Below are 42,459 nucleotides of genomic sequence, written 5' to 3'. Positions count from 1 at the left end.
GCGCTGCTCGCCGTCGGCGAGGTTGAGGATGCCCCAGTTGACCAGCTGGGAGAGGGCGATGCCGATGACGATGGCGGCCTGCTGGAAGGAGGCCAGCCGGCCGCGGTAGGCGGGCGGCGAGACCTCGGCGATGTACGCGGGGCCGATGACGGAGGCCATGCCGATGCCGAAGCCGCCGATCACCCGCCACATGGCCAGGTCCCAGAGCGCGAAGGGCAGCGCCGAGCCGATCGCGCTCGCGGTGAAGAGGACCGCGGCGATCTGCATGCAGCGGATGCGGCCGATCCGGTCGGCGATCCGGCCCGCGGTGGCGGCGCCGACCGCGCAGCCGATCAGCGCGGCGGCGATCACCTGGGCCAGCGCCCCCGAACCGATGTCGAAACGGTCCTGGATCGCCACCACCGCGCCGTTGATCACGGAACTGTCGTAGCCGAAGAGGAAACCGCCCATGGCCGCGGCCGCGGCGATCAGGACCGCACGCCGCAGGTGGGGGAGGAGGTGCCGGCTGCTCCGGCCGGACTGAGGGTATGTGACACGGATGCTCCTGGAGGATGCGCCGCCGGGCACCCGGGCACCGGCGGGGGAAGCCCTTTGTAGACCGGACGCGTCGCAGAGGGGTCCCCCGGCCGGGGGAGACCTGTGGTGGATGCGGGAGGTGACGGGCCGTGACCCGCAGCCGGTCTACAGGCCGAAGGCGAGGGCCGCGCCGAACCCGAGGAACAGGCACCCGGCCGCGCCCCGGAGCACGGAGGCGAGCCGCGGCCGGCCCCGGACCAGGCCGCCGACGCGGGCCGCGGCCAGCACGAGGCAGGTCAGGTAGCCGACGCTCAGCAGCTCGTAGACGGCTCCCAGCGCGGTGAAGGCGAGGTGGGGGTGGGCTGCTGAGGGGTCGACGAACTGGAGGAAGAACGACAGGAAGAACACGATGGACTTCGGGTTGAGCACCGTCACGACGTAGGCCCGGCGCGTCCCGGCCGCTCCGGCGCCCGTCCCGGCGTGCGGTGCGCCCGTGCCAGGGCGGGCCCGAAGTGCCGTGCGCAGCATGCCGACGCCGAGCCAGGCGATGTACGCGGCCCCCAACCCCCGTACCCAGGCCACGATCTGGGGGTCCGTCCGCACCAGGTGCGCGGCCCCCAGGACGGTCAGGACCATCAGGGTGATCTCGCCGGCGACCACCCCGAGCGCGAAGCGCAGCCCGGCGCGACGGCCGCCCTGCGCGGCGCCGGCCAGGGTGCCGAGCGAACTGGGTCCCGGCAGGAGGACGACCAGGAGGGCGCCCAGCACGAAGACGTGGAGGTGGTGGATTCCCCACACGGCCGTCTCTCCTTCCCGTGCCCCGAGGCGGGCAGCGGCGTCGGCCAACCTAGGCGGACGCGAGGGGCGGGACCTCCGCCGACCGGGGGACGGCACCGGGGGACGGCGCCCTGCGGCGGCCGTCGCCGCTCACCCGGCGGACGCGGCCCTCGATCCGCTCGCCCGGACCGGGTGGGCCGGCGGCGGAACCGCGATGACATGGAGCCGTGCGTCCCAGCCGATCGCCGCCACGACCGGCCCCCCGGCGGGGTCGACGGCGGCGGGGCCGCCGTCGAAGGGCAGTCGGCCGCTGCTCCGGTCGGGGCTCCCGCCACGGTCCAGACCCAGCACTCCGTGCGCGGTACGGCCCGCCACGCCCCCGGCCCATCCGGTCGCCGGCCCGTACCCGGCGTCGCCGCCCACGGGCGTGGCCGGCGCGACCCGGAGCCCGTCCGGTCCCCTCGTCACCTCGGTCCGCAGCACGTCGCCCGAGACGGGCCGGCGGAACCACAGTCCGACGCCGTCACCGCTCGGGGCAGCCGTCAGCGGCAGTGTCGTGGCGGGCAGCCGGGTCGCGGTGGCCGGCCCGAGGCCGGTGTCCCCGCCGTCCGAGGACCAGGCGGTGACCGAGGTCGCCGTCGGGGCGAAGACGTAGCGGATGCCGTCCGGGGCCGTCGCGGTCACCGGATCGCCGGCGAGGCCGGCCCCGCCGAGTTCGGCCCAGGGGGACCAGGAGCCGTCCGGCTGCTGGCTGCGGCCGCGCAGCGTGCCGTCGCCGTCGCGCACGTACACGCTCATCCGGCCGTCCGGCGCCACGGCGGCGGCGGGCGCGCTGAAGTCGAGGGTGCCCTGCACGCTGGGCGTGGCGGGCGCTCCCAAGGACCTCCATGCCGTGAATCCGTCACTCCCGGGGGCTTGTTGGACCGTGCAGACCACCTGCCGGGTGTAGTCGGCGCCGGTGGGGCCGATCAGGGTCCGGGTGGCGAACACCGCGATCCGGCCGTCCGGCAGGGTGAGCGCGTCCGCGCCTTGGTCCAGGCCCGTACCCGGCAGCAGTCGCGGTCCGCTCCACCGACCCGCCGCGGCACCGTGCCACACGGCCAGCTGCCCGTCGAGCACGGAGAAGGCCCAGGTGCTGCCGTCCGGGCCGGTCGCCAGCCAGGAACCGCTGCCGCCGCGGGCGTAGCGGATGTCGTCGAACCACCGGTACTCGCGGGTCGTGCCGGCCAGCTTGCGGTCACCGCATCCCGCGCTGCTGCCGCAGTCGTCGACGCCGTTGCTCCAGGCGTAGGCGTCCAGGGTGCGCAGCTTGCGCCCGGCGGCGGCCGCGTCCAGGACCGGGGCGAAGTCGTGCGTCTGGTAGCCCAGGTAGTTCTCGACCGTGAAGTGCGGGCGCTTCCCGTAGGGCACCGTGGCCGCGTACCGGGCGAGTGCGGCCTGGACGAACCTCGCGCCGTACACGTGGTCCTGGTGGTCGGCGGACGGGTCCTTGCCCGGGGTGGGGTCCTGGGTGCGGACCAGGGTCGGGCGGTACCGCTCCAGCACGCCCGTCAGCGTGGCGATGACCTGGTCACGGCTGTAGGAGAACGGCTCGTGCACCGGCGAGCCGCCGGCCACCAGGGAGGGGATGCGCCGGGTGTCGCCGTCCCACAGGCCGTGCAGGCTCTGCGGTGCGTACCCGCTGACGGACCGGGCCTCGCGCATCTGCAGCCAGACGAGCTGGACGGAGGGCTCGGCCCGCAGCACGTCGAGTTCGGCCCGGCCGCCGCCCGCCGTGGCGATGGCGCTGCGCCGCCAGGGACTGGTCCGGTCGCCGGTGGCCATGAGGGCGTAGGCCGCGCGGATGCCGTTCTGACGCGCCTCGGCGTACCGGGGCCGGTCGGCGACGGGGCGCAGTCCGCGGCTCTTGAGCGCCGCGAGCTGGGGAGCGTCGAGGTTGACGCCGTCGCTCTCACCGGAGGTGAGGTAGACGGTCGTGGTCGGCAGCCCGCTCGAGACGGCCTGCTGGATGTCCGGGTTCATGAAGAAGAGGTCGTCGTCGGGGTGCGCGACGACCTCCACGATCCGGGTGGGGCCGGCCGATGGTGCGGCGGCGGTGCTCACCTGCCGCAGCCGTACGGAGCTCGCCCGGGACGAGCCCGTGGTCAGCTGGACGGCGGCGGCGAGGCCGAGCAGGACGACGAGCACGGCCGCGAGGGCCCTGCCCCTGGCCCGGGAAGGCGGGGCGGACGAGGTCATCGGTACGGTCCTTCGGCGGGGTCGGGGCAGCGCGGCCGGTGGCGCTGGCCCCAGTACAGATCAGTCCGCCGGGGCGATCAGCCACCGATCGGCCCGCCCGCCGGAGGAGTGTCCGTCCTCCGCACGTCGGAGGCGGCCGGGCACGCCCGCAGGCTGCCGCGGGGCGCACCGGGACGGACTGCTGCACATCTGCGTGCGACGCCGCGGGGCTTGACCGGCGAGGTCCGGAATGCGCCCTAGCATGCGCCCATGGCCTCTGGATCCGGAGCACGCGCGCGCCGCCGACAGCCCGACGGCGGCAGCCTGGCGCCGCTCCTGGCGGTCTGTTCGGGCTATTTCATGGTCATCCTGGACGTGACCGCCGTGAACGTCGCGGCCCCGGTGCTGGGACGTGACCTGGGGGCCTCCCTCACCGCGGTCCAGTGGGTCGCCAACGGCTACACCCTCACCTTCGCCGCCCTCCTGCTGACCGGAGGCGCCCTGGGGGACCGGCTGGGCAACCGGCGGGTGTTCTGCACCGGGGTGGTGGTCTTCAGCGCCGCGTCACTGGCCTGCGCCCTGGCCCCCGACGTGGTCGTCCTGACCGCCGCCCGGATGCTGGAAGGGGTCGGCGCCGCGCTCATCGTGCCCGGTTCCCTCGCCCTCCTGCAGCAGGTCTACCGGTCGCCGGACGAGCGGTCCCGGGCGTTCGGGCTCTGGGGCTCGATGGCCGGCATCGCCGCGTCCGCCGGACCGCTGGTGGGCGGCCTGCTGGTGACGACGGTGGGCTGGCGCTGGGTGTTCTTCGTCAACCTGCCCGTCGGAGCGCTGTGCATCGCGCTGACGCTGCGCCGGGTGCCGCCCTCGCCCGGGAATCCGGGCCGGTCCGTGGACTGGCCCGCGCAGTGCGCGCTGGTCGCCCTGGTGGCTCTGCTGACCACCGCCCTCAACGAGGCCGGGCGCCTGGGATGGACGGCGCCGCTGGTCCTGACGGCGGCGGCGCTGTGCCCGGTGGCGGGTGCCCTGTTCGTCCTGCGCGAGCGGCTGGCGCGCTCGCCGGTGCTGCCCCTGCCGCTGCTGGCGTCCCGGCCGCTGGCGGGCGGGACCGTCATCGGCCTGCTGTTCAACTTCGCCTTCTACGGGATGGTGTTCACGGCCAGCCTGTACTTCCAGCACGCCCGCGGCCTGAGCGCGCTGCGCACCGGCCTGGCGCTGTTCCCCGCGGTGGCGATGTCGATGTTCGCGTCGGCGCTGTCGGGACGGCTCGCCCGCCGTACCGGTCACCGTCCCCTGGTGGTCACGGGCATGCTGCTGGGGGCGGCGGGCCTCGCCGGCTGGGCGGCCGCGGGGGCCCGCCCGGAGTACGCGTTGCTGGTGCTCCCCATGATGGCCACCGGCTTCGGGACGTCCTTCGCGCTCACCGGCGCCACCTCCACCGTGATGGCGGCGGCGCCGGAGGCCCGTGCCGGGACCGCCTCGGCCCTCTTCAACACCTCGCGCCAGATCGGCAGTGCGGCCGGGGTCGCGCTGGGCGGCTCGCTGCTGGTCTCCGCCGCGGACTTCACCGAGGGGGTGCGGCTCAGCATGGCCGCCGGCGCGGCCGCGTACCTCACGGCTGCCGGGTTGGCCCTGGTGTGCCTGCCCCGTCCGGCCGCGCGGCAGGCCGGCGACTGACCTCGACGGCACGCCGCGCCCCGAAGGGGCCGCGGGGGGCCGGTGGTCCCTCCGCGGCCCCGATCGTCACGCGAGGGACTTGGCCGCGGTCACGATGAGGTCCGCCACCTCGTCCGGCCGCGACACCGCCACCGCGTGCGAGGCGTCGACCTCCACCGTGTGGGCGCCGGCCCGGCGGGCCATGAAGCGCTGCGCCTCGGCGGGGACGGCCCGGTCCTGGGTGGCGACGAGGTACCAGGTGGGAACGTCCTTCCAGGTCTCGCCCGTGCTGGTGTCGGCCAGGCTCGCCGCGTCGACCGGGCGCTGCACCGCGGCCAGCACGGCTGCCGTGGCCGGGTCGACGTCCGCCGCGAAGACCGGTCGGAAGGACTCCGGCTTGATGTAGAGGTCGGCGCCCTCCGCTCCGTCCGCCCGGGTGTAGGGCACGGCGTCCAGCGCCGCGGGCAGTTCGCTGCCCGGGAACTGCCCGAGGACGTCGTTCGCGCTCTCGCCCGCTTCCGGGGCGATGGCCGCGACGTAGACCAGGGCGCGCACGTGGTCCAGGCCCCGGGCGGCGTCGGTGATGACCTCGCCGCCGTAGGAGTGGCCGACCAGGACGACCGGGCCCGGGACCGTCCTGAGGTAGCCCGCGAGGTACGCGGAGTCCTGCGGGAGCCCGCGGAGCGGGTTGGCGGGGGCGCTCACCTGGTAGCCGGCGTCCTGGAGGGTGCGCACCACGCCGCTCCAGCTGGACGCGTCGGCGAAGGCGCCGTGCACGAGGACGATCCTGGGAGTACTCATCTTTTCAATCCTTACTGGGGGGGGCCGCGAGTTTTTCAGCCCGCCCGCAGGACGGCCTCCACCATCCGGGTGCGGTCGGGACGACCTCCGGGCCCGCGAACCGCCTAGACCCGCCGCCCGCTCCGTCGCGTCCTCGCATGGGCGGACCACTGCTCCCCCGGTCGGGGGACCTCGCGCCGGCCCATCGGACTGTGAGCCCGGTCACACCGGTCGTGCGATGCGACGGGGCGGCTCGCACGGGACGCGGTACGCGCCCCAACGGTTCCACACACGGCCGCTTTTCTGCATGTCCCCGCGTTTCCCGATCGCCTTCCCCTTGGGGCGCTCCCACCCCAAGTCGGGTTCTTGTCGGCACACTTCCCTGTACTTAACGTCCCTTTCATCCGGTTCAGGCCGGCCCATGACGGCCCTCACCGACCACAGCCATGTGAACGAAGCCACCGGAGACCGAGAGGAACACCCATGCCATCCATCGGAAAGCACCGACGCCAGAAGAACAGTCCCCTCAAGCGTCGGCTCGCCGTAGCGGGCACCGGCATCGCCCTGCCCGTCATCGCCGTGGGAACGGCGAACGCCGCCACGCCGCCGAAGGCCCCCGCCGCCGCGAACACCCAGCAGAAGCCGGCGACCCCGGACCAGAAGACCGCTCCCGCCACGACCGCGGCCAAGGCCGGGACCGGGCACCGCACCCACGTCGTCAAGGCGGGCGAGACCCTCGGGCAGATCGCCCGTGCCGAAGGCGTCTCCTGGCAGCGGCTCTACTCCGCCAACAAGCAGGTGATCGGCGCGAACCCCAACGTGATCCGTCCCCACGAGGTCCTGACGGTCCCTCAGGGGAACGCCGCCGCACACCACGAGGGCACGAGCCACAAGACCACCCGCCACCACACCGAACGGCCGAAGACCGAGCGGCACAAGCCCGCGGACCGCACGCACCGCCCGGCCCGCCCGGCCCCCGCCCCGGCCCCTGCGCCCGCCCCGGCCCCGCGGGCGTACGGCAACAACCTCCAGGGGTGGATCAACCAGTCCCTCGACATCATGCGGCAGCACGGCATACCCGGCAGCTATGACGGCATCCTGCGCAACGTCATGCGCGAGTCCTCGGGCAACCCGGCGGCGATCAACAACTGGGACAGCAACGCCGCGGCGGGCATCCCGTCCAAGGGCCTCCTCCAGGTGATCGACCCGACCTTCCGGGCGTACCACGTCTCCGGCACCGCCTCCAACCCGTACGACCCCGTCGCCAACATCGTGGCGGCCTGCAACTACGCCGCGGCCCGCTACGGGTCGATCGACAACGTGCACGGCGCGTACTGACGCGAGGCGCGGTCCGGCCGGGGCCCGAGCACGCCTTGGACCCCCGGCCAGACCGCACCTCGTGGAGAACGACGTGCGCCCCGCCGTCGGTGTACCGCCTGCGGTCACGCGATCTCCTTGCCCCACCGGGCCGTCCGGCTCCCGGCGCACCGCCCGCACTCCCCCGGAAGCCCGGCTCCGGCCCGCGGTCCGCGCCCCGGGCCGTCTCCGGCGGGCGGCTGCCGCCCGTCCCGGTCCTACATTGACGTCACCGGTGTCCGTACGGGCAGGCGAACGGACCGCGCATCCAGAGAGGGCAGCCCATGGGACGCCACAAGACCCCCGCAGCCAAGGCAACCCACGTCCTGCCGACCGGGGCCCGGTGGGTGGCCGTCGTCGCCGGGGCGGCCGCTGGAGCGGGCGTGCTGGCCGCCGTCCTGATCCCGGCGGCCGGTGGCACCGGCCTCCACGCAGCCGCCGTCCGGACCGCCCCGGCCACCGCCTTCCACGCCGCTGCGGCGGCCCACCCGGCCGCCGCGGCGGCCGGCCCCGACGCGGCGTCGCCCTCCCGGCCCGCCGCTCCCCCGGCCCGGCCCGCGTCCGGCGGCCACCCCGCCGCCGCCACCGCGGCCGTGCACAAGGACGCCCCGGCGACCTCTCCCGCCACCCGGCTCGAGCAGGCCGACGCCCTGCAGAAGAAGCTCGACTCCACGGCCCCCGCCGAGGTGCTGAGCCTGGTCAACCAGGCGCGCGAACGGGCCGGCAGCGGCCCGCTGAAGTTGGACCCCGCACTCCAGGCCCAGGCCGTGCGGGCCGCCGCGGCGCTGCCGGACCGGAGCACCCCCGCCGGCCCGGTCCAGGGCACACGGGTACAGCAGCCCGGCGCCACGGGCGCCGCCGACGTGAACGTCAGCAGCAACGAGGTCGGGGCGCAGGCCGCGCTGAACGACTGGCTGGGGGACCCCGCGGTGCGGGCCCAGGTCCTCGACCCGCAGTTCCACACCATGGGCGTGTCCAGTTCGACCAAGCCCGATGTCATCTGGTGGGCGCAGCTCTTCGGGAAGTAGCCCCGCCCCCGTCACCAGCCGACGCCCGACGCCCGTACGGCCCCCGTCCTCGCCGCCCTCTGCGCGGCCGGGCCGGGGGCCGTTCGTACAGGTGGCAGCGGGTGCGGGGGCCGATCGGGGGAGGGCCGGATCCCCCGCCGCCCTCCCGCGAGCGGCCGGTCCACGGGCCCGGCCGCGCCCCTACGGTCGGATCAGGTGGCCGCGCCGGGCCATGCGGTGCGTACCGCCCCCGCCGGCCGGCACCCGACCCCGCCGACCCGGCGGAACCGCCCGCTCCGACGCGCCGGTCCGGCGCCTGGAGCTCCGAGCAAGCGGAAGTGACACCTCATGCGCGTGCAGCGACAAGGCCATCCCGGGCCTCGCAAGGCTCCCCTGCGGTCCCGCCGTCCCGGTCGGCCTGCACCGGAACCGGGTGGCCGGGAGACGGCCGAGCGGGCCGGCACCCCGCGCAACGGCCCCGCCGGGACGCCGCCCGCCCAGCCGTCGGGCGGCCGGCGGTTCCCGCGGCTGGGCGACCTCCGGGTGCGCACCCGCCTGCTCGCCGTCATCGCCATCCCCCTGATCGTCGCCACGGTGCTGGGCGCCCTGCGGGTGACCGGCTCGCTGGACGTCGCGTCACGGTACGAGCAGTTCCACGAGGTGGCGCAGCTGGCCCGGACGGGCACCACGCTGGTCCAGCAGCTCCAGCGCGAACGCGATGTGACGATCGACCCCGCCGCCCGGGACGCCGCCGGGGCGGGCGGCCTCGCGGGCGTCCGGCAGCAGACCTCCAAGCTGGAGCAGCAGTTCCTGGCCGAGAGCGCACAGCTGTCCCAGAGCGGGCAGCTCAAGACGCGCCTGGCGGCGGTCAAGGAGGCGTTCGCCGCCTTCCCGCAGATCCGTGCGGAGGCCGACCGCGGTGCCTCCGGGTCGGTGACCGACACCAACTACCTGGGCCTGGTCATGTCGCTGCTGGGCATCGACAACGAACTCGACGGGCAGCTGGCCCAGTCGCACTCGCAGGGCTGGGGCCTGTACACCCTCTCGCTGAGCACCTCGATGCTCTCCAGTGAGCGGGCCCTGATGTCGCAGGCGGCCGACCACGGCCAGCTCACCCCGGTCCAGCGGGCCTCACTGATGGCCACCGTGAAGATCCGCGACATGGCCCAGCGCGAGTTCACGATGACCGCGCCCCCCGGTGACCGCGCGGCCTTCACGAAGATCACCCAGGCGCCGGCCTCCCAGACCGCCGAGAAGGCCCTGCTGCAGATGCTGGGCGCGCCGCAGAAGCTGGCGAACGGCCCGGCCCTGCCGGCCACCTGGTACGCGGACTTCGGGACCCGGGTACAGGCACTCGACAAGCTGGCGGTCGACGTGTCGGACCGGCTCGTCTCGGAGAGCAAGGCGCAGTACGACGACGCCATGTCCCAGGCCCGCCTCGACGCGGGTGTCACGGCGGCCCTGCTGGTGGCCGCCCTCGGCCTGGCGTTCGCCGTGTCGCGCAGCATCTCCCAGGGCCTGACGCGGCTGCACGAGGCGGCCGTCGACGTGGCCGAGGTCCGGCTCCCGCACCTCATGCACGACCTCCAGGACAACCCGCTGGCCGCCGTGGACCTGCACGTGCCGCCGAGCGGGATCACCACCCGCGACGACATCGGCGACGTGGCACAGGCCTTCGACGCCGTGCACCGCGAGGCCGTCCGGCTCGCGGGCGACCAGGCGCAGCTGCGCGAGTCGGTCAGCACGCTGTTCCGCAACCTCTCGCACCGCAACCAGGGCCTGGTCCAGCGTCAGCTGTCCATCCTGACCGCGCTGGAGCAGCACGAGGACGACGCCGGCCAGCTCAAGCGGCTCTTCGAACTGGACCACCTGGCGGCCCGGATGCGCCGCAACAGCGAGAACCTGCTCGTCCTGGCCGGCGGCCAGAGCGTGTCGCGGGCCTCCCGGCCGATGTCCCTGCTCGACGTGGTGCGCACCGCGATGTCCGAGGTGGAGCAGTTCGAGCGGGTGGGCCACCTGGCCCTGCCCCCCGTCTTCGTGGCCGGCTACGCGGTCGGCGACGTCGCCCACCTGCTGTCCGAACTGCTGGAGAACGCGCTGATGTTCTCCAGTCCGCAGACGGAGGTGCAGGTCGGCGCGCAGCAGCTGCCGGACGGGCGGACCCTGGTGGAGATCCGGGACCACGGCATCGGGATGGACGCCACCCGGCTGGAGCGGGCCAACACCCAGTTCTCGACGCGCGAGACCCTCACCCCGGACTCCTCGGAGCACATGGGCCTGTACGTGGTCGGCCTGCTGGCCCGCCGGCACGGCATCGAGGTCGCGCTGCGCACCGCCGTACCGGGGACCTCGGCGCTCGTCATCCTGCCCCGGGAGCTCGCCGTACGGCTGCCCGGGCAGCAGGACGCCGACGGGGACACCACCCGGCAGCTGCCGCAGGTACGCCCCACCGCGGCGGGCTCCGGGGCCCCGGGGCCCGCGGCCGCGACGGAGCCGACGACCGTCGCGGATGCCCGCGGGCACGCGCCGCAGGGCCCCGGCCCGGTGGCGCCGGACCGTCCCCGGCCGGCCCGCGACACCGGGGAACCGGACTTCGGGCAGCCCTCCGGCTGGGCCGCTTCGGTCCTGCCGCCGCTGCCGACCCTGCGCACCGGGGAGGCGGCCGAAGGGGCGGGGGACCCGCCCGCCGGACCGGCCGACCTCGCGGACACCGGGGCCACCGGGGCCACCGCGGCCCCGGGCCACGTCCAGGAGCCGGTGGCCGGCCCGGACCCGGCCGCCGCCGGCGGTCTGCCGCGCCGGGTCCCCATGGCCCTGCTCAAGCCCGGCAGCGTGGCGCCGCCCGAGCCGTACGCGCCGCGGCCCCCCGAGCCGCACGCCGCGGGACCGCTCGGCCAGGAGCCGGCGGCCACCGCACCCGCGTTCGCCGGCGCCGCCACCGCACCGCCGTCCCCGGGCGCCTCCGACCGGCTGCGCAGCCGCCTCGGCGCCCTGCACCAGGGCATCGCCCGCGCCGACGACGAGGACGCGCCGCGGCCCTCGGAGGGAGGACAGGAATGAACGACACCCCCGGCACGGTGCCGGCCCGCGAAAGCCTGGACTGGATCGTCAACCGCTTCACCGAGCGGGTCGTGGGGATCCGCTCGGCCGCCGTGGTCTCGTCCGACGGACTGCTGCTCGCCTCGTCGGCCTCGCTGGCCGGCGAAGCCACCCGGCTGGCCGCGGTCAGCAGCGGGATCGTGGCGCTGAGCAGCGGCGGTGCCCAGTTGCTCGGCCGGGGCCGGGTGGCACGCACGGTCGTGGAGATGGCGCACGGCACGATCGTGGTCATGGCGATCTCCGACGGATCGCTGCTCGCCGTGCTCGCCTCGCCCGAGTGCGACCTGGGCGTCGCCGGTTACCACATGGCCCGGCTGGCCCGTCAGTGCGGCGAGGTCCTCACCCCCGCCCGCCGGCACGCCGCGGGCGCCGTCCCGCCCGGGCACCCGGCGTACGTCCCCGGCGCCGCGGCGTGAACGGGACCTACCCGGGCCGCCACGGTCCCGAGGGCTGGTCCGACGGCGACGTCTTCGGTCCACGGCCCTACACCCTGACGCGCGGCCGCATCCACGCCAGTCGCCCGCTGCGGCTGGAGACCCTGGTGCAGGCCGCGCCCGGGCCGGCGGCCCACCGGCCCCCGCTGCCCGAGCACGAGCAGATCCTCGCCCGGTGCGAGCACCCCCGGTCGGTGGCGGAGGTCTCGGCGCTCCTGGGCATCCCGCTGGGCGTCATCCGCGTACTGATCGCCGACCTGGCCGACAGCGGCCTGCTCCAGGTCCACGAACACGACGACCGCAGCGCCTCGACCACCATGCTGGAACGGGTGCTGCGCGGGCTGGAACGCCTCTGATGCCGTACCCAAGGAGAAGAACCCGATGAACACGACGGGCAGTCGACCGATCACCAGCGCCAAGATCGTCGTAGCCGGCGGCTTCGGCGCGGGCAAGACCACGTTCGTGGGGGCGGTCTCCGAGATCGAGCCGCTGCGCACGGAGGCCGTGATGACCGCGGCCTCCGAGGGCGTGGACGCCCTCGGGCACACCCCGCACAAGCGCACCACGACCGTGGCGATGGACTTCGGACGCATCACCATCGACGACGAACTGGTCCTGTTCCTGTTCGGGACGCCGGGTCAGGACCGCTTCTGGTTCATGTGGGACGACCTCGTGCGCGGCGCGGTGGGCGGTGTGGTCATCGCCGACACCCGGCGGCTGGAGGACAGCTTCGCCGCCGTCGACTACTTCGAGAACTGCCGGCTGCCCTATGCGGTGGCCCTCAACCCCTTCGACGGGCGGCGGGCCCACTCCGCCGAGGAGGTGCGCGCCGCACTGGGCGTCGCCGCGTCCGTCCCGGTGCTGTACACCGACGCCCGCGACCGGCGCGACGTGCAGCAGATGCTGATCGAGGTCGTCCGGCAGGCCCTGCGCGCCGCTGCCGGGGCGAGCGTCCGGCACGCCGCCGCAGGGACCGCAGCGACCGACATGGAGGACTTCCAGTGAACAGCACCGCAGCCGTGACCCTCGATCTGCAGGCCGGGTTCAACGGCTTCGTGACCCGTACCCCCGGCGTCGAGGAGGGGGTCATCGCCTCGGCGGACGGACTCGTGGTGGCCTCGTCCACCGGCGTCCCCCGGGACCGGGCCGACCAGCTGGCCGCACTCGCCACCGGCCTGGCGAGCCTGGCCGGGGGCGGTTCCGCGCTGCTGGGGGGCGGTCCGGTCCTGCAGACCCTGGTGGAGCTGGAGGGCGGCGTGCTGTTCGTGGCCGCTCCGCCCGGCGGCGGAGCGGTGGCCGTGCTCGCCGCGGCGGGCTGCGACCTGGGCACGGTGGGCTTCGAACTCGCCCTGTACGCCCAGGCCGCACCCGCGTTCTGACCGCCCCGGCCGCCCGACCGGGGCGTTCCTTGTGGACTGTCCTGCCAACGGGATGGAGACGGCGGCGAGGGGGACGGTGGCGGCCCTGACGTAGCGGGTGGCCGGGCCGCCACTGCTCACGTTCGTCGATGCACCGCTCGACGGCGTTCCGTTGCCGACAGGCCTCGACCTCACCTGCCGCCACTGCGGCAGGTGAGGTCGGCCGGACCGCTAGACGATCGTCATAGCGCCGGCGGGCACGGCGCCGTCCTCAGCGAAGATCTTCTCGAAGATGGCCTTCTGCTCCTCGAAGACCTTCTTCTTTTCCGCCAGGAGCTCCTCACGCTCGATCCGCAGGTTGCTCAGCTTCGTCTTGGTGCCGTCGTCCTTCTTGCCCGAGGCCACCAGACGCTCGATCTCCCGGCGCTTGGCGTTCGCCTGGTTCTTCATCCCGCGCTCCTTCTCCTTGAGCTTGTGCGTCTTGGGCCCCTTGGCCTCCACGCTCGTCGGAGTGTGGAACTGGATCTCGAACTCGTACCCGTCGATCCTCCAGCGGGTGTTGACGCCGCGGTACCCGGTGGGGCTGGCGTTCCACAGGTTCTTGAAGGAGGCTTCCTGCAGGCCGGCGGCACGCAGGGCGGCGAGGATCTCCTTGGTGAGCTTGGTGTACTCCCGGGAGTCCTTGATCACGACGGTGTAGCGGACGAGGTCCTTGATCCTCTCGGCGACCTCGTTGACCGTCACCTTCTTGTTGTCGCTCAGATCCGTCTCGAAGTCGGAGATGATCTTGTCGATGGCCGACTCGAGCTGCTTCTCGGAGTGCTCCAGGCCGTCCAGCACCGCCGGCTCCTTCACCATCCCGGCCAGCAGCGTGCGGATCTTCATGTCGTTCTCGACGACCCGGTCCAGGAGCTTGCGGAGCGCGGCCTCGGATGCCTGCACGATGGCGACGTCCGGCGACTCGAGCGCCATCGCGTCCGCCTCCGTCGACTGGGCCCCGTACGTGTCGACGATCTCCATCGGGTCCTCGACCGTCCCCGCGCCGCCGTCCCCGCCCTCGACGTCGATGTCAGAGCCGCGCAGCGTGACGGTCCGACCGGCCTCGGTCTTGACCTGCGAGAACTCCTTGGCCTCGGTCTCGGTGGTGAACCTGCGCCAGAGGGCTTCGATGGTGATCCACAGAGCCGAGTCCTTCCTCATCTTCGGGCCGAGCCTGCGGAACTTGTCGACGGCATTGGCCTCGGACTGGTGTCCCCGGGCGGCCAGCCACTCGCTGAAGTCCATGAGCTTGGCCTGCGCACCCACCGTGGTGAACACGTTCGAGATGCTGCCCTCGGGCGGCGCGCCGGCGTCCCACTGCTCCCCGACGGTCTCCCCGGAGACGCTGACCACCGCTTCGAACAGGGTGGTGAGCTGCTCCACCTCGGGGTCCTCGCGGACGAGATCCGTCGGCAGGGGAAGACCGCGCGACTCCGCGAAGTTCTTGACCACGTCGATGATCTCCGGGACGTACCTCGGATCCCCGGAAGCGCAGCGGGCGACGAGCGCCTTCAGGACGGGGGAATTCAGGAGGACGGGGCGCTTGTTTTCGAGCCACTTCGTGAGGACCACCGAGAACTTGAACGGCGGACTCCCCATGGCCTGGTTCTCCTCGGCGGTCTTCGCGAAGCCGAGCACCTTTATGATCTCAGGGGAAAGGGCGGTCCAGTCGGGCAGCTCGTCGTACTTCTTGGTCTGGGTGTTCCCGGACCCCGGAACCGGCCAGCCGAGTTCCTGCGCCAGGCGGTGGTAGGCGGATGACGCCGTGAAGACGGCCAGGCCCTGCTCGTGGGTCCGGGGGTGGTCCCCGAGCCCCAGGTAGGCGTGGTAGACGAAGACGGCCTCCGAGGTGTGCTTGTCCGACACGTCCGCGTAGTACTTCTCGCGGAACTGGAAGAAGCCGTAGGGGTCCTCCGGGTCAAAACGCTCCTTCATCTGCTCGACTGCCGCGTCGTACTGGAAGCTGCCGGAAAGGCACATGTCGAGCAGCACACCCGACCAGGCTTCCCAGCTGGTGGGCGTCGCGAGATCGTTGAAGATCACGTCGGCGGCCGGCAGGCCCCCCTCTTTGTTGACGATGTTGAGGATCGTGGCCTGGGTTTCCCAGGTCACTCCGGCCGCTGAGAGCTTGTCCAGCACAGTCCGCGTCACCTGAGCCGGATAAGCGCGCTTGAGCAGCCCGGCGTAGCAGGCGATCCCCTTGATCTCGTTCTCGTCAATGAAGAGGTCACTGAAAGTCTTGTTTTCCACGGTTCTTCGATTTCTTTCGGGAGAGCTGGAGTCAGGGCAGGCTGCGGAAAAATTCCATCCGCCTTCTTGGCGTATACATTCGGCGCCGAAGCGGTGGAAACCAAGGCTTATCGTGCACGGCAAGAGGCACTGGGGGCGGGCGCCTACGGGCAGGGGCTCCGGGGCAGCGCGAGGCGCCGCGGGTCCAGGACGCAGCGCCGGGGCCCGGGCCGGTCCCGGGGTGCGTCAGACCCGAAGTCCGTCGACGTACTTGTCGGCTGCGACCAGGTTCCTGTTGATGGTGGTGACGCAGGTGACCTTGACGGTCTCCTGGCCGGCCGATTGGCCGGTGATGCGCCCGATCCCCTGGTAACTGAGGTGCTTGTACTTGAAGTCCTCGTCCTTGAGGATGCTGTTGAGGCGGTCGAGGATCTTGCGGCACTTGCGTCCGGTCTGCGCACTGTGCGTGGCGAGCGCTCCGAAGCACTCCTTGAGGGCCTGCCATTCCCGTGCGTCACGTGGGGCGGCGGCGGTCCTGCGGTGCTGGTCGACGACGGCCTGCATGGACGCCGCCGGGGCGATCACGGTGTCGATCAGCTTGCCGATCTCGGCGAGCTTCAGGGTCACGGTCGTCGCCGCATGGGCCGCGTCTTCCAGCGTGAGCGAATCCGCCCCGTCCCGGATGATCTTGTCGTACCTCCTGAAGTCCCGGATGTTCCCTTCGGCGGCGAGGAGGAGGCCGCGCAACTGGAACTGGAGCTGGTCGATGTCCTCCCCGTACGCGCGGTACGCCCAAGGGGTGTCGTTGTCCTTGGTGGCGTGGTTCCTGAGGGCGAAGAGGGGACCCTCGATCCCCACGAGGTCCTTGCGGATCCGCTTGACCAGGAGCGTCATCATCATCGCGTCGTACTTGACGGCGTCCGCGATCTTGGCCGCGTGGTCGTCCGGGAGGACCTTGTTGCCGCGGCGGAGGAACCCCTTCTTGAACTTGTCGGGCAGGTCCGGCGCCTTGGAGATCTTGGGTACGAGCAGGGGTGCCCGGCGGGCGGCCGCGGACGGGGACGTCTGGATCACGCCGGACGGGACCGGGGCGCCGGCCCCGGCGCCCCGCGGTGACGACGCGGCGGTCCGCGCCCCGGCCCGGGAGGTGCCCCGGGCGGCCGCGCCGGCGCCGCCGGCCGCACCCGCCGTGGCGGCCTGGGCCGGCGACTCCTGTGCGACGTTCGTCCAGACGTAGTTGAACCACTGGCCCACCACCTGGGCCCAGTAGGACAGCTCGGCCTCCAGCGCGTCGATGTCGTCGGCCGGGATGAAGTCCCGGCAGTCCTGCATCAGCGACGTGATCTTCTGCAAGGTGCTGAGGAGGGTCTCGACCGCGTCGTAGGTGTCCTTCAGGTCTCCGTAGAGGGCGTCCGGGGTCCCGTGCGCAGGATTCGAGAAGTGCTGCCGGACGAATTCCCACTGGTCGCTCTTCTCGGCGACGCACGCCCTGACGAACTGCTTGTTGAACTCCAGGAGCATGGGGACGAGGTGGCTGCAGGCCCGTACGGCATGGTCCATGTCCTGGGACTTCCAGAACTCGTCGACCGCCTGCCAGGTCTGGGCGTTGAAGAGGGTCTGCACGAGCTGGACGTCGAGTCCGCCCAGGAGGGGCTTCCACGGGTGCGAGGCGGCCAGCGCATTGATCCTCTGCTGCGCGGCCGGGAGGTCGTCGAGGTAGTGCCTGCCGATCTCCGCGTACTTGTCGATGACGTACTGCACGTTCCCGGTGCCCGACACCCACGCGGTGCTCGTGTTCCTCATGCTCTGCTCCTCTACGTGCCGCTACGGGGTACGGGACCGGGCCGGGAGGCGGACGTGGCCGTGCGCAGCTGCCGCTCCCGCACGAGCGGGGCGGGGTCGGTGAGGCCGGGCAGCAGGTCGGCGGTGAGGACCACCTGCACGGTGGTGCGCGGGGCCAGCCCGGCCGCGCTCCACACCCCCTCCGGAACGGACCCGCCCTCGGGAGCGATCGCCAGCCGGGTCGGCGAACCCTCCGCCAGGGACCCGGCCAGGCAGGAGGCGGGCAGGGTCTGGTGCCCGGCCAGGAGCCCGAGGGCGTCGCTGAGCAGCCGCGTCTCCGCCTGCGGGTCCGCAGCGGACCAGGCCCACAGCAGGTAGGAGAGCCGGAAGCGCCGGGCCGGTCCGCCCCGCGCGACCACCCGCCCCGCGGCGTCGCGCACGTCGTGCCAGTCGCCGCCCATGCCGGTCGGGATCTCCTCGATCCGGTGCAGGAACAGGACCAGCCCGGCGGGCCGCCGGTCCACCGCGGACCGCCAGTGGGCGGGCGAGCCGGCGAGGACGGACTCGCCGTCCGGCAGCAGGGGCTGCAGCAGCCCGCGCAGGGATTCGGTGGCGTCGCTGAGAATCATGCGCCGAATTCTGTGCCGCCCCACTCTTTCCCGTGACCGTCGGACGGACAGGCGGCCATGCCGACCCGGTGCCCTTTCGGGCTGTCATTTGAGGAGTGCCCGAAAGGGTTTTTCGATGACCGGGGGGACACCCGTTCGCTTCTATTTCGGCCGCACGCGTCCGGCGATCGTATAAGCACGAGAAACGAACGTCGGAGGACGAATTGCCCAGTTACCTGTCACCAGGCGTCTACGTCGAGGAAGTCCCGTCCGGGTCCAAGCCGATCGAGGGGGTCGGCACCGCCGTCTGCGCCTTCGTCGGGCTCACCGAGAAGGGGCCGTTCAACGAGCCCACGCTCGTGACGAACTGGACCCAGTACGCCCAGACCTTCGGCGAGTTCGCGGAGAACTCCTACCTCGCGCACAGCGTGTACGGCTACTTCCTCAACGGTGGCGGCAGCGCGTACATCGTGCGCGTCGAGCCCACCGGGGGCGAGAGCGAGCCCACGGCCGCCGCGGCCCTCCTGCACGACGCGCAGGGCGCTCCGGCGCTGCTGGTCCGGGCCGCCCGGGCGGGCGCGGCCGGCAACGGCCTGCAGGTCGTGACCGAGCCGGCCCAGGACCGCGACGAGGCCCTCTTCAAGCTCACCGTCCTCCAGGACGGCCGGCCCGTGGAGAGCTTCGACAAGCTCACCCCGGCCAAGGCCGCGGCCGCGGTCAACCAGCGCTCCAAGCTCGTCCGCCTGGAGCGGGCGCAGGAGGCCTCGGGCGCTCCCGCCCCGCAGGCGGCGCAGTGCGAGGGCGGCACCGACGCCGCCACCGCCCCCGCCGGCCTCAACCCCGCGATCTTCGTCGGCGACGCCCTCGCCCGGACCGGCATCGCCGCCCTGGAGGCCGTCGACGAGGTGACCATGGTCGCCGTACCGGACGCCATGGCCGCCCTGGAGTCCGGTCTGCTCGACCGGGACGGCGCCAAGGCCGTCCAGCTCGCCGTCATCGCGCACTGCGAACTGATGTCCGACCGCGTCGCGGTCCTGGACACCCCGGCGGGGCTCAACGCCCAGCAGGTCCGGGACTGGCGGGTGGACGAGGCCGGCTACGACTCCAAGTACGCCGCCCTGTACTGGCCGTGGGTGAAGGTGATGGACCCCGCCTCCGGCAAGCCCCGGTTCGTGCCGCCGAGCGGCCACATGGCCGGCATCTGGGCCCGCAACGACGACACCCGCGGCGTCCACAAGGCCCCCGCCAACGAGACCGTGCGCGGCCCGCTGGCCCTGGAACTGGCGATCACCCGCCGCGAGCACGACCTGCTCAACCCGCTCGGCGTGAACTGCATCCGGGTCTTCCCCGGCCAGGGCATCCGGGTGTGGGGCGCCCGGACCCTCAGCAGCGACCCCGAGTGGCGCTACCTCAACGTCCGGCGCCTGTTCAACTTCGTCGAGACCTCCATCCTCCAGGGCACCAACTGGGTCGTGTTCGAGCCGAACGACCCCAAGCTGTGGGACTCGGTCAAGCGGACCATCACCTCGTTCCTGCGCGGGGTCTGGCGCGACGGCGCGCTCTACGGCCGGACCCCCGACGACGCCTTCTACGTGAAGTGCGACGACGAGAACAACCCCGAGGACAACCGGGACCGCGGCGTCCTGACCGTCGAGGTCGGCATCGCGGCCGTCAAGCCCGCGGAGTTCGTGGTCTTCCGCATCTCCCAGTACTCCGAAGGCGCCTCGCTGGACGAGTAGTACGGCCCGACCGGCGGCCCGCCGCGCCAGGGCGGGCCGCCGCCCCACCACCCACCCGCACAGCATGAAGGGAGACCGCCATGACGGCAGGACTCGGAGACCACGACGCCCTCACAGCGGCACGCTTCTCCATCACGATCGACGGACACGAGATCGCCTCGTTCTCCGAACTCTCCGGCATCACCACCGAGGTGGAGCCCGTCGACTACCTGTCCTCCAACGACAAGGAAGTCATCTTCAAGAAGCTGCCCGGCAAGGCGAAGCCGCCCACGGTCGTGCTGCGCCGCGGCAAGACCGGCGGCATGGAGCTGTGGGCCTGGCACCAGTCGGTGCTCGCCGGCAACATCACGACGGCCCGCCGCAGCTGCTCGCTGGTCATGTACAGCTTCGACGGCAAGCCGGTGGCCCGCTACTACCTCTTCAACGCCTGGCCCTCCAAGCTGGAGATCGGCGCCCTGAAGGCCGGTGCGACCGAGGTCCTCACGGAGACCACCACGCTCGTGTGCGAGAGCATCCAGCGGGTGTCGGCATGATCGACGGCCTGCGCACCGAGTACCCCTTCACCCTGCCCCGCGGCTACGTCGACCAGAGCGGCACGGTCCACCGCGACGGTGTGATCCGGCTGGCGACGGCCCGGGACGAGATCAGCCCCCAGTCGGACGCGCGCGTCCGCGGCAACCCGGCCTACCTGACCGTCCTGCTGCTGGAGCGCACCGTCATCTCCCTCGGCGACCTGCCCGAGGTGACCGGCTACGTGATCGAGAACCTCTTCGCCTCCGACCTGGCCTTCCTCCAGGACCTCTACCAGCGGATCAACCAGCAGGGGACCACCGAGGCCGCGGTGGCCTGCCCCGAGTGCAGCCACGAGTTCGCGGTGGACGTCTCCGGTGATGCCCCGGGGGAATGCTGACGTACGCAGCCGACCGCCTCTGGGAAGAGGCTGCGTACGTGGCGTACTACCTGCACTGGTCCCTGGAGGCGGTGCTCGCCCTGGAGCACCCGGTCCGCGCCCGCATGGTCGAGGAGATCGGGAAGATCAACCAGCAGCTCTCGGAGGAGTGAGCGCTCCGGCGGCGGCGCCGACGGCCCCGCCCCGGACCGGTCCGCACACCGCGCCGATCCGCCCCGGACCGCCGCACCCCGGCCACCACCCCATGATCCGCGCCCCGCGCGACGAGGAACGACATGAACTGGCCCTTCCGCCGCCGCGGCGGCAGCTCCGCCGACCGGCCGTCCGGCCCGGCCCGCCCCGCCGACGCCACCGCCGCCCCGGCGGCGGCCCAGCCGGCCCCGCCCGCCGCCTGGCGGCAGCTCCCGCCGCTCGCCGGCCCGCTGACCGCGGCCCGGCCCGCCCGGGGGCTCACCTCGGCGCCGGTCACCGACCGGACCGTCCGGGAGGCAGGTTCGATGCTGGCCACGGCCGCCGCCACCGGACGCACCGGCGCCCCCGGCGCCCCCGGGGCCCCGGTGGGCCGGGTGGAGGGCCTGGCCAGGGCCGTGCCGCTGCGGCACGTGGAAGCACGGCGGATCCCGCAGGACGCCGTACCCGAACCCGCCGGCCCGCCGGGCCTGCCCACCGCCGTGCTGCCGCCGCTCTCCGGGGCCCCCGCGCCGGACCCGGTGCAGCCCGCATTCCTCCCGCCCGCGGAGCCCCCCGCCCCGGTGGCGCGCCGGGCGGCGCCCGCACCGGCGGCGGCCCCGGTCGTCGACCTCACCCGCGTCACCGAGGGCAGCGTCGGGGAACCGCGCCGCGCCACCGTCTCGACCCATCCCCCGACGTTCATGAACGCCGGCGCCATCGGTCCCGACACCGACCTGGCCGCCCTGTTCTTCCCGCTGCCCGGTGACGCCCCCGTCTTCGCCGCGCCCCCGGCGGCCGAGCCGGAGCCCGAGCCCGGCGGGCGCCGCGCGCACCTGACGCAACGGCGCAACCTCGGGCAGAGCCGCCGCCTGGGGCTGGGCACGCCCCTGTCCCACCCCGCCGGTCCGGAGCAGGCCGCCCCGGGGGAAGGGGAGGGGCGCCCGCCGCCGGCCGCCGAGTCCTTCCCGCCCCCGAGCGCCCCGCAGACCGCCCCGCAGGCCGGCCCCGACCCGGTGGCCGCCGCCCTCATGGAACACCGCACCGAGCCGCCGTCCGCACCCCCGCCGCCCGGGCCCGGACCGGCGCAGCACGCCGACGGCCCGGCCGGGCCGCCCGCCCCGGCCGCCGACCGGCCGCGCCCCGCACTGCACCACCGGGCCACCCGCCCCGCCCCGGCCCTCGAGGCCCCCGCCGACCTGGCCCGCGCCGTCTCCGAACTGCACGGCGTCGACGTCACCGGCACCCCGCTGCACACCGGCGAGCAGGCCACGCGCATGGCCCAGGACCTGTCCGCGAAGGCCTTCACCAAGAACGCGGAGGTCTACCTCCCGGACAGTGCCTCCTCCCTCGACTCCGCCCGCACCCGCGGCCTGATCGCCCACGAACTCACCCACGTGGCCCAGCAGAAGCGGTACGGCGGCAGCCTGCCCCCGGAGGACTCGCCGGCCGGCCGCGCGCTGGAGGCGGAGGCGATCTCGGCGGAGCGGTACTTCCGGGGGGACCCCGGCACGCCGGCGCCCCTGGTCCACCGCAGGCCGGTCACCTCGGGGCCCGACCCGGAGGAGATCCGGCGCCTGATCGCCCAGCTGGCGCCCGTGCCGCCGCCGCCCCCACCGCCGGCTCCCGCACCGGCCCCGGCGCCCGAGCCCGAACCGGCACCCGCGCCGGAACCCGAACCGGAGCCGGTCCACGCGGGTCCCGACGTGTCCTGGACCGCGGGGGCCGGACTGCTGGACGGCGTCCAGCGGGCCTCCCGCGAGGAGATCGTGGAGGAGTACCTCAAGGAGCTCAACCACGCCAGGCGCCACGGCGGCGACGGCAGGGCGGCCCTGACCTCCGCCGACGTCCTGAACAACACCGAGCACATGGAGATCGTCAACTTCCGCGACAAGCGGCAGTTCGGGAAGGGCACCCGCGACCAGATCATCAACGAGTTCCTCGCCGAGAAGAACTACGAGCTGCGCCACAAGAACCCGGACGCACCGCCCCTGACCTCCCTCAACCTCCAGACCGACCTGACCTTGCGGGACGCGATCGACTTCCGCCTGGAGGAGGCGGCCCGCACGGGTCGCCTGGTCCCGGACGACAACGACGACCACGTCGTCGAGACGCAGGACGTGCACTGGCTCAAGGGCCAGGTGGGCCTGAGCGTCGTACAGGGGCTGGCCTCCGGCTTCGGCGTCAACCTCGACAGCACGCGGCGGAGCCAGGTCCGCAACTTCTTCGCCGGCCGCCCGGCGGCCGCCGCGGAGGGATCCGAGGACGACGGCGTGTTCGGCTCCGTGGGCACCTCGGGACCGCACCGGTCCGCGGCCTCGCCCGGGTCCCCGGACCCGGGCGAGGCCCCGGCGGCCGGCCCGTCGACGGGCAAGGACCCCGCAGCGCCGCCGCAACCCTCCGTTAAGGCGGCGGGTGCGAATAATGGGACATCGGCCCAGGTGGCCGCCCCCGGGCCGACGACCGGACCGCCTCCCGCGGCCCAGCCCTTCACCCCGTCCGTCGGGCCGTCCGAGGACGGCCCGGGACCGGGCGACACCGCGGGCGCCGCAGGCAGTGGGACCGCTCTCTGGAACGAGGTCAAGAGCTCGCTGTGGACGGCGGCCACGACCGGTTTCCTCCACCCGCCCGCCCCGGCGGACGAGGAGAAGAAGGCCCCGGACGAAGCGTCCGGCAAGGACGCACCGGACGCCGCCCCACCGGCGGTCTTCGAGGTCGACGCCCTCGGCGAGGACCAGCTGGACGCCCTGGCGCACCGTCTCTACGGACGGGTGCGCGACAGGTGGAACAGCGATCAGCGCCGTGCGTCGGCCGTGCACCGTGAGCGCAACGGAACCAAGTACAGGTAGGAGATCCTGGCATGCCCCTGAACGACAACAGCACTCTCGCACTCGCCAACCGGTTCTCGGTGGTCGTGGACAACGGCGAGTACGACCTCGGCAGCTGGGCCCAGGTCCAGGGGCTGGACGTGCAGTGGAAGATGGCGGACTACCGGGCCGGTGACTCGGGCAACGACCGCTGGTTCTTCCCCGGCTTCACGGAGTACACCCCGCTCAAGCTCACCCGGGCCGCCTGTTCGGACTCGGAGAAGGTCAAGGACTGGCTGAACTGCAACTCGTTCTCCAGCAAGGGGAACACCGGCGAGATCATCCTGATGGACCCCCACAACAAGAAGGTGATCTCGTGGACCATGCGACGGATCGTCCCGGTCAAGTGGTCGATCACCAGCTTCGAGGCGGGTCAGAGCAAGGTCGCACTGGAGACCCTGGAACTCCAGCACCTCGGCTTCCTCGATGACGACATCACCACCTGACCATGGCCGAGCCGCAGATGGGGATACCCGGGAGCCACGGCTCGGTCGAGCGCCGCATGGGCGAGCGCTGGGCCAAGGGCGACTGGCACGTCGACAAGGCCACCTTCGGCATGGCCATGCGGTTCAAGGTGACGGTGGACGCCTTCGGTGACCTCGGCTACTGGTCCTCCTGCCGCGGTCTGAACGTCTCCTTCGAACACGAGGAGATCGAGTGCGGCGGCAACTACGAGAACGTGGTCCTGCTGCCCAAGCGGCTGAAGTACGGCTCGATCACCCTGCAGCGGGCCGTGCAGAGCAACGACACGAAGAAGGTCGAGACCTGGCTCCGCCAGGTCACCAAGGACTGGTACGGCTACGAGTTCGGGGAGAAGGAGTACCAGGGCACCGGCATGCAGATCGAGCTGATGGACGCCCACAACAAGCCCGTCTACCAGTGGCAGCTGCGCAGCGTCTTCCCCAAGGGCTGGAAGGGGCCGGACCTCGATGCCGACACCAACAAGATCGCGCTGGAATCACTCGAACTCGCCCACCAGGGGTTCCTGTAGGAGACGGCCATGACGAACACCACCGCGGTACTGATCTGTTCGGAACCGCCCATGCCGGGAGCCGTGCCGTTCCTGTTCAACCCCGACAAGATCACGATGAGCCGTGAGGTCGCCTACCGCTCGCACGGCAGCAGCTCGCAGAACGGCAACAAGAACGGCGAGACGGGCACCTCCTTCCAGCGCGCCGAGGCCTTGAAGATCAATCTGAGCGATGTGGTCTTCTCGGGTTCGCAGACCAAGGAGCTGTGCGACCAGCTGCTCAACTGGATGAGTCCCGGTTCGGGCGCCCTGGGCCAGGTCGCCGGCGCCGCGGCGCTCGCCAAGGGCGGATCCCTCGTCAAGGCGGGCGTGGTCGACGCCGGCGCCGTCAACCGGCTCCCGGTCGTCCGCTTCATCTACGGACCCCCCATGCAGGGCTTCTGCTACAACGTGGTGCTGCTGAGCGTGTCGATCAGCTACACGCGGTTCAGCCACGCCGGAGTACCCATCAGGGCCCGCGTCACCATCAGCATGAAGGAGCAGCCCAGCCTGCTGGGCACCATCCCCACCAACCCGACCTCGGGCGGTCTGCCCGGACGGCGCAGCTACACCGTCACCGAGGGCGAGGACCTGGTGAACCTCGCGAGGACCCAGTACGGAAGCACCTCGCACTGGCGCCGGCTCGCCGATGCCAACGCCATCGACGACCCCCTGCGCATGCGGCCGGGAACCACCGTCTACCTGCCCAGCCCGCACGAGCTCGACTGACCGCCCGGAGGAACCGTGTCCGCCCCCAAGCCGCCGGCCGCCGTACCCGGGACGGCCGCCCCCGTCACCAGCCCGGCCACGGTGCGCGCCATCGTCAAGGCGGGCGCGCTCTCCCCGCAGCCGGTCTCCGCCCAGCTCGAACAGATGATCATCAGGGTGGTGGTCGACACGCACCTCCACCTGCCCGACATGTTCGAGATCACCTTCGAGGACCCGGCGGGCCTGGCGGCACAGGAACTGACGGTGGGCCACCAGGTGGAGATCCGCAGCGGAGCGGACCCGCTCAGCAGCCCGCCGCTGATCCGCGGCGAGGTCACCTCCCTGGAGGCGGTCTGCGAGGAGATGATGACCTACGTGGTCGTCCGCGGGTACGACCTCTCCCACGTCCTCCAACGGGCCCGCCGCACGCGCACGTACGTCAACACCAAGGACTCCGACATCGCCCGCCGGATCGCCGCGGAGGCGAAGCTGGAGATCGGGACCGTCGACGACACGAAGTACGTGCACCGCCACCTGGCGCAGATCGCCCAGACCGACTGGGACTTCCTCCGGGCCCGCGCCCGGGCCAACGGCTTCGAGATCGGGGTCACGGGGAAGAAGTTCCACTTCCGCCGGGCTCCCGGAGCGGCTGCCGGACCCGCCGGCAAGAAGCCCGCGGGCCTGTCCGGGACGCTCGGCGCCGCAGCCTCGGCCGCCGGGGCGGGCGCACCGCCGGTCCTGGCCTTCCGGGACAACCTCGTCTCCTTCCTGCCCCGGCTGTCCGCCCCGCAGGCGCTGCCCACCCAGGTGGAAGTACGCACCTGGGACGAGGAACGCACCGACGTGGTGGTCGCCACCGCACCGGTACGGCCCGTGACGCCGGACCCGGCGGGCGGCAAGGGCCCGGTCGCCTCCCTCACGGGCGGCCTCCCCGGCGCCGGCAAGCTGGGCGGCCTCACCGGCGCCAAGGACGCCTACCTGCTGGTGGACCGCCCGGTCGGCGCCGGCGCCGACATCGCCGTGGCGGCCGAGGAGCTCGCGGCGGGCGTCGCCGGACGGATCGGCGCCACCTCCGCGGAGGCGGAGGGCCGGTGCTTCGGCGACAGCGCCGTACAGGCGGGCCGGCCGGTCCAGGTCGAGGGAGTGCCGCAGCCGTTCTGCGGGAGCTGGGCCGTCACCAACGCCCGGCACACCTTCTGCGAGGACGAGGGCGGCTACTACACCGAGTTCTTCGTGACCGGCGCCGACGACCACTCGCTTCCCGGCGGGCCGCCCGGCCAGGACGACACCGCGGACCGCAGGGCCCGCGGCATGATGTGCGGCATCGTCACCAGCGTCGCCGATCCCACCGGCCGCAACCGCCTGAAGCTGCGCCTGCCCCTGCTGGCCCCGGACTTCGAGACCGACTGGGTGCGCGTGGTGCAGCCGGGCGGCAACAAGGGCGCGGTCATCTTCGTGCCCGAGGTCGGGGACGAGGTCCTGGTGGCCTTCGAGTGGGACGACGTCAACCGGCCCGTCGTCATCGGCGGCATGCGCAACGGCGCCAGCACCCTGGCCCTGGGCGGCCCCGCGGTCGAACGCAAGGGCGAGACGGCCTCGGTGATGCGCCGGGGCCTGGTCAGCAGCAGCGGCAGCAGGCTGGCCTTCGTCGAGGTCCCGCCCAACCGCTCCCCGCTGACGGAGCAGTCGGCCATCGTCCTGGCCACCGAGTCGAACGACATGGGACTGACCATCGACAAGACCACCGGACAGGTCCAGCTCGTGTCCAAGCCGCGGACCGGCCGGGGAAAGAACCGGGGCGCCGTGGTCATCAGCACCGACGGCAGCGGCACCGTGACCGTCGACGCCGGCCCCAAGGGCGCGGTGAACGTGACCGGCGCCGACATCAGCGTCAACGCCTCCAAGAAGCTGTCGCTGCAGAGCAACGGCGAGCTGGAGATCAAGGGCGCCAAGGTCAAGGTCACCGGCACCACGATCGACCTGAACTGACATCGAGACGGACCGGAGGACACCGTGGCTGCGAACAGAGCCGACGACTTCATAGGCGCCGGATGGGGCTTCCCGATGGGGGTCGGCCCCACCGGCGGCATCGCCCTGGTACGGGGCGACACGGAGCTCGAACAGGCGATGAAGATGATCCTGTCGACCTACCCCGGGGAGCGCCCCATGCGCCCCGGTTTCGGCTGCCGGCTGCGTGACTACGTCTTCCGGGACACCGGTTACCAGACCATGGCCATGCTCGCCGAGGAGGTCCGCACCTCGCTGATCAGCTGGGAGCCGCGGGTCGACATCGAGGGGGTGCGGGCCGCCAGCGACCGGGACGACCCGAGCCTGGTCTACATCGACGTGATGTACCGCGTCAAAGCGACCAACGACCGCCGGAACCTGGTGTTCCCGTTCTACACGATCCCGGATGAGGAAGAGGACTACTGATGGCGCTCCCGTCGCCCGATCTCGACGACCGCCGGTTCCAGGACCTGGTGGACGACGCCAAGCGCATGGTGATGCGCCGCTGTCCCGAATGGACCGACCACAACGTCTCGGACCCCGGCGTCACGCTCATCGAGACCTTCGCCTTCATGACCGACCAGCTGCTGTTCCGGCTGAACCGCGTCCCCGACCGGATGTACGTGAAGTTCCTCGAACTCCTCGGCGCCAGGCTGCTGCCGCCGGTCCCGGCGCAGGCCCCGGTCACCTTCTGGCTGTCGGCACCGCCCACCACGGCCGTGTCCGTACCGGCGGGCACGAACGTCTCGACCCTGCGCACCGAGACCGAGCAGTCCGTGGTCTTCGCCACCCGCAGCGAGCTGCGCCTGCCGCCGGCGGCCCTGCTGCACCTGATGACCCTGGAGTCGGAGGCGGGCACCCTGCTCGCCCGCGACGAGCAGCACCGGCTGGGGCTGGGCTTCCCCGCCTTCGGGGCACAGAGCCCGGCCGTGGACGACTGCCTCCTGGTCGGCCTGACCGACGCGGTGCCGCGGGCCCTGGTCAGCCTGGACTTCACCTGCAGCATCCAGGGCGTGGGCGTCGACCCGAACCACCCGCCGCTGGTGTGGGAGGCGTGGGACGGGGACGACTGGCAGGAGTGCCGGGTGCACTCCGACGGCACCGGCGGCCTCAACCGCCCGGGCGCGATCGTGCTCCGGATACCGGCCGGGCACCACACCAGCATCCTCGACGGCCGGCGCGCGGGCTGGCTCCGCGCCCGGGTCACCGCGCCCCGCAAGGACTGTCCCGGGTACACCGCCTCTCCCGTCATCGACGCGATGGACGTGTCGGTGGTCGGGGGGACGGTGGACGCGGTGCACGCCGAGATCATCACCGACGACGACCTGGGCCTCTCCGACGGCACCGGCAACCAGCGGTTCCAGGCCTCGCACACGCCCGTCCTGGCGACGGCCGTGCCGGCCGTCGTCCAGGTCAGCGGCGACGAGGGATGGACCCGGTGGACGGAGGTGGACCACTTCGCCGACAGCGGCCCCGACGACCTGCACTACGTCATCGACAGCACGCACGGGACGGTGTCCTTCGGCCCGATGGTCCGTCAGCCCGACGGGACGATGCGTCGTTACGGGGCCGCCCCGCCGAAGGACTCCATGGTCCGGCTGAGCCGGTACGCGACCGGTGGCGGCGCGGTGGGCAACGTCGGCCAGGGCGCCATCCAGACCCTGAAGTCCTCCATCCCCTTCATCGCCCGCGTGGAGAACCTCGAGCCCGCCACGGGAGGCGTCGACGGCGAGACCGTCGAGGAGGTCAAGTCCCGCGCCCCGATGCTGATGCACACCCGGGGGCGGGCCGTGACCGCCGAGGACTTCGAGGTCATCACCAGGGAGGTGGCCCCGGAGCTGGCGCGGGTGCGCTGCCTGACCGCGCAGGAGGCGGGCCTGCCGGCCGGCACCGTGAAGGTCCTGATCGTGCCCGACCTGCCCGACGCGCCGGGCCAGGCGCGCTTCGCCGCCCTCAAGCCCCGGCAGACCACGCTGGACACCGTGGCCCGGCGGCTGGAGGAGCGGCGGCTGGTCGGCACCACCGTCCTGGTGGAGCCGCCCCTGTACCGGGGCGTGACGGCCGTGGCCCGGCTGCGCGCCGTACCGGGTGCCAAGGCCGACCGGGTCACCGACGACGCGTCGGCCGCCCTCTACCGCTACCTCAACCCGGTCACCGGCGGTCCGGACGGCACCGGCTGGCCGTTCGGCCGCCCCGTGCAGTCGGGTGACCTCTACGCCGTCCTCCAGCAGGTCGACGGGGTGGCCATCGTCGAGGAGGTACGGCTGTTCAACGCCAACCCCGTCACCGGGGCCCGCGGGGAGGAGACCGACCGGGTCACCCTCGACCGCGACAGCCTGATCTTCTCCTTCGAGCACCAGGTCCTGGTGGAAGGGAGCGGGACATGAGGGGGACGGTCACCGGTCTGATCACTCCGTACCCGATCGGCAGCTACCTGCCTGCGGTCTACCAGGAGGACCCCTTCGCCCAGCGGTTCACCGCGGGCCTCGACGACGTGCTCGCACCGGCGGTCGCCGTCCTCGACTCCCTGGAGGCGTACGCGGACCCGGACACCGCGCCGGTGGACTTCCTCCCCTGGCTGGCCGGCTGGCTGGGCGTCACGGTGGAGGAAACGCTTCCGGAAACCGCCCGGCGGGCCCGCGTCAAGCACGCGGCGGAGTCGTTCGTGAGCCGCGGGACGTTGGGCGGCCTGCGCAGATCCCTGCACACCCTGACGGGTGCCGTGCTGGAGGTGCACGACAGCGGTGGAGTGCGCACCTCCGACCGGGCCGGGGGCTGCGATCCGGCGGGGGCGGAACCGGCGGTCGTCGTCCGGCTGCCGCGGGCCCTCGTCGCGCACCGGGAAGCGGTGGAGACGCTGGTCGCCGGTGCCGTCCCGGCACACGTCCACAGCGCCGTGGAGCTCATGGACCATGACCACCTGTCGTAAGTGCGGGTTCAACAACGGCGCGACCGATGCGTTCTGCGGCTCGTGCGGCTCCTTCCTGGAGTGGACCGGCAAGAAGCAGAAGATCGATCTGCCCGACGACCTGCGGGAGGAGGCCAAGCAGCAGGCCCAGGGCCCGCCACCGTCGGCGCTGGAGCGGCTGCAGCGCGGCCTGTACGTCGACGTCGGGGCCCGCGAGGCCCTCCCGGGCCGGACCGGTCCGGCGGGCGTGCCGGGCATGGGGATGCCCGGGATGGGCATGCCGGGCATGGGCGGCCCTCCTGGCATGGGCGGTCCCCCCGGTATGGGCGGCCCCCCCGGTATGGCCCGGCCTCCCGGTCTGGGTGGTCCGCCCGGCATGGGCGGTCCGGCCGGCTTCGGGGGTCCTCCCGGCATGGGGCGGCCCGCGGACGATGACGAGGACGAGGACGACAAGTTCTTCGCGTCCCTGCTCAAGAAGGACGACGGCCCCGGGAGTGCGTCTGCTCGGGGTGACGACGATGACGACGAGGACGACTGGCTCGCCGCCCTGCTCAACGACGACGACGAGGAGGACAAGGAGGAGGAGGAGGACGGCGAAGCGGACGACGAAGACGAAGACGACGACGAGGACGACGAGGACGACTGGCTCGCCGACCTGCTGAAGGAAGACAAGGACGAAGACGAGGACGAAGAGGACGACGAAGACGAAGACGAAGCCGACGACGAGGACGATGACGTAGACGGCGAGGACGAGGACGAGGACGAGGACGACGACGAAGACGACTGGCTCGCCGACCTGCTGAAGGAAGACAAGGACGAAGAGGACGACGAGGACGAGGACGACGACGAGGACGAAGACGGCGACGAGGACGAAGAGGACGACGAAGCGGTCGAGGAGGAACCCGGCCTCGTCGCCCCTGCCGAGCCCGAGGCCCGCCGGCCCGTACCCGAACGGCGCCGTGCCAGCCGGTCCGCCCTGCCCGGCGACCTCGTCTGCACCGAATGCGGTGAGAACAACCACGACGAGCGGAAGTTCTGCAGCAGGTGCGGTGCGTCCTTGGAGGAGGCCGAGCCGGCGACGCTGGCATGGTGGCCGCGGCTGCTGGCCAGGCTGCGCCCCGGTCCGGCCGTCCTGGAGGCCGGTCAGCGGCCGGGACAGGCGGGCGTGCGGGACAAGCGGCGCTTCAGCCCGACCTCGCTCATGGGGCCGGTCCGGCTCGTGGGCAGCGTCGCGCTGCTCACCCTGACCACGCTCTACATGGTCCACCAGCCCTTCCGCGACGGGGTCGCCTCCGAGGCGACGCAGGCGCAGGCCAGGCTCAAGGCGACGGTCAAACCGGAGTTCCAGCCGCGCAACCCGTTGGGGGTGGAGGACCTTCCGGGGTCGAGCGCGCCCGAGCATCCGGGCTCCCTCGCCTTCGACAACCACTCGAACTCCTTCTGGCTGACGTCGGCGAAGAACAGCCAAGGCGTCAAGCTCACGTTCGACGAGCCCGTGGACCTGACGCACCTGGTGGTCCTGAACGGGACGCGGGACGACTTCAAGTCCTACGACCGGGCACGAGAGCTGGAGATCGAGTACTCCAACGGGGAGAAGCAGAAGGTCGCGTTGAACGACACGGCCGAGGAGCAGGCGTTGAAGCTCGCCCCGCACGGCAAGACGAAATGGGTGAAGGTACGGGTCGTGAGCGCCTTCGGCGACCGGCCGGGCAACATGGTCGCCATCTCCGAACTCGAGTTCTTCAGCACGCTCCGCGGCTATCTGTTCTGAGCGGCCGGGGCAGGGCCGTCCGGCGCCCACCGTTGAGGAGGGGACGGCATGCAGCTAGGCGGCGGTTAGGGAACCGCCGCCTACGTTTGCATCAGGTCGCTCTCCGCCGTCCGCAGCTGCGGGAACGCGGAAGTGACACCCCATCACACCGCTGGCGCGCTGCGCAGAATGAGGACTCACCATGCTTGGAAAAGGGACCGGCCGACGGCGTCGGCCGAAGCCCACGTGCACGCAGCGCGTGGCGGCCGGGGCGGGCGTGACGGGTGTCGGGATCGCCCTCCCCCTGCTGCTCAGCGGCACGGCCGAGGCGGCGAGCCCGGCCGCCTGGGAGGCACTCGCCCAGTGCGAGAGCAGCGGCAACTGGCAGATCAACACCGGCAACGGCTACCACGGCGGTCTGCAGTTCTCGCCGAGCACGTGGCTGGCCTACGGGGGCGGACAGTACGCGCCCCAGGCGCACCTGGCCACGAAGGCGCAGCAGATAGCCGTCGCGGAGAAGGTCCTGGCCTCGCAGGGGGCCGGCGCCTGGGGTGGCTGTGCCGGCAAGATCAGTGGCCAGCCCGCCAACCCCAATGCCACGGCCGGGTCCGCCCCGGCCCGGACCGCCCCGCCGAAGTCCGCCCCGGCCAAGTCGGCCCCGGCCAAGTCCGCCCCGGCCAAGACCACGGGCAGCGGGGCCGGTACGTACACGGTCAAGGCCGGCGACACGCTGTCGCACATCGCCGAGGACCACGGTCTCACCTGGCAGGAGCTGCACGCCGCGAACCAGGACCGGGTCCAGGACCCGCGCCTGATCCTGCCCGGCCAGAAGCTCGTGATACCCGGCGGTGCGGCCGCTGCCAAGGCCCCCGCCGCGACCCCCGCCAAGGCCCCCGCCGCGAAGGCGGCCGCGAGCCGGGCCAAGGCGCCGAAGGCCGTGCACCCGGTCAGCGGCAACGTGTCGGCCGGCTACCGGACGCCCGGCGCCTGGGCCCTGGGCTACCACTCCGGGGTGGACTTCGCGGCGCAGCACGGCGCCCGGGTGGACGCCGCGGCGGCCGGTGTCGTGCAGAGCGCGGGCTGGAACGGTGCCTTCGGGAACCAGGTGGTCGTCAAGCACCGGCTCGTCATCGACGGCAAGCAGCAGATCCGGTACTCCTCGTACTCCCACCTCAGCAAGATCACGGTCTCGCCCGGCGCCACGGTGGACGCCGGCACGCAGCTCGGCACCGTGGGCAGCACGGGCCGGGCCAACGGCCCCCACCTGCACTTCGAGGTGGGCACCACACCCGACACGTACTCCAGCAACACCAACCCGTTCCCGCTGCTGCGCGGCGATTTCGCCCGGGCCTGACCGAGGAGGCACGCGATGATCAAGCACGACATATTCCAGCAGGACATCCTGAGGACGGCCCCGTCGGACGAGGGCGAGAACCAGGCCGCGCGGGTGACCGTGGCCTCCCGGTCCCGGGACGCCTCCGACTGCGCGGTCCTGCTCGAGATGCTGGGTCTGACCCGGGAGCCGCCCGCCCCGGAACCGGACGGCGGCGGCATCCATCTCCTGCCCCCGCTGCTGGACGGCACCCGCCGTCCCTCCCGGTGGCTGTGACTACGCCACCCGTCCCGACCCGCGTCGTCCGGGCGGCGCGGCGCCCGGACGACGCGGGTCGGGCCCGATGCGCATAGCGTCGTGGGCATGACCGAAGGAGTGCCCATGACCGCGCAGGAACCGATCGGAACCGGCTTCGGTGCACGGAGCACGACCGCGGACGTCCTGGGAGGCAGTGACCTCACGGGCCGTCTCGCCCTGGTGACCGGCGGTGGCAGCGGCCTGGGCCTGGAGACGGTCCGGGCCTTCGTGGACGCCGGTGCGACGGTCGTCGCCGCGGTGCGGCGACCGGAGGCGGCCGAGGCGGCGCTCGGGCCGGTCGGCCCGGTGGAGGTGCGCGCGCTCGACCTGGCGGACCAGGAGAGCGTCCGGGAGTTCGCGGACGGCTTCCTGGCCGGCGGACGGAGCATCGACTTCCTCATCGGCAACGCCGGCGTGATGGCGCTGCCCGAGACCAGGGTGGGCCCGGGCTGGGAAGCGCACTTCGCCACGAACCACCTGGGCCACCACGCCCTGGTCAACCGGCTGTGGCCGGCGCTGGTGGCCGGCACGGGTGCGCGCGTGGTCGCGCTGTCCTCGTCGGCGCACCGCATGTCGGCGATGCGGTGGGACGACGTCATGTTCCGGACCGGGTACGACAGGACGGCGGCGTACGCCCAGTCCAAGACCGCGGACGCGTTGTTCGCGGTCCACCTCGACCTGCTCGGCCGCGCACACGGGGTGCGGGCGTTCGCCGTGGACCCCGGCGCGATCATGACGCCCCTGCAGCGCCACATGACGCGTGCGGAGATGGCCGCCCTCGGATGGATCGACGGGGCGGGCCAGGTGCACCCCGGTTTCAAGACCCCCGCGCAGGGGGCCGCCACCCAGGTCTGGGCGGCGACGACGCGGCAGCTGGACGGTACGGGCGGCCTGTACCTGCAGGACTGCGATGTCGCCGCCCTCTCCACGGACGACTCACCCGGCGTGCGCCCCCACGCGGTCGACCCCGGGGAGGCCGCCCGCCTGTGGGAGCTCTCCGCGGACCTCACCGGAACGGACGCCTTCGCCGGGCGCTGAGCGGCCGGGCCCGCCCTGACGCAGGGACGCGGCCGCCCCGGCCTGCGGGCCGGTCGCCGGGCCTTCGGGGGATGTCGAGACTATCCTCGAAGGACGACGGTACGTAGTCGGGAACCGCCAGAGGCCGAGGTGATCCCCCCATGACGGAACGCACCCGGGTCGTCATCGCGGACGACCATCCCCTCTACCGTGAGGGGGTGCGCAGGGCACTGGCCTGGAGCGGGACCATCGAAGTGGTGGGCGAGGCGTCGAGCGGCCGGGAAGCCCTCAAGATGATCAAGGAGCTCACCCCCGACGTCGCCCTGGTGGACTTCCGGATGCCGGACATGGACGGCATCGCCGTGACCCGCTCCGTCGCCCAGTGGAAGCTGGAGACCAAGGTCGTCATCGTCAGCGCGTTCCAGAACAGCGAGCTCGTCTTCCGGGCGCTGGAGGAGGGCGCCGCCGGCTACCTGCTCAAGGACGCCAAGCGGACCGAGCTGGTCGAAGCGGTGCGGCAGGCGGCCGCCGGCAAGACCGTGATCCCCCCGGAGCTCGCGGGCGGCGTCGCCGAGGAGATCCGGATGCGGGCCCAGTCCGGCGGCCCCGTCTTCACGACCCGGGAACTGGAGGTGCTGCGCGACTTCGCCGAGGGGATGAGCATCCCGCAGATCGCGCAGAAGCTCTTCCTCGCACCGAGCACCGTCAAGACGCACGCGCAGCACCTCTACGAGAAGCTCGGCGTCAACGACCGGGCCGCGGCGGTGGCGGAAGGCATGCGCCGGGGCCTGCTGGACTGACACCACCCGTCCGTACCACTCCTCGTCCTCCGATCGGGGGGCGGCCGTGCTCCGGCCGGTTCCGACGATCACGGGATCCGGCCACCACCCCTTCGGACGCAATCTGATGTCCGAGGGTGCTGGAGCGGCGCCACCGAGGCACGGAGACCGACACATGGCCTGGACGCGCGTGACAGTGATCGAGGACGACGCGGAGATCCGCGAGTTCCTGTCGGCCTCACTGCGGAAGCTGAAGTACGACGTCCACGCCGTGGCCCGCGGCACCGACGGCCTCAGCCACGCGACCACGGCCGCCCCCGGCGGGGTGATCGTCCTCGACCTGGGCCTGCCGGACATCGACGGCATGGACGTCCTCAAGATGCTCCGCGCCACGGTGAACACCCCCGTGCTGGTGGCCAGCGCCCGGGACGACGAGAGCCACATCGTCCGCGCGCTGGACCTGGGCGCCGACGACTACGTCATCAAGCCGTTCTCCGCGGAGCACCTGGACGCCCGGATCCGCGCCGTCCTGCGGCGCACGGGCGAGCGGCGCCAGGAGAGCGCGTACCACGTGGGCGGCCTGACCGTCGACATGGAAGCGCACACCGCCACCCTGGACGGCCGGGAGCTGGAGATGCGGCCCAAGGAGTTCAAGCTGCTGGCCTACCTCGCCCGCAACGCCGGCCGCGTGGTCAGCAAGGACGAACTCCTCAACGAGATCTGGTGCGACGCCTTCGGTGCCAGCGAGAAGACCATCGACGTCCATCTGTCCTGGCTGCGCCGCCGCCTGGGCGAGACCGCGGCCGAGCCGCGCTACCTGCACAGCGTGCGCGGTGTCGGAGTGAAGATCATCGAGCCTGCCGCCTGACATGCGCAGGAAATTCGCCCTGGTCAGCGCGCTCAGCACGCTGCTCACCGTCTTCCTGCTCGGTATACCCCTGATCGTCTACGCGCGCTACGCCCACCTCGCCCAGGCCGACCACGACGCGGTGATGCAGGCCCAGACCCTGGCCACCCTCACCCGCGAGTCCGCGGAGTCGGGCACCGGGCAGCTGCGGACCTGGATCGCCGAGCAGCAGTCCAACGTCCGCGCCACCGTCGTGATGCCCTCGGGAGCGCGCTACGGCGCCGCGGTACCGTGCCTGCCGCAGCCGGACCCCGACCGTCCCGGCGACCTGGAACAGTGGACCTGCAACGGGGCGCGCGTCGCGAGCCTGGCCGTGGCGGTGCCCGGCGGCAACGCACAGATCGACGTCGCGGTCGACTCCGCCGGCGCGAACGACGCGACCCTGCGCGTCGTGGCGGCCCTGGCCGGCTCCGCGGTCGTCCTGCCCGCCGTCGCCGTGGTCTTCGCCGACCGGCTGGCCCGGTCCGTGGTCCGTACCGCCGGGGAGCTCACCGAGGTGGCGGCCAGCCTGCGCCAGGGGCGGCTGGAAGCCCGCTACGGCGGCAACGGCCCCCGCGAACTCCAGCAGCTCGGCGTCACGCTCAACGCCCTGGCCGCCCGCATCGGGGCCCTGGTCACCAACGAACGCGAGTCGCTGGCGGACCTCTCCCACCGGCTGCGGACCCCCATCACCTCACTGATGCTCCAGGCCGAGGCGCTCAAGGAGCAGCCCGGGGCGGAGCGGCTGCTCAGCAGCCTCACCGAACTGAACGGCGAGGTCACCCGGGTCATCCGGCACGCCCGCAAACCGATCGTCTCCGAAGGGGGCCTGACGGCGCGTCTGGACGCGGTCGTCTCGGAGCGGGTGGCCTTCTGGGCGGTCCTGGCCGAAGAGCAGGGCCGCGCGTGCGAACTGACGATCCGTGACCCCGACTGCCAGGTGTACGTGCCCCAGGCGGAGCTCGAAGCCGCGGTCGACGTGCTGCTGGAGAACGTCTTCACCCACACGCCGGAGACGGCGGGCATGCGGATCGCCGTGCGCGCGCTGGCCGGCGGCGGTGCCGAACTGACCCTGGACGACGACGGACCGGGTTTCGCCGACCACCGTGTCGTGGAGCGGGGCCGCAGCACCGAGGGTTCCAGCGGACTCGGCCTGGACATCGCGCGCCGCACCGCGACCATCTCCGGGGGCCGGCTCGTGCTGAGCGCGGCCCCTTCCGGGGGCGCCCGCGTCACGATGGTCTTCGGAGGGCCCGCCGGCTCCCGCCGGGCGACGTGCCGGACCTCCGCCCCACCCCCGCCCGAGTCCCGTGCAGCGGCCGCGGCCGCGCCGGACCCCGATGAAGCCCCCGGGGCCCAGGCCCCCCGGTGAGCCCACCGGGCGCGCCCACCCCGTCCCCGACACCGCGCGCCGACCGGCCGCGGTCGTTCCCGTTTCCCCGAAGGAGCACGGTCATGGGAGCCATGATGTCCCTGATCTACCGGCACTGGCGTACCTGCCGACTGTCCAGGCGCGAGCTGCGCCGCTTCCACAAGGCACGGCAGCGGGCGTCCGGACGGACCTGACGGGTCCCCTCCGCGGGACCGGCCGGCACCTTCCGGCACGGCCGGACACACCGGAGCGGGTGGGGTGGCAGGACTTCCGTTCTGCCACCCCACCCGCTCCGGTGTCCGTCCACCGTGGTGGCGCCGCCTCAGATGAGGCCCTCGCGGATGGCGTACGCCACGGCGTGGGGGCGGTTGCGCAGGTTGAAGCGGTTGTTGATGGCGTGCAGCGTGTTCTTGACGGTCCGTTCCGAGTAGCACAGCTCCTGTGCGATCTCGTTGGTGTCCAGCCCCTGCGAGACCAGGCGCAGCACGTCCGCCTCGCGGTCGGTGATCCCGGAGTAGCGCTGGCCGCGGGGGGCGGCCACCTGGTGCTGGAGCTTGGAGACCTGCTTCAGGAGGCTTCCGACCAGGTCGGGCGGGAGGACGCCGGCGCCGCGGTCGACGGAGCCGATCACCTGGACGAGGCCGTCGGCGGTGACGTCCTTGCGACGGGCCAGACCGCTGATGCCGGCCTCGGCGGCGGCGAAGACGCCGTTGTCCTCCAGCGAGGAGGCGACGAGCACGATGCGGTGGATGCCGCGGCCCCGCGTGGACTTGATGAGGCCGATGGCGCCGTCGTCGATCTCGTCGACCACGAGGACGGCCATGGCGTCGGCATCGGCGTCCTTGTGGTCCACGAGGTGGACCTCGGGCCGGTTGCGCAGGGCGGCGATGACGCCCAGCTCGGAGATGGAGTCCAGGGCCTGGACGAAAACAGTGATCCTCTTCGACATGAATTCCCTCTTCGATGCGGAGACCTGAGGAGAACCACCGGGGGGACTTCCCTGGGGGCGGCCCGGCCGCGGTTCGTGTGTCCAGTGTGTGTCCGCGCGGGTTAGAGGGGAGCTAACGGAACCGGTGCGAAGGACTGTCCCTTGAGGACGTCTTCGATGCCCCTTCTCCGAGGCGGAGGGGCAGGCCGTGCGCCACCGCGGGCACGCTTCAGACGACCTCGGTGCCGCTGATCCCGACCCGGACGGTCGAGGTGCCCTCGAGAGAGACCCGGTAGCGGCACAGGGAGATCGGCCTGCGCATCGCCGCGTCGTGCCATCCGAAGCCGCTGAAGCAGACCCAGACCGGGGAGGACTGGTCCGCCTCGATGAACGCGGCCCCCTTGACCCCCAGGTAGTCGCGCAGCTCCACCGTGCACTCCAGGGGGCCGGTGCCCGGGCGGGGCATGAAGCGGAACGACACCGTGTCCGCCCGGACGAAGACCATCCCGTCGCGGATCTCGTTGCACCCGATGTCGAACTCGAGGAGTTCGGAGTCGCCCCACAGGTCCGGCACGGAAAAGGGCTCGGTCGTCGTTTTCACATCCATGGGCCCATGCTCCTGCCGATCGGGGCGCTCCGAGGGGTTCCGGGCGCAGCCGTGCACGAACGCGAAGCAGGTCTGCCCGTCGTCCTGACCGGGGGCCGGTGTCCGGCCGGGACGCGCCCCGCAAGAGTGGCCGCATGGGAGTCATCGCGTCGCTGGACGATCGGGACGTCGCCGTCGAGGCCGGTGAGCGTGCCACGTGCACGGTCCGCCTGCACAACGACGGCCGCACCGTCGACACGTTCACGCTGGACGTGTTGGGGGAGGACGTCGTCGAATGGGCGTCCGTGGAGCCGGAGAGCGTCAACGTCTTCCCCGGTGACGACGCGGTGGCCGTGATCACGTTCGCCCCGCCGCGCTCGGCCGACGTGCCGTGCGGGACGAAGGACTTCGCCCTGCGCATCATGGCGCAGGAGGACACCGACGGATCGGTGATCGAGGAGGGCACCGTCGAGGTGCTCGGCTTCTCGGAGGTGGCGGCCGAGCTGGTGCCGCGCACCGCGCGGGGCGCCCGGACGGCGCGTACCAAGCTGGCCGTCGACAACTTCGGCAACGGGCCGGTGACGGTCCAGTTCACGGGCAAGGACGAGAGCGGGGCGGTCGCCTTCTCCTTCAAGCCCGTCCAGACCGTCGTCGAGGGCGGGACCACCCAGCTGATCCCGGTCCGGATGAAGATGAAGCAGCGCTTCCTGACCGGCCAGCCCAAGACCGTGCCCGTCGAGATCGGGCTGACCGCCTCGGACGGCACCAAGCTGGACACCGCCGGCGTCGTCGTCCAGCCGGCCCTGTTGCCCCGCTGGTTCCCCAAGGCCCTGACGTTCCTGGTGGCCGGAGTGATCCTGGTGGCCGTCCTGGGACCCACGTTCTTCGACGACCGGCCGAAGTCGAAGGCCGTCGCCATGGCCAAGACGGACTCCGGTGCCGATGGCAAGGGGGCGGCCGGCGGCGCCGGCAACCAGACGCCGCCCTCCCCCGGAACGCAGCAGTCGCCCAGTGCCCCACCCCCCGGGCAGCAGCCGGCCGGCGGGGACACGGGCCAGGGCCAGAACCAGAACCAAGGAGCCGGACAGGCGCCCGCCGCAGGCGCCGGCGGCAGCGGTGGCGGAGCCGCCAACGGCGGCGCGAACGGTTCCGGTGGTGCGTCGAACAGCGGCGGTGCCAACAGCTCGGGCGGCACGGGCGGTTCGGGTGGCTCCGCCGCCAAGCCGCCGGCGGGCGGTGGAGCGCGGACGACCTCGGAGAACATCCGCATCCCGGGCCGGGGCACCACGGACAGTTCCGGCTTCCTGACGAGCAGCCGCAAGGTGGGGGCGGGGGAGAGCATCACGGTCCCCGAAGTCGTGGTGAGCAACCAGCCCGGTTCCGCGGGCACCCTGCAGATCCGGAAGAACGGCACCGTCCTGCTCTCACTCGACCTGGCCACCACGCCGACGTCGTACCGCAAGCAGTTCCCCGCCCCCGTCACCTTCAAGGCCGGGGACTCGATCGTGGTGGCCGTCCAGTGCAAGGCCGAGAGCGGCACCTGCACGCCCAGCGCCCTGTTCCCCGCCAAGGTCACCAAGGGCTGAGGCACCACCCGGTCCCGCCACGGCGGCCCGACCACCCGCCCCGTATTGAAAGGCAGGTCCCAGATGCCCGGACTCCCCGCGGCCCGGCTCGGTGACAAGGTCACCGGTACCGACGTCCACCTGGTGGTCCCGCCGCCGCCCAGCCCGCCCACGCCCCAGCCGATGCCGTTCCCGTACCAGGCCACCCTCACCGGGGGCTGCTGCCCCACCGTGCGGATCGGCGGCAAGCCGGCGGCGACGCTCGCCACGACGGCGACGATCAACCCCCCGCACATCCCGCCGGGCCCGATGGCGTTCGCGCCCACGGTCCCGCCCCCCACGAACACCGGAACCGTGGTCAAGGGCAGCGCGACCGTGCGGATCGGCGGCAAGCCCGCGGCGCGCACCGGCGACACCGTGCAGACCTGCAGCTTCCCCGCACCGGCGCCGAACGGACGGATCATGCCGCCGGTCCCGCAGCACGGGGTCACCATCGGCTGAGGCGGGAGCGTCCGGGCAGCGGTGTCCACCACGCCGGTGGCGTGGAGGTCTCTCCTCGGTCCGGTCAGGTCGCCCACGTCCGGCCGGGAGCCGGCCGTGGAACGCGAAGCCGGCGCTCCGTCAGGAGACGGTCACCGGGGCGCAGTAGGCGTACGCCTGGACCACGGCATTGGTGTCCTGCGTGGGGTTGTACGCCTGGACCATCCACGCGTCCTGCGACCCAGGGCCGCTGCCGTCAGCCCGCTGGGACACGTTGACGGTGACCCCGAAGGACGAGCGGAATCCCCCGGAGACCGCCTTCTGGCCCGCGGGGCACTTGGCCGTGCTGCCGACCGCGGTCCCGGGAGCGATCGTCATCTCCTGGCCGGTCACCTGCTGGACGCTGAGGGTCGGGCCGGCGGGTCCGGCGGGTCCGGCGGGGCCGGTCGGGCCGGCAGGGCCGGCAGGGCCCTGGGCACCTGCGGCCCCCGCCGCTCCGGCGGCTCCGGCCGCACCGGCGGCGCCCGGGGCACCGGCGGGTCCGGCGGGTCCCGCCGGGCCGGCAGGTCCCGCCGGGCCGGGCGGGCCGGGCGGACCGGGTTTCCCACCGCCACAGTCGCTCGTGGCCCGGCGCGGACCGTCGTGGCACGGTTCCGCCTGCGCGGGATGTCGTGCTGCCGTTGCCGCCGCTTCTCGAGCCTGCGCCTGCGAGGCTGCCCCGGCCATGAGCGTCCCGGAGGCGAGGAAACCCGTCAGGAGGCACGCTCCGAGCCGGCGAACTCCTGCGCGATGACCGTTTCGCATCTGAACCTCCTGGCACGGGGACCCTGCGAGGACCGCAAGCCCTCCATGCATATCGAGGGATTTTCACCTCTAAGCGGAGGCAAGGCTTTTGCCACTCGTTTGCGTCAGTCGACGCGCAGTGCGGCCAGGCGGTGTTCGAAGGGGATGACCTGGAAGCCGTCGGCCGGGTCCACGGAGGTGATCGCCCCGGTCAGGGAGCGGGGGGCGATCGCGGCGGCGGTGTCCACGTCCGGTACGGCCGGCGCCCCGGCCGCCGGGGCGGCACCGGCGGGTGCCGTGAAGCGGGCCAGCTCCGCGCCCGCGCGGGTGATCCGTCCGGCGAGGCCGTCCTCACCCCAGTCCTCGGAGGCCGCGTAGACAGCGGTCGGCAGGACGAGCGCGCGCAGGTACGTGAACAGCGGGCGCAGGGCGTGTTCGGTGACCAGGGAGTGCCGGGCGGTGCCGCCGGTGGCGCCCAGGAGTACGGGTTTGCCGGTGAGGGCGTCCTTGTC

Annotated in this window: 39 protein-coding genes and 1 pseudogene; 29 read left to right on the top strand and 11 right to left on the bottom strand. The window is 72.8% G+C overall.

Translation table 11 applies throughout. From position 1 onward, the window contains the following. The 3 genes from AB0O40_RS26795 to AB0O40_RS26785 form a co-directional block, all read right to left on the bottom strand. Nucleotides 1-486: MFS transporter (locus tag AB0O40_RS26795; protein ID WP_365046790.1), on the bottom strand; the 486-nt coding region annotated here is incomplete at its 3' end. Between the two features lie 195 nt (nucleotides 487-681). Next, nucleotides 682-1,314 carry a leucine efflux protein LeuE gene (gene leuE, locus AB0O40_RS26790; RefSeq protein ID WP_365046782.1) on the bottom strand — a complete coding sequence of 211 codons (633 nt, stop codon included), beginning with the start codon at nucleotides 1,312-1,314 and terminating at the stop codon, nucleotides 682-684. A gap of 129 nt (nucleotides 1,315-1,443) precedes the next feature. Then, the gene (locus AB0O40_RS26785; RefSeq protein WP_365046779.1) at nucleotides 1,444-3,531 is read right to left on the bottom strand and encodes a PIG-L family deacetylase; all 2,088 of its coding nucleotides are present in this window, start codon (nucleotides 3,529-3,531) and stop codon (nucleotides 1,444-1,446) included. Between the two features lie 249 nt (nucleotides 3,532-3,780). Here AB0O40_RS26785 and AB0O40_RS26780 point away from each other — a divergent pair, with 249 nt between their 5' ends. Continuing rightward, complete coding sequence (locus AB0O40_RS26780) at nucleotides 3,781-5,184, top strand: MFS transporter (protein ID WP_365046776.1); 1,404 nt, start codon at nucleotides 3,781-3,783, stop codon at nucleotides 5,182-5,184. Nucleotides 5,185-5,250: 66 nt separating this feature from the next. On the opposite strand, the gene AB0O40_RS26775 is transcribed toward AB0O40_RS26780, so the two are convergent. Continuing rightward, nucleotides 5,251-5,964, bottom strand: coding sequence for an alpha/beta hydrolase (locus tag AB0O40_RS26775; protein WP_365046773.1), 714 nt, complete (start codon nucleotides 5,962-5,964; stop codon nucleotides 5,251-5,253). A 462-nt stretch (nucleotides 5,965-6,426) separates the two neighbouring features. On the opposite strand from AB0O40_RS26775, the gene AB0O40_RS26770 reads away from it, so the two are divergent. From AB0O40_RS26770 to AB0O40_RS26740, 7 genes and pseudogenes are all read left to right on the top strand, one after another. Beyond that, nucleotides 6,427-7,281 carry a LysM peptidoglycan-binding domain-containing protein gene (locus AB0O40_RS26770; RefSeq protein WP_365046770.1) on the top strand — a complete coding sequence of 285 codons (855 nt, stop codon included), beginning with the start codon at nucleotides 6,427-6,429 and terminating at the stop codon, nucleotides 7,279-7,281. Nucleotides 7,282-7,583: 302 nt separating this feature from the next. Next, on the top strand, nucleotides 7,584-8,327 hold the full coding sequence (locus AB0O40_RS26765; protein WP_365046767.1) for a CAP domain-containing protein: 744 nt from the start codon (nucleotides 7,584-7,586) through the stop codon (nucleotides 8,325-8,327). Nucleotides 8,328-8,849: 522 nt separating this feature from the next. Next, complete coding sequence (locus tag AB0O40_RS26760) at nucleotides 8,850-11,366, top strand: nitrate- and nitrite sensing domain-containing protein (protein ID WP_365046764.1); 2,517 nt, start codon at nucleotides 8,850-8,852, stop codon at nucleotides 11,364-11,366. After that, nucleotides 11,363-11,821: a roadblock/LC7 domain-containing protein gene (locus AB0O40_RS26755; protein ID WP_365046761.1), complete on the top strand. Its 459-nt coding sequence runs from the start codon at nucleotides 11,363-11,365 to the stop codon at nucleotides 11,819-11,821. Before AB0O40_RS26760 ends, AB0O40_RS26755 begins: the two co-directional genes overlap by 4 nt. Beyond that, nucleotides 11,818-12,195, top strand: a complete 378-nt coding sequence (locus AB0O40_RS26750; protein ID WP_365046758.1) for a DUF742 domain-containing protein — start codon at nucleotides 11,818-11,820, stop codon at nucleotides 12,193-12,195. The genes AB0O40_RS26755 and AB0O40_RS26750 overlap by 4 nt, the downstream gene beginning before the upstream one ends. Before the next feature lie 25 nt (nucleotides 12,196-12,220). Continuing rightward, a pseudogene (locus AB0O40_RS26745) lies at nucleotides 12,221-12,775 on the top strand (ATP/GTP-binding protein); the annotation flags it as partial. Between the two features lie 65 nt (nucleotides 12,776-12,840). Then, nucleotides 12,841-13,218 carry a roadblock/LC7 domain-containing protein gene (locus AB0O40_RS26740; RefSeq protein ID WP_365046755.1) on the top strand — a complete coding sequence of 126 codons (378 nt, stop codon included), beginning with the start codon at nucleotides 12,841-12,843 and terminating at the stop codon, nucleotides 13,216-13,218. A 210-nt stretch (nucleotides 13,219-13,428) separates the two neighbouring features. Here AB0O40_RS26740 and AB0O40_RS26735 read toward each other — a convergent pair whose 3' ends face one another. From AB0O40_RS26735 to AB0O40_RS26725, 3 genes are all read right to left on the bottom strand, one after another. Continuing rightward, on the bottom strand, nucleotides 13,429-15,486 hold the full coding sequence (locus AB0O40_RS26735) for a hypothetical protein (protein ID WP_365046752.1): 2,058 nt from the start codon (nucleotides 15,484-15,486) through the stop codon (nucleotides 13,429-13,431). 225 nt (nucleotides 15,487-15,711) lie between these two features. Next, nucleotides 15,712-17,268: a hypothetical protein gene (locus AB0O40_RS26730; protein WP_365046749.1), complete on the bottom strand. Its 1,557-nt coding sequence runs from the start codon at nucleotides 17,266-17,268 to the stop codon at nucleotides 15,712-15,714. 11 nt (nucleotides 17,269-17,279) lie between these two features. Next, the gene (locus AB0O40_RS26725) at nucleotides 17,280-17,876 is read right to left on the bottom strand and encodes a Pvc16 family protein (RefSeq protein ID WP_365046746.1); all 597 of its coding nucleotides are present in this window, start codon (nucleotides 17,874-17,876) and stop codon (nucleotides 17,280-17,282) included. A gap of 203 nt (nucleotides 17,877-18,079) precedes the next feature. Between AB0O40_RS26725 and AB0O40_RS26720 the strand changes: the two genes are divergently transcribed. The 19 genes from AB0O40_RS26720 to AB0O40_RS26630 all read left to right on the top strand — a co-directional run bounded on the left by AB0O40_RS26720 (nucleotide 18,080) and on the right by AB0O40_RS26630 (nucleotide 37,605). Beyond that, on the top strand, nucleotides 18,080-19,594 hold the full coding sequence (locus AB0O40_RS26720; protein WP_365046743.1) for a phage tail sheath family protein: 1,515 nt from the start codon (nucleotides 18,080-18,082) through the stop codon (nucleotides 19,592-19,594). Nucleotides 19,595-19,674: 80 nt separating this feature from the next. After that, nucleotides 19,675-20,127 (top strand): phage tail protein, encoded by a 453-nt coding sequence (locus tag AB0O40_RS26715; RefSeq protein WP_365046740.1) that lies wholly within the window; start codon nucleotides 19,675-19,677, stop codon nucleotides 20,125-20,127. After that, nucleotides 20,124-20,504 (top strand): hypothetical protein, encoded by a 381-nt coding sequence (locus tag AB0O40_RS26710; protein WP_365046737.1) that lies wholly within the window; start codon nucleotides 20,124-20,126, stop codon nucleotides 20,502-20,504. The genes AB0O40_RS26715 and AB0O40_RS26710 overlap by 4 nt, the downstream gene beginning before the upstream one ends. Next, entirely contained in the window at nucleotides 20,501-20,656 is a 156-nt protein-coding gene (locus AB0O40_RS26705; protein ID WP_365046787.1) for a DUF6760 family protein, read from the top strand. Before AB0O40_RS26710 ends, AB0O40_RS26705 begins: the two co-directional genes overlap by 4 nt. Before the next feature lie 123 nt (nucleotides 20,657-20,779). Further along, nucleotides 20,780-23,521 (top strand): DUF4157 domain-containing protein, encoded by a 2,742-nt coding sequence (locus AB0O40_RS26700; protein ID WP_365046734.1) that lies wholly within the window; start codon nucleotides 20,780-20,782, stop codon nucleotides 23,519-23,521. An 11-nt stretch (nucleotides 23,522-23,532) separates the two neighbouring features. Next, nucleotides 23,533-23,985 (top strand): phage tail protein, encoded by a 453-nt coding sequence (locus tag AB0O40_RS26695; protein WP_365046731.1) that lies wholly within the window; start codon nucleotides 23,533-23,535, stop codon nucleotides 23,983-23,985. Nucleotides 23,986-23,987: 2 nt separating this feature from the next. Next, nucleotides 23,988-24,530: a phage tail protein gene (locus tag AB0O40_RS26690; protein ID WP_365046728.1), complete on the top strand. Its 543-nt coding sequence runs from the start codon at nucleotides 23,988-23,990 to the stop codon at nucleotides 24,528-24,530. Nucleotides 24,531-24,539: 9 nt separating this feature from the next. Beyond that, the gene (locus tag AB0O40_RS26685; RefSeq protein WP_365046725.1) at nucleotides 24,540-25,277 is read left to right on the top strand and encodes a hypothetical protein; all 738 of its coding nucleotides are present in this window, start codon (nucleotides 24,540-24,542) and stop codon (nucleotides 25,275-25,277) included. 15 nt (nucleotides 25,278-25,292) lie between these two features. Then, on the top strand, nucleotides 25,293-27,245 hold the full coding sequence (locus tag AB0O40_RS26680; protein ID WP_365046722.1) for a VgrG-related protein: 1,953 nt from the start codon (nucleotides 25,293-25,295) through the stop codon (nucleotides 27,243-27,245). Nucleotides 27,246-27,320: 75 nt separating this feature from the next. After that, entirely contained in the window at nucleotides 27,321-27,689 is a 369-nt protein-coding gene (locus AB0O40_RS26675) for a GPW/gp25 family protein (RefSeq protein ID WP_365046785.1), read from the top strand. Continuing rightward, a complete protein-coding gene (locus tag AB0O40_RS26670; protein WP_365046719.1) occupies nucleotides 27,689-29,650 on the top strand; it encodes a putative baseplate assembly protein in 1,962 nt (653 codons plus the stop codon). The genes AB0O40_RS26675 and AB0O40_RS26670 overlap by 1 nt, the downstream gene beginning before the upstream one ends. After that, entirely contained in the window at nucleotides 29,647-30,192 is a 546-nt protein-coding gene (locus tag AB0O40_RS26665; protein ID WP_365046716.1) for a phage tail protein I, read from the top strand. The genes AB0O40_RS26670 and AB0O40_RS26665 overlap by 4 nt, the downstream gene beginning before the upstream one ends. Continuing rightward, nucleotides 30,176-31,942: a hypothetical protein gene (locus AB0O40_RS26660; RefSeq protein WP_365046713.1), complete on the top strand. Its 1,767-nt coding sequence runs from the start codon at nucleotides 30,176-30,178 to the stop codon at nucleotides 31,940-31,942. The genes AB0O40_RS26665 and AB0O40_RS26660 overlap by 17 nt, the downstream gene beginning before the upstream one ends. 256 nt (nucleotides 31,943-32,198) lie before the next feature. Then, complete coding sequence (locus tag AB0O40_RS26655) at nucleotides 32,199-33,275, top strand: transglycosylase family protein (protein ID WP_365046710.1); 1,077 nt, start codon at nucleotides 32,199-32,201, stop codon at nucleotides 33,273-33,275. 15 nt (nucleotides 33,276-33,290) lie between these two features. After that, nucleotides 33,291-33,530 carry a hypothetical protein gene (locus AB0O40_RS26650; protein ID WP_365046708.1) on the top strand — a complete coding sequence of 80 codons (240 nt, stop codon included), beginning with the start codon at nucleotides 33,291-33,293 and terminating at the stop codon, nucleotides 33,528-33,530. 105 nt (nucleotides 33,531-33,635) lie between these two features. Then, the gene (locus AB0O40_RS26645) at nucleotides 33,636-34,589 is read left to right on the top strand and encodes an oxidoreductase (RefSeq protein ID WP_365046705.1); all 954 of its coding nucleotides are present in this window, start codon (nucleotides 33,636-33,638) and stop codon (nucleotides 34,587-34,589) included. Between the two features lie 140 nt (nucleotides 34,590-34,729). Beyond that, on the top strand, nucleotides 34,730-35,368 hold the full coding sequence (locus AB0O40_RS26640) for a response regulator transcription factor (protein WP_365046702.1): 639 nt from the start codon (nucleotides 34,730-34,732) through the stop codon (nucleotides 35,366-35,368). Nucleotides 35,369-35,522: 154 nt separating this feature from the next. Continuing rightward, nucleotides 35,523-36,215, top strand: coding sequence for a response regulator transcription factor (locus tag AB0O40_RS26635; RefSeq protein WP_365046699.1), 693 nt, complete (start codon nucleotides 35,523-35,525; stop codon nucleotides 36,213-36,215). Nucleotide 36,216: 1 nt separating this feature from the next. Further along, on the top strand, nucleotides 36,217-37,605 hold the full coding sequence (locus AB0O40_RS26630; protein WP_365046696.1) for a HAMP domain-containing sensor histidine kinase: 1,389 nt from the start codon (nucleotides 36,217-36,219) through the stop codon (nucleotides 37,603-37,605). Nucleotides 37,606-37,927: 322 nt separating this feature from the next. On the opposite strand, the gene AB0O40_RS26625 is transcribed toward AB0O40_RS26630, so the two are convergent. Together AB0O40_RS26625 and AB0O40_RS26620 are read right to left on the bottom strand one after the other, a co-directional pair. Continuing rightward, nucleotides 37,928-38,554, bottom strand: a complete 627-nt coding sequence (locus AB0O40_RS26625) for a response regulator transcription factor (protein WP_365046693.1) — start codon at nucleotides 38,552-38,554, stop codon at nucleotides 37,928-37,930. Nucleotides 38,555-38,762: 208 nt separating this feature from the next. After that, complete coding sequence (locus AB0O40_RS26620) at nucleotides 38,763-39,140, bottom strand: hypothetical protein (RefSeq protein ID WP_365046691.1); 378 nt, start codon at nucleotides 39,138-39,140, stop codon at nucleotides 38,763-38,765. A 134-nt stretch (nucleotides 39,141-39,274) separates the two neighbouring features. Here AB0O40_RS26620 and AB0O40_RS26615 point away from each other — a divergent pair, with 134 nt between their 5' ends. Together AB0O40_RS26615 and AB0O40_RS26610 are read left to right on the top strand one after the other, a co-directional pair. After that, nucleotides 39,275-40,705 (top strand): hypothetical protein, encoded by a 1,431-nt coding sequence (locus tag AB0O40_RS26615; protein WP_365046688.1) that lies wholly within the window; start codon nucleotides 39,275-39,277, stop codon nucleotides 40,703-40,705. A gap of 63 nt (nucleotides 40,706-40,768) precedes the next feature. Continuing rightward, on the top strand, nucleotides 40,769-41,185 hold the full coding sequence (locus tag AB0O40_RS26610; protein ID WP_365046686.1) for a PAAR domain-containing protein: 417 nt from the start codon (nucleotides 40,769-40,771) through the stop codon (nucleotides 41,183-41,185). A gap of 120 nt (nucleotides 41,186-41,305) precedes the next feature. On the opposite strand, the gene AB0O40_RS26605 is transcribed toward AB0O40_RS26610, so the two are convergent. Both AB0O40_RS26605 and AB0O40_RS26600 read right to left on the bottom strand, forming a co-directional pair. Beyond that, nucleotides 41,306-41,542 carry a hypothetical protein gene (locus AB0O40_RS26605; protein WP_365046683.1) on the bottom strand — a complete coding sequence of 79 codons (237 nt, stop codon included), beginning with the start codon at nucleotides 41,540-41,542 and terminating at the stop codon, nucleotides 41,306-41,308. A gap of 530 nt (nucleotides 41,543-42,072) precedes the next feature. After that, the coding region (locus AB0O40_RS26600) for an NAD(P)H-dependent oxidoreductase (protein WP_365046680.1) at nucleotides 42,073-42,459 on the bottom strand (387 nt) is incomplete at its 5' end.

It is taken from the genome of Streptomyces sp. NPDC089919 (assembly GCF_040684615.1).
GTDB lineage: Bacteria > Actinomycetota > Actinomycetes > Streptomycetales > Streptomycetaceae > Streptomyces.
Note: the sequence above shows the minus strand (reverse complement) of the source record. Positions and strands in the feature narration are given on the sequence as shown.

Bases quoted from the DNA above. Each gene is read 5' to 3' on its own strand.
- AB0O40_RS26785 (WP_365046779.1), bottom strand. From the start codon at position 3,531: ATGACCTCGTCCGCCCCGCCTTCCCGGGCCAGGGGCAGGGCCCTCGCG.
- AB0O40_RS26780 (WP_365046776.1), top strand. From the start codon at position 3,781: ATGGCCTCTGGATCCGGAGCACGCGCGCGCCGCCGACAGCCCGACGGC.
- AB0O40_RS26775 (WP_365046773.1), bottom strand. From the start codon at position 5,964: ATGAGTACTCCCAGGATCGTCCTCGTGCACGGCGCCTTCGCCGACGCG.
- AB0O40_RS26770 (WP_365046770.1), top strand. From the start codon at position 6,427: ATGCCATCCATCGGAAAGCACCGACGCCAGAAGAACAGTCCCCTCAAG.
- AB0O40_RS26765 (WP_365046767.1), top strand. From the start codon at position 7,584: ATGGGACGCCACAAGACCCCCGCAGCCAAGGCAACCCACGTCCTGCCG.
- AB0O40_RS26755 (WP_365046761.1), top strand. From the start codon at position 11,363: ATGAACGACACCCCCGGCACGGTGCCGGCCCGCGAAAGCCTGGACTGG.
- AB0O40_RS26730 (WP_365046749.1), bottom strand. From the start codon at position 17,268: ATGAGGAACACGAGCACCGCGTGGGTGTCGGGCACCGGGAACGTGCAG.
- AB0O40_RS26725 (WP_365046746.1), bottom strand. From the start codon at position 17,876: ATGATTCTCAGCGACGCCACCGAATCCCTGCGCGGGCTGCTGCAGCCC.
- AB0O40_RS26715 (WP_365046740.1), top strand. From the start codon at position 19,675: ATGACGGCAGGACTCGGAGACCACGACGCCCTCACAGCGGCACGCTTC.
- AB0O40_RS26710 (WP_365046737.1), top strand. From the start codon at position 20,124: ATGATCGACGGCCTGCGCACCGAGTACCCCTTCACCCTGCCCCGCGGC.
- AB0O40_RS26700 (WP_365046734.1), top strand. From the start codon at position 20,780: ATGAACTGGCCCTTCCGCCGCCGCGGCGGCAGCTCCGCCGACCGGCCG.
- AB0O40_RS26695 (WP_365046731.1), top strand. From the start codon at position 23,533: ATGCCCCTGAACGACAACAGCACTCTCGCACTCGCCAACCGGTTCTCG.
- AB0O40_RS26690 (WP_365046728.1), top strand. From the start codon at position 23,988: ATGGCCGAGCCGCAGATGGGGATACCCGGGAGCCACGGCTCGGTCGAG.
- AB0O40_RS26685 (WP_365046725.1), top strand. From the start codon at position 24,540: ATGACGAACACCACCGCGGTACTGATCTGTTCGGAACCGCCCATGCCG.
- AB0O40_RS26675 (WP_365046785.1), top strand. From the start codon at position 27,321: ATGGGGGTCGGCCCCACCGGCGGCATCGCCCTGGTACGGGGCGACACG.
- AB0O40_RS26670 (WP_365046719.1), top strand. From the start codon at position 27,689: ATGGCGCTCCCGTCGCCCGATCTCGACGACCGCCGGTTCCAGGACCTG.
- AB0O40_RS26665 (WP_365046716.1), top strand. From the start codon at position 29,647: ATGAGGGGGACGGTCACCGGTCTGATCACTCCGTACCCGATCGGCAGC.
- AB0O40_RS26660 (WP_365046713.1), top strand. From the start codon at position 30,176: ATGACCACCTGTCGTAAGTGCGGGTTCAACAACGGCGCGACCGATGCG.
- AB0O40_RS26650 (WP_365046708.1), top strand. From the start codon at position 33,291: ATGATCAAGCACGACATATTCCAGCAGGACATCCTGAGGACGGCCCCG.
- AB0O40_RS26645 (WP_365046705.1), top strand. From the start codon at position 33,636: ATGACCGCGCAGGAACCGATCGGAACCGGCTTCGGTGCACGGAGCACG.
- AB0O40_RS26640 (WP_365046702.1), top strand. From the start codon at position 34,730: ATGACGGAACGCACCCGGGTCGTCATCGCGGACGACCATCCCCTCTAC.
- AB0O40_RS26635 (WP_365046699.1), top strand. From the start codon at position 35,523: ATGGCCTGGACGCGCGTGACAGTGATCGAGGACGACGCGGAGATCCGC.
- AB0O40_RS26630 (WP_365046696.1), top strand. From the start codon at position 36,217: ATGCGCAGGAAATTCGCCCTGGTCAGCGCGCTCAGCACGCTGCTCACC.
- AB0O40_RS26625 (WP_365046693.1), bottom strand. From the start codon at position 38,554: ATGTCGAAGAGGATCACTGTTTTCGTCCAGGCCCTGGACTCCATCTCC.
- AB0O40_RS26620 (WP_365046691.1), bottom strand. From the start codon at position 39,140: ATGGATGTGAAAACGACGACCGAGCCCTTTTCCGTGCCGGACCTGTGG.
- AB0O40_RS26615 (WP_365046688.1), top strand. From the start codon at position 39,275: ATGGGAGTCATCGCGTCGCTGGACGATCGGGACGTCGCCGTCGAGGCC.
- AB0O40_RS26610 (WP_365046686.1), top strand. From the start codon at position 40,769: ATGCCCGGACTCCCCGCGGCCCGGCTCGGTGACAAGGTCACCGGTACC.
- AB0O40_RS26605 (WP_365046683.1), bottom strand. From the start codon at position 41,542: ATGACGATCGCTCCCGGGACCGCGGTCGGCAGCACGGCCAAGTGCCCC.